The organism is Helicobacter macacae MIT 99-5501 (assembly GCF_000507845.1).
GTDB classification, from domain to species: domain Bacteria; phylum Campylobacterota; class Campylobacteria; order Campylobacterales; family Helicobacteraceae; genus Helicobacter_B; species Helicobacter_B macacae.
This window is the reverse complement of record NZ_KI669455.1, coordinates 1-57671: the sequence shown is the minus strand read 5'-3', so window position 1 is coordinate 57671 and position 57671 is coordinate 1. Positions and strand designations below refer to the sequence as shown.

The 57671-nt window shown below is 41.5% G+C and carries 48 protein-coding genes, 1 tRNA gene and 1 pseudogene (1 of these 50 running past the window's edge); 17 read left to right on the top strand and 33 right to left on the bottom strand.

Annotation, left to right across the window (positions count from 1 at the left end):
• Positions 1–1929, top strand: partial view of a heavy metal translocating P-type ATPase gene (locus HMPREF2086_RS07750; RefSeq protein WP_023928217.1) — the 3' portion only. It extends 714 nt beyond the left edge of the window; the window shows 1929 of its 2643 coding nt (coding positions 715–2643); the start codon falls outside the window, past its left edge; the stop codon is at positions 1927–1929.
• A gap of 73 nt (positions 1930–2002) precedes the next feature.
• On the opposite strand, the gene HMPREF2086_RS07745 is transcribed toward HMPREF2086_RS07750, so the two are convergent.
• The 7 genes from HMPREF2086_RS07745 to HMPREF2086_RS07715 all read right to left on the bottom strand — a co-directional run bounded on the left by HMPREF2086_RS07745 (position 2003) and on the right by HMPREF2086_RS07715 (position 13138).
• Entirely contained in the window at positions 2003–4486 is a 2484-nt protein-coding gene (locus HMPREF2086_RS07745) for a TonB-dependent receptor domain-containing protein (RefSeq protein WP_023928216.1), read from the bottom strand.
• A 470-nt stretch (positions 4487–4956) separates the two neighbouring features.
• A complete protein-coding gene (locus tag HMPREF2086_RS11665) occupies positions 4957–5139 on the bottom strand; it encodes a hypothetical protein (RefSeq protein ID WP_187367109.1) in 183 nt (60 codons plus the stop codon).
• A complete protein-coding gene (locus HMPREF2086_RS07740) occupies positions 5106–5882 on the bottom strand; it encodes an outer membrane beta-barrel protein (protein ID WP_023928215.1) in 777 nt (258 codons plus the stop codon). The genes HMPREF2086_RS11665 and HMPREF2086_RS07740 overlap by 34 nt, the downstream gene beginning before the upstream one ends.
• 260 nt (positions 5883–6142) lie before the next feature.
• Entirely contained in the window at positions 6143–7792 is a 1650-nt protein-coding gene (locus tag HMPREF2086_RS10960) for a cytochrome-c peroxidase (protein WP_023928214.1), read from the bottom strand.
• A 64-nt stretch (positions 7793–7856) separates the two neighbouring features.
• A complete protein-coding gene (locus HMPREF2086_RS07725) occupies positions 7857–10346 on the bottom strand; it encodes a TonB-dependent receptor plug domain-containing protein (protein WP_023928213.1) in 2490 nt (829 codons plus the stop codon).
• 8 nt (positions 10347–10354) lie between these two features.
• Positions 10355–10738, bottom strand: coding sequence for a hypothetical protein (locus HMPREF2086_RS07720; RefSeq protein ID WP_023928212.1), 384 nt, complete (start codon positions 10736–10738; stop codon positions 10355–10357).
• A 489-nt stretch (positions 10739–11227) separates the two neighbouring features.
• Positions 11228–13138: an ATP-binding cassette domain-containing protein gene (locus tag HMPREF2086_RS07715; protein ID WP_023928211.1), complete on the bottom strand. Its 1911-nt coding sequence runs from the start codon at positions 13136–13138 to the stop codon at positions 11228–11230.
• Between the two features lie 226 nt (positions 13139–13364).
• On the opposite strand from HMPREF2086_RS07715, the gene HMPREF2086_RS07710 reads away from it, so the two are divergent.
• The 4 genes from HMPREF2086_RS07710 to HMPREF2086_RS10955 all read left to right on the top strand — a co-directional run bounded on the left by HMPREF2086_RS07710 (position 13365) and on the right by HMPREF2086_RS10955 (position 17093).
• Positions 13365–13676, top strand: a complete 312-nt coding sequence (locus tag HMPREF2086_RS07710) for a YkgJ family cysteine cluster protein (RefSeq protein ID WP_023928210.1) — start codon at positions 13365–13367, stop codon at positions 13674–13676.
• 13 nt (positions 13677–13689) lie between these two features.
• A complete protein-coding gene (locus HMPREF2086_RS07705; protein ID WP_023928209.1) occupies positions 13690–14709 on the top strand; it encodes a hypothetical protein in 1020 nt (339 codons plus the stop codon).
• A 65-nt stretch (positions 14710–14774) separates the two neighbouring features.
• Positions 14775–16451, top strand: coding sequence for a phage tail family protein (locus tag HMPREF2086_RS07700; protein WP_023928208.1), 1677 nt, complete (start codon positions 14775–14777; stop codon positions 16449–16451).
• A 297-nt stretch (positions 16452–16748) separates the two neighbouring features.
• Positions 16749–17093: a hypothetical protein gene (locus HMPREF2086_RS10955; protein ID WP_023928207.1), complete on the top strand. Its 345-nt coding sequence runs from the start codon at positions 16749–16751 to the stop codon at positions 17091–17093.
• A 277-nt stretch (positions 17094–17370) separates the two neighbouring features.
• Here the strand turns inward: HMPREF2086_RS10955 and HMPREF2086_RS07690 are convergent, their stop codons facing one another.
• On the bottom strand, positions 17371–18630 hold the full coding sequence (locus HMPREF2086_RS07690) for an ABC transporter permease (protein WP_325063603.1): 1260 nt from the start codon (positions 18628–18630) through the stop codon (positions 17371–17373).
• Between the two features lie 380 nt (positions 18631–19010).
• Here HMPREF2086_RS07690 and HMPREF2086_RS07685 point away from each other — a divergent pair, with 380 nt between their 5' ends.
• Complete coding sequence (locus HMPREF2086_RS07685; protein WP_023928205.1) at positions 19011–21767, top strand: hypothetical protein; 2757 nt, start codon at positions 19011–19013, stop codon at positions 21765–21767.
• A gap of 76 nt (positions 21768–21843) precedes the next feature.
• Here the strand turns inward: HMPREF2086_RS07685 and HMPREF2086_RS07680 are convergent, their stop codons facing one another.
• Positions 21844–22125 (bottom strand): hypothetical protein, encoded by a 282-nt coding sequence (locus HMPREF2086_RS07680; protein WP_148374510.1) that lies wholly within the window; start codon positions 22123–22125, stop codon positions 21844–21846.
• Here HMPREF2086_RS07680 and HMPREF2086_RS11660 point away from each other — a divergent pair.
• Entirely contained in the window at positions 22109–22327 is a 219-nt protein-coding gene (locus tag HMPREF2086_RS11660; protein WP_148374509.1) for a hypothetical protein, read from the top strand. The genes HMPREF2086_RS07680 and HMPREF2086_RS11660 overlap by 17 nt on opposite strands.
• Before the next feature lie 89 nt (positions 22328–22416).
• Here HMPREF2086_RS11660 and HMPREF2086_RS12540 read toward each other — a convergent pair.
• Positions 22417–22644, bottom strand: a pseudogene (locus HMPREF2086_RS12540) (GIY-YIG nuclease family protein); the annotation flags it as partial.
• A gap of 94 nt (positions 22645–22738) precedes the next feature.
• Between HMPREF2086_RS12540 and HMPREF2086_RS11655 the strand changes: the two are divergent.
• The gene (locus tag HMPREF2086_RS11655) at positions 22739–22945 is read left to right on the top strand and encodes a hypothetical protein (RefSeq protein WP_148374508.1); all 207 of its coding nucleotides are present in this window, start codon (positions 22739–22741) and stop codon (positions 22943–22945) included.
• Positions 22946–23043: 98 nt separating this feature from the next.
• On the opposite strand, the gene HMPREF2086_RS07675 is transcribed toward HMPREF2086_RS11655, so the two are convergent.
• Positions 23044–23676 carry a flavodoxin domain-containing protein gene (locus HMPREF2086_RS07675; protein ID WP_023928204.1) on the bottom strand — a complete coding sequence of 211 codons (633 nt, stop codon included), beginning with the start codon at positions 23674–23676 and terminating at the stop codon, positions 23044–23046.
• 92 nt (positions 23677–23768) lie between these two features.
• Entirely contained in the window at positions 23769–24689 is a 921-nt protein-coding gene (locus HMPREF2086_RS10950; protein ID WP_023928203.1) for a DJ-1/PfpI family protein, read from the bottom strand.
• Between the two features lie 141 nt (positions 24690–24830).
• Between HMPREF2086_RS10950 and HMPREF2086_RS10945 the strand changes: the two genes are divergently transcribed.
• Positions 24831–26285 carry an HNH endonuclease signature motif containing protein gene (locus HMPREF2086_RS10945; RefSeq protein ID WP_023928202.1) on the top strand — a complete coding sequence of 485 codons (1455 nt, stop codon included), beginning with the start codon at positions 24831–24833 and terminating at the stop codon, positions 26283–26285.
• 89 nt (positions 26286–26374) lie between these two features.
• Here the strand turns inward: HMPREF2086_RS10945 and HMPREF2086_RS10940 are convergent, their stop codons facing one another.
• The 3 genes from HMPREF2086_RS10940 to HMPREF2086_RS07645 form a co-directional block, all read right to left on the bottom strand.
• A complete protein-coding gene (locus HMPREF2086_RS10940) occupies positions 26375–26947 on the bottom strand; it encodes an acyloxyacyl hydrolase (protein ID WP_023928201.1) in 573 nt (190 codons plus the stop codon).
• 309 nt (positions 26948–27256) lie between these two features.
• Positions 27257–27820: an elongation factor P gene (efp, locus tag HMPREF2086_RS07650; RefSeq protein ID WP_023928200.1), complete on the bottom strand. Its 564-nt coding sequence runs from the start codon at positions 27818–27820 to the stop codon at positions 27257–27259.
• 161 nt (positions 27821–27981) lie between these two features.
• Complete coding sequence (locus HMPREF2086_RS07645; protein ID WP_023928199.1) at positions 27982–29622, bottom strand: type I restriction-modification system subunit M; 1641 nt, start codon at positions 29620–29622, stop codon at positions 27982–27984.
• 79 nt (positions 29623–29701) lie between these two features.
• Here HMPREF2086_RS07645 and HMPREF2086_RS07640 point away from each other — a divergent pair, with 79 nt between their 5' ends.
• Together HMPREF2086_RS07640 and HMPREF2086_RS07635 are read left to right on the top strand one after the other, a co-directional pair.
• Positions 29702–30841 carry an ImmA/IrrE family metallo-endopeptidase gene (locus HMPREF2086_RS07640; RefSeq protein WP_084330379.1) on the top strand — a complete coding sequence of 380 codons (1140 nt, stop codon included), beginning with the start codon at positions 29702–29704 and terminating at the stop codon, positions 30839–30841.
• Positions 30841–31338, top strand: a complete 498-nt coding sequence (locus HMPREF2086_RS07635) for a DUF4411 family protein (RefSeq protein ID WP_023928197.1) — start codon at positions 30841–30843, stop codon at positions 31336–31338. The genes HMPREF2086_RS07640 and HMPREF2086_RS07635 overlap by 1 nt, the downstream gene beginning before the upstream one ends.
• Positions 31339–31345: 7 nt before the next feature.
• Here the strand turns inward: HMPREF2086_RS07635 and HMPREF2086_RS10935 are convergent, their stop codons facing one another.
• From HMPREF2086_RS10935 to HMPREF2086_RS07595, 8 genes are all read right to left on the bottom strand, one after another.
• Complete coding sequence (locus HMPREF2086_RS10935; protein ID WP_023928196.1) at positions 31346–32548, bottom strand: restriction endonuclease subunit S; 1203 nt, start codon at positions 32546–32548, stop codon at positions 31346–31348.
• Positions 32442–32939: a restriction endonuclease subunit S gene (locus HMPREF2086_RS07625; protein WP_051397676.1), complete on the bottom strand. Its 498-nt coding sequence runs from the start codon at positions 32937–32939 to the stop codon at positions 32442–32444. The genes HMPREF2086_RS10935 and HMPREF2086_RS07625 overlap by 107 nt, the downstream gene beginning before the upstream one ends.
• Positions 32932–35319 (bottom strand): AAA family ATPase, encoded by a 2388-nt coding sequence (locus HMPREF2086_RS07620; protein WP_023928195.1) that lies wholly within the window; start codon positions 35317–35319, stop codon positions 32932–32934. The genes HMPREF2086_RS07625 and HMPREF2086_RS07620 overlap by 8 nt, the downstream gene beginning before the upstream one ends.
• A 234-nt stretch (positions 35320–35553) precedes the next feature.
• Complete coding sequence (gene mazF / locus HMPREF2086_RS07615; protein ID WP_023928194.1) at positions 35554–35913, bottom strand: endoribonuclease MazF; 360 nt, start codon at positions 35911–35913, stop codon at positions 35554–35556.
• A 3-nt stretch (positions 35914–35916) separates the two neighbouring features.
• Complete coding sequence (locus HMPREF2086_RS07610) at positions 35917–36150, bottom strand: AbrB/MazE/SpoVT family DNA-binding domain-containing protein (RefSeq protein WP_023928193.1); 234 nt, start codon at positions 36148–36150, stop codon at positions 35917–35919.
• A 274-nt stretch (positions 36151–36424) separates the two neighbouring features.
• A complete protein-coding gene (locus HMPREF2086_RS07605) occupies positions 36425–37000 on the bottom strand; it encodes a type I restriction-modification enzyme R subunit C-terminal domain-containing protein (protein WP_084330377.1) in 576 nt (191 codons plus the stop codon).
• A 92-nt stretch (positions 37001–37092) separates the two neighbouring features.
• Positions 37093–39186 (bottom strand): DUF262 and DUF1524 domain-containing protein, encoded by a 2094-nt coding sequence (locus HMPREF2086_RS07600; RefSeq protein WP_023928191.1) that lies wholly within the window; start codon positions 39184–39186, stop codon positions 37093–37095.
• Between the two features lie 347 nt (positions 39187–39533).
• Complete coding sequence (locus HMPREF2086_RS07595) at positions 39534–40457, bottom strand: class II fructose-bisphosphate aldolase (RefSeq protein ID WP_023928190.1); 924 nt, start codon at positions 40455–40457, stop codon at positions 39534–39536.
• 442 nt (positions 40458–40899) lie between these two features.
• On the opposite strand from HMPREF2086_RS07595, the gene HMPREF2086_RS07590 reads away from it, so the two are divergent.
• Positions 40900–41499, top strand: coding sequence for an FAD-dependent oxidoreductase (locus HMPREF2086_RS07590; RefSeq protein WP_023928189.1), 600 nt, complete (start codon positions 40900–40902; stop codon positions 41497–41499).
• Between the two features lie 397 nt (positions 41500–41896).
• Positions 41897–43174, top strand: a complete 1278-nt coding sequence (locus HMPREF2086_RS07585) for a M16 family metallopeptidase (RefSeq protein WP_023928188.1) — start codon at positions 41897–41899, stop codon at positions 43172–43174.
• Positions 43175–43318: 144 nt separating this feature from the next.
• Here the strand turns inward: HMPREF2086_RS07585 and HMPREF2086_RS07580 are convergent, their stop codons facing one another.
• The 3 genes from HMPREF2086_RS07580 to HMPREF2086_RS07570 all read right to left on the bottom strand — a co-directional run bounded on the left by HMPREF2086_RS07580 (position 43319) and on the right by HMPREF2086_RS07570 (position 46589).
• Positions 43319–44107 carry a LutC/YkgG family protein gene (locus tag HMPREF2086_RS07580; RefSeq protein ID WP_023928187.1) on the bottom strand — a complete coding sequence of 263 codons (789 nt, stop codon included), beginning with the start codon at positions 44105–44107 and terminating at the stop codon, positions 43319–43321.
• Positions 44100–45665, bottom strand: a complete 1566-nt coding sequence (locus HMPREF2086_RS07575; RefSeq protein WP_023928186.1) for a LutB/LldF family L-lactate oxidation iron-sulfur protein — start codon at positions 45663–45665, stop codon at positions 44100–44102. The genes HMPREF2086_RS07580 and HMPREF2086_RS07575 overlap by 8 nt, the downstream gene beginning before the upstream one ends.
• Before the next feature lie 174 nt (positions 45666–45839).
• Positions 45840–46589, bottom strand: a complete 750-nt coding sequence (locus HMPREF2086_RS07570; RefSeq protein WP_023928185.1) for a (Fe-S)-binding protein — start codon at positions 46587–46589, stop codon at positions 45840–45842.
• Between the two features lie 273 nt (positions 46590–46862).
• Here HMPREF2086_RS07570 and HMPREF2086_RS07565 point away from each other — a divergent pair, with 273 nt between their 5' ends.
• The 4 genes from HMPREF2086_RS07565 to HMPREF2086_RS07550 all read left to right on the top strand — a co-directional run bounded on the left by HMPREF2086_RS07565 (position 46863) and on the right by HMPREF2086_RS07550 (position 50426).
• Positions 46863–47723, top strand: coding sequence for a carbon-nitrogen hydrolase family protein (locus HMPREF2086_RS07565; protein ID WP_023928184.1), 861 nt, complete (start codon positions 46863–46865; stop codon positions 47721–47723).
• Between the two features lie 11 nt (positions 47724–47734).
• A complete protein-coding gene (locus HMPREF2086_RS07560; RefSeq protein WP_023928183.1) occupies positions 47735–48616 on the top strand; it encodes a polysaccharide deacetylase family protein in 882 nt (293 codons plus the stop codon).
• 367 nt (positions 48617–48983) lie between these two features.
• Positions 48984–49385 carry a hypothetical protein gene (locus tag HMPREF2086_RS07555; RefSeq protein ID WP_023928182.1) on the top strand — a complete coding sequence of 134 codons (402 nt, stop codon included), beginning with the start codon at positions 48984–48986 and terminating at the stop codon, positions 49383–49385.
• Positions 49386–50426 carry a CobW family GTP-binding protein gene (locus HMPREF2086_RS07550; protein ID WP_023928181.1) on the top strand — a complete coding sequence of 347 codons (1041 nt, stop codon included), beginning with the start codon at positions 49386–49388 and terminating at the stop codon, positions 50424–50426.
• A gap of 29 nt (positions 50427–50455) precedes the next feature.
• Here HMPREF2086_RS07550 and HMPREF2086_RS07545 read toward each other — a convergent pair.
• From HMPREF2086_RS07545 to HMPREF2086_RS11935, 7 genes are all read right to left on the bottom strand, one after another.
• Positions 50456–50532 (bottom strand) — tRNA-Ile (locus tag HMPREF2086_RS07545).
• Between the two features lie 240 nt (positions 50533–50772).
• A complete protein-coding gene (locus HMPREF2086_RS07540) occupies positions 50773–51912 on the bottom strand; it encodes an FtsW/RodA/SpoVE family cell cycle protein (RefSeq protein ID WP_023928180.1) in 1140 nt (379 codons plus the stop codon).
• A 128-nt stretch (positions 51913–52040) separates the two neighbouring features.
• Positions 52041–54335, bottom strand: coding sequence for an AAA family ATPase (locus HMPREF2086_RS10930; RefSeq protein WP_023928179.1), 2295 nt, complete (start codon positions 54333–54335; stop codon positions 52041–52043).
• Positions 54322–55692: a tRNA (N(6)-L-threonylcarbamoyladenosine(37)-C(2))-methylthiotransferase MtaB gene (mtaB, locus tag HMPREF2086_RS07530; RefSeq protein ID WP_023928178.1), complete on the bottom strand. Its 1371-nt coding sequence runs from the start codon at positions 55690–55692 to the stop codon at positions 54322–54324. The genes HMPREF2086_RS10930 and mtaB overlap by 14 nt, the downstream gene beginning before the upstream one ends.
• A gap of 36 nt (positions 55693–55728) precedes the next feature.
• Positions 55729–56958: a hypothetical protein gene (locus HMPREF2086_RS07525; RefSeq protein ID WP_023928177.1), complete on the bottom strand. Its 1230-nt coding sequence runs from the start codon at positions 56956–56958 to the stop codon at positions 55729–55731.
• A 64-nt stretch (positions 56959–57022) separates the two neighbouring features.
• Complete coding sequence (locus HMPREF2086_RS11645; protein WP_023928176.1) at positions 57023–57187, bottom strand: hypothetical protein; 165 nt, start codon at positions 57185–57187, stop codon at positions 57023–57025.
• Positions 57188–57224: 37 nt separating this feature from the next.
• On the bottom strand, positions 57225–57671 hold a 447-nt coding region (locus HMPREF2086_RS11935; RefSeq protein ID WP_023928175.1), incomplete at its 5' end, for a hypothetical protein.

The window sequence follows — 57671 nt, the reverse complement described above, 5'->3', positions numbered from 1 at the left end:
ATGAAATCCGTGCTAAACCTCATCTCTTGCTTGCTTGCTACACCTGTGCTATTTTTCACAGGGAGGGTGTTTTTTGTGGGGGCTTACTATGGAGTGAAGCAGGGCTATGTGGGTATGGATTTTTTGGTGGCGTTTGGGGCTAGCCTTACCTTTGCTTACTCGGTGTATGCGAGCTTTGCTGGAGTGGGAGAGCCTTATTTTGAAAGTGTGGCGATGATTGTGCTTTTTGTCTTTAGTGGGAAGTTTTTGGAGATTCGTGCTAGGGCTTTGGCAGGCGATAGCCTAGATAAACTTCAGCATATATTGCCCTCTGCCGTGCTAGTGGAGTCAAATGGCGAAAATGGCGAGATTTTACTCCTCCCAAAGGATAGCAAAGAGCTAGCAAAAGATGATATTGTCCATATTCGTGAGGGGGAAATGCTACCTTGCGATGGAGTAGTGCTAACTCAAGGAAGCATTGATACGCGCTCACTAAGTGGGGAGAGTGAGCCTGTGCAAAAAGTGCGTGGAGATGAGGTGCTATCTGGCTCGATTGCGTGTGAGAGCTTTTGCTATGCGGTGCAAAAGACTTATGCGGATTCTACGATGAGCAATATCATAAAGCTACTTGAAGAAAGCCTAGAATCAAAGCCAAAGATTCAAAATCTAGCAAACGCGCTATCTAAGCATTTCTCACGCGTGGTGCTATTTATCGCGCTGTGCGGGTTTTTGTTTTGGTGGGAATATGCAGACGCGCAAAAAGCCCTAATCATCGCCATTTCTGTCATAGTGATTTCTTGTCCTTGTGCTTTGGCTTTGGCTACGCCTATCGCTAGTGTGGTGGGGATTTCACGCGGGTTTAGAGAGGGAGTGCTATTTAAGCAAGCGAGATTTTTAGAGACATTGGCAAAGTGTGAGGTGGTGCTATTTGACAAAACAGGCACGCTCACTCAAGGCAAGCTATCTGTGAAAAAGGTGTTTGATTTTGACACTAGAGAGGATTTTAGCAAAAATCTGCTAGTAGATTTTCTAAGTCATTTTACTCACCCTATCGCTTTGGCACTCAAAGACTTTCTAGAGCTAAAAAACCTGCGCAAAAACGAGATTAGCAAAAATCTAAAAGAAGCCAAGCAAACCTCACAGCGCGGAATCTATGGAATCTATGAGGACAAGCAAGGCAAAGTGCGCTTGCTAGGTGGCAGTCTAGAATACCTACAATCTCAAGGTGTAGATACAAATGAAGCTAGCAAAATCGCACAAAACTACCCACAAATGAGTATCTTTGCCTACGCAATAGAAATTGTGAAAATCACGAACGAAGTAGAAGCCATAGAAACCCACCAAAAAGACAAGTCAAGCAATGAGGCAAAATCTAATGAGCATATCAATGAAGCAAAATCTACAAAAACGCTACCACAATTCCACTCTCTCTACCTTCTCCAAGATAGCCTAAAAAATGGCGCAAAAGAGCTTGTAGCAAGTCTAAAAAAAGCGGGCAAAGAAGTCCTACTCATAAGCGGGGATAGGCAGTGTGTGGTAGAATCTATCGCAAAAGAGCTAGGGATAGAGAGCTACAAAGGTGCATTGCTACCTAAAGATAAGCTAGAGATTATCCGCTCGCACAAAAATGCTGTGATGATAGGCGATGGGCTAAATGATATTTTGGCACTGCAAAGCGCGGAAGTAGGCATAGCTATGGGAGCTGGCTCTGCTATGGCTATCGCACAGGGCGATGTAGTCGTGCTAGATGATAGCCTAGAGGGAGTAGGCAGGGCATTTAGCATAGCTACGCGCACATACTCTCGCATAAAGCAAAATCTAGTAATAAGCCTCGTGTATAATGCCTTGTTGATTCCGCTTGCACTTTGTGGGTTTGTTATCCCACTTGTAGCAGCACTAAGTATGAGCCTCTCATCTCTTCTAGTAGTAGCAAACTCGATGAGAAAATAAAAAAATATGAGAGATAAGAGGGGAAAGACAACTCCACCACTTATCTTTATAAGCACTTAAAAAACATAAATTCTTAAAAATCCAAAGCCAAAGTTACAAAATATCTTCTGCCCTCTTGGATTACGGGACCATAGTAGTTTACATTGGCATTTACGCTTCCGTTTGTGCCATTGTAAGTATAGCTTCTAAAGTCTGCGAAATTTGTATTTAGTAGATTATACACGCCTGCGTTTATGCGAATGTTATCGGTGATTTTGTAGCCAAGTCCTAGATTAAGCACCACAGATGGTTTGTAGTAGATTCCACCAAGTAACCCTCTAAGTGCGATTTCTTGTGTGCCATTGCCTAGCGCAGTTGTATTTACTATGCCCTCACGGAAATGCGCTTGCAAAAAGGCGTTGAATCTAGCGTATTGATAAGCGATTTTGCCTAAGAGATTGTTTCTAGCAGTAGTGCTAAGCGGATTGCCCTTGTTGCTACCTGAAGTAATCTGTGAATCAATATAAGTGTAGCTTATATCCGCGCTAAATCCATAGAGTGGCTTTAGGCTTGCGCTTAGCTCTACGCCCTGTGAGTATGCACTATCGGCATTGTATGCCCTGCTACAACCGTTTGTCGCCCCAGAGGCAGCACACGCGCTCGAGTTTGTGCTAGTTACACTTTGAGATTCTATCTTATCGCGGAAATTTGAGTAAAAATACATTACCGAGAAATTAGCATATTTGTTGTCAAACACAGTGCCTATCTCGTAGTTTATCGAAGTTTCTTCTTTTAGATTAGGGTTGCCGATAAAGGGCAATGCACCCTGCCTACCATAGCCATAAACTGCATCGATAGTTTGATTTGCATAAGGGGCTTTATAGCCTGTGGCTACACCGCCTTTTATCGCCCAGCCTTTGAGAATCTCATAGACGATATAGCCTCTAGGGCTTACATTGTGTCCAAATTTATCGTTGAAGTTGTAGCGTGCGCCAAGAGTTAGGGTAAGTCCGCGCCATATATTCCACTCATCTTCGGCAAATAGTGCGAAAGTATTGCGATTATGGCTTGCAGGGGTAGCGGCTAAATCGTGGTAGTTTTCAAAGCGGTATTCTGCTCCGACATTGAGATAGTTTGAGCCTAGTAAAGTGTTTTCAAAAAGCGGTGCTAAAAGCCTAGAGTCTACTATGACATCATTACTTGCGATTCCGCGATTTTTGGTTACATTTGGATTTGAGCTAGAGCCTACGACAAGGCGTCCTGTATTGTTTGTGCGGATAAATTGGATAGAGTTTTTCCACGAGCCATAAGAGTAGTTGCCCTTGTGGGCAAAAGAAGCACCAAGTTTATTTACTCCTAGCCATTCCTCATAGCCACCTGTGTAGTTGCCGTTTGTGGGGCCATTTGCACCTAGTGTGCCGATTTGTGCTTTTTGATTGTCATAAGTGGATTTTGAGTAGTCCAAATCTACAAAAAATGTGTTTTTATCACTTGGCACATAGCTTACCCTCCCACCGACATTAAACATCACATATTGCGTGCCAAAAAATGTATTTACCACATTGCCTCTGTCATCTTTTGGCTTTTTGCTTGCTTCTCGTGTGAGCTGCCTAGCCCGCAGGGTAAGCCCCCATTTGTTGCTTAGAGGACCTGTGAGGTATAGGGAGTTTTGATAAGTGTTGCCAAAGGTGCTAGATTCTGGGATTATCGCGGTTGATTGAAGCGAGCCACTCCATTTGTGCGTGATAGGCTTTGTGATGACATTTACCACCCCTCCTAGTGCATCAGAGCCATAAAGCGTGCTCATAGGACCGCGGATAACTTCGATGCGCTCAATCGCGCTAGTAGGTGGCATAAATGTGTTATACACGCCTGTGCCTAGATTTGCTGTGGCGACATCACCGCTTGGATTTTGTCGCAAATCATCAAGTAGATAAAGTGTGTATCCTGCAGGCATACCACGAATGCTAATCGCGCTTGCGCCGAGCTTGTTGCTGGTGGATTCTAGACTTACGCCGGGCACTTCTTTTAGTGCTTCACCCAAATCGCGATAGGGCTTTTGCTCTAGCTCCTCTTTGGTGATGACCGTTACGCTAGCTGGCGCGGTTACGATATTTTTTTCACTTCCTGAAGCGGTAGAGACGGTTACAGATACTTTTTGCAACTGCTTTGCTTCTAGAGTGTCGTATTGTTTGTCTTGTGCTGTTAGGCTACTATGTTGTGAGGTTGAGTTGGCAGGATTTTGAGTAGAATCTAGGCTAGAATTTGAGTTGGATTCTTTGCTAGAATTTGAATCTGTGCTAGATTCTGTCCCCCCTCCCTGTGCGGAGGAATCTATCTTTGTCCCCCCTCCCTGTGCGGAGGGGGCTAGGGGGTGGGTAGAATTTAAAGCAGAATCTTTAGCAGTTTGTTGCGCGGGAGTTACTCTCTCTCTCTCTCTCTCGTTATCAGCTAGAGCGAGGGAAGTAGCTAGGCTAAGGCTTAGTGTGAATGCAAATGCTTTGCTAGAGATTCTCTTTTCTCTAGACTTTCCTCTAGTCTTGCTAGGATTTTGGATTGGTAATGTTACTTCGTTCATAAATGCTCCTTATCTTAAATAAATTTTTTAAGTTTTATTTGCTAGTGCTAGATAAAACTCGCGCATTATAATCATTTAAAATAAAACTGCGCTTAATTCTCACTACACTCCCAAAATGAATATCATAATGAGAGAGATTCGCTTTTATGGGAATGCGTAGGTGTGATTTTGCAAAAAGTTAGATTTTTGTAAGTTTTGTTTGGAGAATATTTTGCACGATTTTTGTGCTTCATAAAGATAGAAATATCGCCCTTAGATTCCCAAGTTTGCGGAACATATCGATAATTTTTACTTTGGTAAATGAAATTTGTGAAGTGAAAATGAAAAATTTTGAGAAATTTGAAAAAATTTGGCAAAATTGGGCGGGAATTTTAGGGGAAAGTTTGGCAAAAATGAAAGCAAAATAAGCTCTTTTATGCCTTGTCTAAATCCACAAAGCATACAACACAAATGACAAGCAAGGCAAAAAATCAAAATGCAAATACATAGCGGACATTGACATTCCAAGTGTTTGTGAAGTGTATGGTTCTGTTTTGGATTCCGGGCGTTGTCCTTGTGGAGCTGTGTGCTTGCAGTGGGATAAAAGGTATTTTTGCAAGCACTTCTATGCTATGACTTTTTAGAAATATTCCATAAAACCGCAATTTACCCACGCATCAAGTCCTGTGAAAGCCCCGTCTTTTATCTCATCATATAGCGCATCTTTGTCTATGCCCATATTTTTCTTTGCGGAAACTATGGCTTTGTTGGTAAAGATAGTATTGCCCCCTATGCCACCACCTGCGAAAATCCCTAGCTTAGATTCTTTGATTGTTAGGACATTGAAAAGTAAGTCCAAATTTGCACCATAGTTTAGCACCGATAGCGAGTAGTCATAGCTTAGATTTGTGATAGTGGGAGGATTGGTTCGGTAGTTTATGATATAAAAAGAGTTGCTATCCATTGTTTGTGTGTAGTTGAGATTTGCATAAGCCCTTAGTCCAAACCACGAAGCAAAAAACCCTCTATATCCGCTTAGTATGCCGACATTTGTGCCCAGTGTGTTGCGACTATATCGGTAGTCCTCGAAGTTTACGCTACTATCAGAGCTTGTTAGCGTGATTTTGTTATCTTGCCTATACGCGCTCACCCCTAGCTCGACACCAACAAATCCTGCGTGTGGCTTTAGGGCTTGTGTGGGCTTTGTGCTTTGTGCTTGGCTAGTGCGCGTGGGGCTGTCTACTCGTGGGGCTCTTGTGGCTCTATTTGCAGGGACACTTGCTTTTGAATCTTTGCTAGATTTTTTTGCAGGGGTGGGGGATTGCCTTTTGGCTAGTAGCTCTGTGCCAGCTAGAGTGGCAAATACTAAAGTGATAGTGCATATTTTGCAAAAAGACTTTGCTATCTCTGCTGTCATTGCCTTTATTGCCTTTCCCCTTGAGCTTTTTCTTTAGCTTTTTAAAGTTGCTTTTTGATTTTTGGGATTTGCTTTTTTGGATTTGCCCCAAAGATTTAGCAGATTTGGCAATATTTTAGCACCATAAGTAGCAAAATTTACTTATTTTTATGCTTTTTACTTGAATCATTAGATTTATCCAAAATCTAAATTTTGCACCCTCCACTTTGTGTTGCGATATTTTCTATTTTTTGTTTATGCTTGCTTTGGGCGACTTTTTATCAAAGTGTTAGCAAAAACGCTTCTAGTGCTTCTATCTCCTCCACACTTAAATTTAGCTCGCGTATAAGTGGGTCTAGCTTGGGTGCGAGTGTGTCTGTGCTTGTATCATAGCCGATAGAAAATCGCTTTGTATCAGCAAAAGGAAATGCTGCGTCATAGAGGTGGATAAGCCCGACTAGATTTGGCGAGATTCCATTATGTAGATAGGGTGCGCTTTTGCCGACATTGATAAGGCTTGGCGTGCGAAACTTCCCAGAATCGCTAGGATTTTTGCTTACCTCATATCGCCCCAAATCCTGCAAACCTCGTCCATAAAACGCCACACCGATATTGTGAAACTTTTTATCACTTAGGGTTGCGCCGTAGTGGCAGTTCATACATTCGCCCTTGTTGCGAAACACATCTAGCCCGAAAATCTCTTTATCGCTTAATGCACTATACTCGCCTTTTAGGAAGCGATTAAACCGCGTGTTTTGCGGGACTAGCGTGCGCTCATAAGTAGCGATAGCTTTTGTGATATTTTCTATGGTAATTAGCTTTTTTGCTTTGGCTATCTCACTTTTTGGCAGGGGGTTTTTGGTGGCAAGGGCTTGCTTTGCTTGCGTGCCTTTTGGTAGCGTATCTTTTAGCAGTGTGTGAAATGCTTTGTTGCCAAAAACCGCGCTTGCTTGGGATTTGACTTCCTCGCGCTTAAGCGGTGGGAGGGAAGATAGCTTGCTATGTGTGTCATCTGTGCTTTTTGGCATTTGCTTGCCTTGTTTTGTCGTCTTTGGCATTGCTTGGGTGGAGTCTTTTTGAAGTGTGCTAGGCACACTAGAGTCTAGACTATCAAATCCGTCTTTGCCAAAATCCTCTTGCAAATGCTCCCTTACAAACCTTTCATACTCATCGCCCATAGCTTGCCTAAAGACTTGCGGATAGTGCTTTGCCCATAGCTTTTTGCTCTCCTCATCACCAAATGCAGCTACAAATAGCGCGTAGTATTCTTGTGCTTTTTGTATGGATTTTGTGGCGTTTTGTGTGGTGTTTGCCATTTCCACAGGGTCGCTTAATGGAAATATGGCTTGGGCTTCTAGCCCTTGCGCTCTGCCGTCCCAAAACAGCAGTGGGAAAAACCCGCTCATTTGTATGTTTGGTGCATTTCTGCGTCCTATTTGCCCATCGTGCCCATAAGAGTAAGGAAGTCCATCGCCAAAGCCTAGCTCTTTGTGATGACAGCTAGCGCAAGAGAACTGCCCGCTTTTTGATAATCTTGTGTCGTTAAATAGCTTTTCGCCTAGATTTTTTTTGGCGTGGGAGTAGGGATTGTCCGCAGGAAATGGCGCGTGAAGTGGCAGGGGGGCAAACTCCTCCCACTCATCTAGCACACTTTTATCTAGTGTGGGCTTGCTCCATTGACTGATAGGCTTTGCATAAGCTAGGCGATATTTGGCTAGATTTCCTTTAGCATTGCCTTGCATAGTGAGGGCAAGCGCACCTAGCCCAAGTGCTATGCAGGATAGTTTGGCTAGTGCGCTGTGTCTAATTCTTTGTGCGAGATTTTGGGCAATATTTTGCATAAGATTTTGTCGTGCAAATTTTTTCTTTGCGTAGCTTTGTGTTAGTTTTTGTGTGAGTTTGCTTAGAAACTTTAGTGTAGGCTTTTTCATTTGTTCTCCTTTTTGTTGTGTTTTGTTGCTGTGATTTTGTGGCGTTGGCTTGGATTCTAAGTAGCTAAAACTTATACCCCACTTGTGTCCAAAACTGCCTGCCAAGAGAGTATCCTAGCACAGCTGCATTGCTAGGCACGCCATAGAGTAGCACGCCATCTTCACCACTTAGCGTTACTAGATTTTTACTATCTAGCACATTGTAAATATCAAAATTCACATATAGTGTCTGTCCTTTGTATAAATCCACTTCAAGCCCTAGCCGCATATCCCAATTAAATATATTTCCGAGTGTTTTATCACTAAATTGGTAGCAACCACTTGTATTAGTAGCACTGCAAGTGCCTGTGCTTAATCTATCTAGCACAATTCTTTGATATTTCCCGCGCCAGCTAAAAAAGTTATTCCACAGCCATTTTGTGCGAGATAGCTTAAGCGTATGCGTGGTGCTAAGTTTTAGCGTTATTGGTTGATTGTATTTTTGGGCAGGCATATTCTCATAAGTGGTAAAAACGCCGTTATATACGATATTATCACCCAAATCATAGTCCGCGCTATGGGTGTTGAAATTGCGCTTAAGTTTGTTCCAATCAAGTGCAAAAAGATAAAAATGCTTTACTCTCCAAGTGGGTAAAGGCGTAGTATTTTGCAATATAAAGCTGATAATATCGCTTTTGCTTTGCCCGTCATTTCCCCACATATAAGTGCTTCCCCAATACTCACTCGTGCTAGCAAGCGAAGAGGTGGTGATTTGGTTTTTGCCCTCTCTGTGAATGTATTTAAACCCTACACTAAAGATTCCTAGGTTTTGGCTTATGCCACCCATTAGCTCATCATCATAAGGCACTTCCAAATCACGCAATCTATTGCCCGTTTTTACAACTCCATTGCTAATGCTGCCATAATTTAAGCTGTTGTTACAATTTGGTGTGCTAGAGCCTAGCTCTATCCAAGCGTCATTCACAGCGCAACGATAATATGCTCTGCGATTGTTTAGCGCGTCTGAATAAAATCTATACGCAAGTAAATTGCGCGAATAGTAGCGATTAGCCCCAAATGTGAGGGTGTTTTGCCACTCCTTTGGTGTGGGTGCAATGTAGCTAAGCGAAAATCTAGGTGCTAGTTTGTGCTTGCTCATATAGTTGTCCCCATCAAGCCTTAAGCCAAATCTCATCTTTATCTCTCCTCCTCTACCCAAATCAAAGCTCATATCATCTTCTGCATAGATTCCATAAGTGAAAGTATCAAAGCTGGTTTTGCCTGCTTTGATAATCCCCATCGTGTGATAAAACTGCGTAGCATTTGCCGAGATAAAGCCAAAGCTATCAGGCAAGCCATTCCACGAAGAGCCTGTGGGAATAGCTTGTGGTGTGCCTCCATAAATATACATATAAGAATCCTCTATTCTATTTCTTGTGGCGTCTTGGTAGATTAGCTCTAATCCTGTGCGAAAATTTTGAGTAAAGATTTTTAGCGTAAGTGGAGAAAAAAGAAAATCTGTTTTTAGATTGATATTGTTTTGTGTTTGATTTACCGAGCCGTATTGCCCCTCACTGCCATTTATCATCGTGTAGTAGTTTGCATCACTAAGCCTAGAATTTTCTAGCCTAGAGTAGCTAAGCGTGTTGCTTGATAACCCGATACTTGTTTGATACAAGGCTTTTAGTCCTGTCTGGATTCCGCCCTGCCTCATTGTGTAGCGAGAATTTTTAAAATTTGGTGTGAAGTAGGTATTATCCTGTGGCATAAAGCCAAAGTTGTATTCTAGTGTTAGATTTTGTGTGGGGTTGTAGTTTAGCTTGAAGTAGTAGTTATCACTTATGCGTTTTTGGTCTTGTTTTTGCTCGCTTGTGCCGTTGCTATAACTTTGAAGTGGGATAATCGAGCGCACGGTAGAGTAGCTAGCGATTAGTCCTAGATTTTTGGTTATATATCCCTCCAAACTTGCTCTCACAAGGTGTTTGTAAAAATTTGGTTGATAGTTTTCGTTGCTTGAGTTTGAAAGCTCGGCTAACGCGCTAGATTCTAGCTCATAGTATTTTGTCATAGCGCTTGAAGTGTAAGCCCAAGATAGATTTGCGTGCCAACCCTTTGTGATTCCTTTGTCTGTGCGAGGTTTGCGGATATTTGCCTCCACCACCCCACCGCTAAACCTACCATAAGCAGCACTTACATTGCTATCTAGAACTTGGATAGATTCTAGTAGGCTTGTATCGACATTTAGCCCTTGAGAGAGTGCGCTTCTTTGTCTAGGCTGTGTATTGGAGCTTGAGCCTGCGGGGTCTATGTCATTATTTATCTCAAATCCGTCTAGCAAAAAATTGTTTTGATAAGGCAGTCCACCACTTATAGAAAGATTTGCAGGGCTAATCTCACCGGGAGTTTTTGAAGTGCTAGAAGCACTATTGCTTTGGACATTTGGCAGGACTTTTAGCGCGGAGACTATGTCGCCATTCCCACTAGGGGCAGACTCTAGCATTCTCCTATCGACTTTGCCCGCACTTGAGCTGTATTCTCTATCTTTGTAGCCGTGTGCTATGACTTTATCTAGCACTTTTTCTTCTATGTGAGTGGTGGGAGTGGGGCTAGTAGGGGTTGTATCTGTGGGGGGGGGGGGATAAAAGAATCTGCATTGAGAGAATCTGCATCGGGAGTGGTAGCTGAAATGGTGGTAGCAAATGAGGTGCTAAAAATCACGCTAAAAACGATAGCACTAAATAGCTTTATGCTAAAAATTTTGACACTAAAAATTTTGCGAAAATATATTTGATTTTTATGATTTTGGAGTGGTTTTGTAGGGGCTTTGCAATCTTTTGTGAGGGATTTTGTGAGAGGTTTTGCAAGGTGTTTTGCAAGAGGATTTGTGAAAAAGTGTGATATGTTTTGCAAAAGATTTTGTGGGCAGTTTTTGGAAGTATTTTGTAAAGGTTCTGGCGGTTTCATCATACAAACTCCTAGTTTTTATTGTGAGAAGCACAACCGAAATAATACTCCATTTTTCACAAAAATATCGCACAAATTTAAGAATGTTATCATTCTTAAAATATTTCATATAATGAGAATTACTCAAACAAGCATAGATAAGGATATTTGCAGAATGTGTGGATTTTTATTTTTGTGATTTTTGGCAAAATTTGCATTGATTTTTGTCGCTTTTGGTGGGCAGTTTTGGCTTGTTTTGTTTGTGGTTGATTTACTTTTGGGCTAGGAAACTCTAATATCGCTATGAAAAAATCTGCTTAAAATCAAAAACCCTTATAATGCTTTTTGCATAAGCGGATTTCATAGCAATTTTTCACAGCAAAATTCAAATGACAGATTTTAAGGACAAATCTCAATAATAGATTTTGTAGCAAGTTTTTTATAGCGCAGGTTTGAGAGCAAATTTTTAGATTTTTATGTCGCGGATTTCGTGGCGAGATTTGATAGTGGATTTCACAGCTGTGCTTGCAAAAGGGACTTTGTGTATGTGTGCTTTGGGCTAGCAAACACCTCATCTACTCTCCCACTCTCTATGACTACTCCGCCCATAGCCACGCTACTTTTAGCTACATTTGCTTGGTTAGATTCTAGCACTTTGTTTAAGTCAGCTAGCACGATGACACTATGGCACATAGCCTCTATCACAGCCAAATCGTGGCTTATAAATATATAGCTAAGTCCTAGAGTTTTTTGTAGCTCCAAAAGTAGCTCCAAAATCTCTTTTTGCGCACTTTTATCAAGCGCACTTGTAGGCTCATCTAGCAGCAAAATCTTTGGATTTTTTGCAAGTGCGCGGGCGATACATACGCGCTGTGCTTGCCCCCCGCTAAGGCTCTCTGGATAGCGATAAAGAAAGCTAGGGCTAAGTCCCACGCTTTTTAGTAGCTCTGTGATTTTTGCTAGCTTTGCGCTTTTGGCTTGCTCTTTGTTCACACAATCTTTGCGTGGGCTTGCTTTGCTAGCATTTCCTTTGCCAACACTTTTTGGCAAATCCTCTAGTGCCTCTAGCAAAATCTCAAACACGCAAAATCTAGGATTTAGCGCACTTAGGGCGTCTTGGAAAACGATTTGGACGCATTGCGTGAAGTGCTTATCTCGCTTTTTGGGAGGCAAAATCTGTGCGCTGACATTTGCAATATTTAACGCGCTTGTCGTGCTTGGCAAATTCGCCGTGCTTGTCTCGTTTGTCGCGCTAGATTTACCAAGCGATGATTTTAGTGCGATTTCGCCACTATGCTCTATCAGTCCCAAAATCCCTAGCGCAAGGCTAGATTTCCCGCTTCCACTCTCCCCTATCACGCCCAAGCACTCGCCACTATGCAGCACCAAATCCACTCCGCGCAAAGCCTGCGTAGAGCTTTTGTGCGAAAAAAACGACTTTTTTTCATAGCTTATGCCTACCCCTCGCAGTGTGAGTATCTCCTCTGTGCTTGGTGTGTGCGTATTTCTAGGCAAATGCAGGGATTCTAGTAGTAGTTCGGTGTAGGCGTGATTTTGGTGCGGGTTTGGATTTTGGTTAGCTAGATTTTGATTAGTCGCTAGATTTTGTCGCAGATTTTGGCTAGCTCCATTTTTCATTATCTCATTGATTTTGCCTTTTTGCACGATTTGTCCATCTTTCATTACGATTAGATTCTCTACACAATGCCTCATCACACCCCAATCGTGGCTAATCATCACTAGCCCCACCTCACTAAATCCCAAAAGCAAGTCCAAAATCTGCCTCTGCAAGCTCGCATCTAGCGCGGTGGTAGGCTCATCGCAGATAAGCACCTTTGGTCGTAGCACGCTCATCATAGCGATTAGTGCGCGCTGTCTTTGCCCCCCGCTTAGCTCGTGTGGGAAGCGAGACTTTAGCTGCTTTGGTAGCCCTACTTTGTGCAGTGCTTCATCTATGAGAGTCTCGCGCTCTTTTGCGGATTTGGCATACTCTTTGTGTATGGCAAACATTTCGCCAATCTGCTTTTGTATCGTATGCAGTGGATTTAGCGCGTTTAGGGGGGATTGTGGGATATAGGCTATGTGTCGCCCTCGCAGGTGTGGCAAGTCTTTGGCATAGCTTGATTGCGCGGGATTGGTGGCAATATTTGTAGCAAGATTATTTGCAGTGTTGGCTGTAATATTTGTTGCGGTGCTAGCCACATTTGTCCCGCGCAAATCCCCTAAAATCACGCGATTTTCAAAGAGGATTTCCCCGCTTAGCCTGCTAGGAGTGGCTAGCCCTAGTATGACTTGAGATAGCAGGCTTTTGCCACTGCCTGACTCGCCGAGTATCCCTAGTCGCTCTCTATGTGCTAGAGAAAAGCTAATATCTTTTAGCGCAAACTCGCCAAAAGAAGCGTTTAGATTTTTTACTTGTAGCATTTGCGTCCTGTGTTTTTGGAGATTTTGGGGGAGTGTAGTTTTATCTCTTAGATAAATCTTGTATCTTAGCACAGAACTAGCACTCAAAAGAAAATCTATTTACTATTTATTCAGGGGGGGGGGGATAGGATAAGAAATCCAAATGCCTTATCAATGAAAAATATTGTGTTTGGGAAATACATTGATTTAGGATTTTGGATTTGAGATTTTGGATTTGGGAGGTGCGGTGGATAAACAAAATGATTTAGGCGAATCTTTTAATTGCACGAAATGTGGCGCGTGTTGTCAAAATATCGCGCATATTGCGGAATTGAGAGATTGCGATAAAGGCAATGGGGTGTGTAAGCATTTGGATTTAGACACAAAAGAGTGCAAAATCTATGCGAATCGCCCCACAATATGTAGGGTAGATGAAATGTTTGAGAAGTATTTTTCAAGCATTTATTCTAAGGGCGCGTTTTATAGGCTAAATGCTAAATGTTGCAATATGTTGCAAGAAAAATTAGGCATTGATGAGAATTTTAGAATGAAAATTTAAAAAGGAGTAAAAAATGGCAATACCATTTATACCTGTATTAGTAGGACTTGCTGCAGCTGGCAGTGCTGCATTTGGAGCGAAAAAGGGATATGACGCATATCAAGATACACAAGATGCAAAGTATTGGCACGAGGTAGCCAAAGAGGAATACGAATCAAGCGAGCGCACATATAAGAGGTGCAAAGGAATGGCAGAGGAAGTTTTTGCCGAGTTTGGAAGGCTTAAAAAATCTGTGATTGAGGAAACTTTCCCACGATATTTTAGGCTTTTAGACAAACTAAATCTTAGCAAGCAAAATGATTTGGGTGAGGTATTTCAAGGATTGGACTTGAAAGCCTTGCAAGAATCTAGACAAAAAATCACAGATTTAGAAGCTACGCTAGGTGGAATCGTAGGAGGTGGAGTGGCTGGGGCTATGGCTGGATTTGGTGCGTATGGTGCGGTGGGCTTATTAGCCACAGCTTCTACAGGCACAGCGATAAGCGCACTTGGCGGAGTGGCTGCGACAAATGCGACTTTAGCTTGGCTAGGTGGTGGCTCTTTGGCTGCTGGTGGGCTAGGTGTAGCTGGTGGGAGGGCAGTGCTTGGCGGTATAGTGGCTGCACCTGTCATCGCAGTAGCCACGCTAGTGTGGGCAAAATGTGCGGAGAGCAACAAATATGATGCAATGAGCTACCATAGCGCGGTTGAAGCAATTTGTGAATGTATAAATGCTGAAAAAATGCTTTGGGTGCAAATCGATAATAGGGCAAATGAAAGCAAGGTCGCATTGAGCAAAATTGATAAATCTTTTGGCGAAGCAATGTATTTGGTGGAAAATATCTACAAAAGCAAGGGCGATGATGTAGCAAAATGGAGTAAGGATGAGCAAGAAAGCGTCAAAGATATGATTCAGCTTGCAGAAGCAACGCAAACTATCATAAACGCGCCTATTTTGTTTGATGATGACCCGATAACCAAAGATATTATCAAACACCAAAAGAAAACCAAAGAGCTAATGGACGAATTACAAGCGCAATTTGGCGAAAAATAGCTAAATCAAAAATCAAGGGCATAAAAACGCCCTTGATTCAAGCAAAAACAAGGAGGAGAGGAAAAATGTCAGCAACATTACAATATGAGGGAATCATAAAAGAGATTACCGATGAGATAGGGACGCAAACTTTGGCGCGATTTGGGCTAAATATCTTTAGTCTAAATACTTATGATGCTTATGGTGCGAGTGTAAAAACGAGCAATGAATCTATGCGTGTGTATAATCAGCATAAAAACAATCCACAAGCCTTTGGGCAGTATTTTGAGGAACTAGATATTGGTGTGTCAAATATAAAAAGTGAGCTTTTTAATAATGGAGAGAAAACCTATACTACCGATACGCTTTTTGAGATTCAAAAAGTGCAAAATCTACAAAAAAGTAGTAAAAAAATCGAAAATCTAAACCCAAAAGATAGGGCAAAATTTGACTTTATAATGGCAAATTATGGCGATGAAGTCAAAAATATGGACTTTAATTCGCCATCTATACAAGCACTTATCCAAAGCGACACGCGAGAGGGCAAAGTCAAATCGCTTAAAAACCACACAAATACCGACACCGTAACCATTGATAGCAAAGGCAATATCATCAAAAAAGAACAATTAAAGGTGATTCAAAATACAAAGGATTTATTGCAAGATAGGTATTTAGAAAATAATGATTCGCTAAAATGCCCCATTGATGACTACAAAAAGCATAAAGAAAATTTAAAAAAGATGATAGAAAATCCAAAAGATGAGCAACAAAAAGCAAAAGCACAAAAAGCACTAGAAATGCTAGAAGCAAATAATCTAGCAAATCGCCTAATATGTGAAAATCCACGCACAGCTGCTTTTATCGCTCAAGGTGCAGTAGCTGGAGGGCATATCGCTCAAGCTGGATTATCAGAAGCGGTAGTAATGGCACTTAGCACACTAGCAAATGGCGCGATATATGAAATCAAAGATGCTTTTAGTGGCGACACTAGCGTAAGCATAGAGACGCGAATAAAAAGGCTAATAAATGCCGTGATACAAAAGATAAAAGGCGCGTTTGTGCGTGGTGGTGGCTTTGGAGCAATCGATGCAATCGTGTGGATTTTGGGACAAATCTTTAAATCGATTGCTGGAAAGCTAAAGCTAATTTGGACAAATCTACGCAACGCCGCAAAATCCATATATAACGCCATATATGATTATATCACAGGCAAAACCGCTAATTTCCAAGAATGCCTAAAGGTAATACTAAAGGGCTTATTTTCTGCTGCCGTTGTCGTAAGTGTAGTAGGACTTGAGACAAAACTTGAGGCGGAATTAAGCGCGATTATCACGCCATTTATAGCTTCTTTTTTAGCACCTGCGCTAAGTATCATCATCGGCTCTATCGCTGTGGTGGCAATGTGTAGGAGTATAGATTTTGGGCTTGATACGCTATTTGGCGTTTTTGCCCAAGCAGAGATAAGCAAAAAGCGATATGAGGAAATAGAGGCACTTTGTCAAAAAATGCTACCGCAAATCATAGCAGATAGACAACTCTTAGAGGATAAAATCAAGCAAACGCACTATGAGCGAGTGCTAAGATTTGATATGTCCTTTAATGGCTACAAAGAGGCACTGCAAAGCAAAGATAATGAAAAAAGTTTTGAATACCTTAATGAAATCTGCAAACTCTATGGTGGCAAACTGCAATGTAAAACGCTATATGACGCAAGAAAAATCGTGCAACGAGGCAGTGGAGTGCTAAAATGGAGTGATGAATAAATTGGTAAGAATTAAGTAAGTAAATATAAAGAGTTTGTGGCTAGCAAAATCTAAAACACAAAGCAGAATCAAATTATGCTTTGGCTTGCTTGGAGTGGTGTATAAAATACTTAATAAAGATTTCCACTTAAGATTTTGCCACAGATACACTACAATGAGATTTGTAGCATTTGTGTAGAATTATGTAGCCTTGCATTGTAGAGCGATAGATAGCCCAAAGCAAGATAAGGGATTTTGTTTTTTGTGCTACGATTGCTCCCAAAGTCTACTCCAACCCCCAATCCAAAAGGAGCAAGTATGACAAAGGCTAAGCAAGCCACCACCATAGCTAGCGCGGGTATTGATTATGACAAATACAGCAATATGACGACAAGTCAGCTACTAAACTCCCTAGAATCCGCCAAAAAAAAGCGCGTAAAATTCCAAACCCAAACAAACAATACAAATGCACTTATTGATTTTCTAACCGACAAAATAAGAGATAGCCTAAAAAAGCCAAAATATGATTTTGTGCCTTATGATAAGTCTGGCTTGCCAGAGCTAGCAAAAAAGGTAAAAAAGCAGTTCACGCCCAAGGAGCTAGCGCGGCTAAGAGAGGAGCTAAAAAGCGAAATCAGCGCAGATTATGGCGATGAGTTCTAAGGTAGTTATTGATAAAAATCCTGCCAAGTTTTTGCGCAAGCTAGCCAAGTCAGCACCGCAGGTTTTTATCAAAATCGATGATTTTTTTTGAGCAAAGATTTGCCAAATGCGAAAAACCCTTGCACTCTCCCTTGAGAAAACTTATAAAGAGTTGTGAGGGATTGAGAATTTTTAAGGATTAAGTATTTATGCGGGGTTGTGGGGAATTTTTGAGGGAATTTTTATGGTTCTTTAAAGTTAGCGTGTTTAAAGATTTTCGGGAGATTTTAGCTAACTTTTATGATTTCTCTTTGATTCTCGGGTCGAATGCATCTCGCACGCCCTCGCCTATAAATACAAGCACACATAGCAGCACTCCCACACCGACAAACCCGCTTATAGCGAGGTGTGGGGAAGTGAGGTTGTTTTTGGCTTGCTCGATGATTTCGCCTAGAGATGGGCTTCCCACAGGCATACCAAACCCCAAAAAATCAAGCGTAACCAAAGTGCTGATACTCCCCGCCATAATAAAAGGAATGTAGGTTATCGTAGCTACCATAGCGTTTGGTAGCAGGTGGCGAAATATAATCCTTACATTGCTTAGCCCCAAAGCCCTAGCAGCTTTGACATACTCCATATTTCTAGCCTTTAAAAACTCCGCGCGAACCACGCCCACGAGGCTTATCCAGCTAAATGCAAGCACGATAGCCAAAATCCACCAAAAGCTAGGCACGATAAAGCTAGATAAAATGATTAGCAAAAACAGAATCGGCACGCTAGAGTATATCTCTATACCCCTCTGCCCTAGCAAATCCACAAGCCCACCATAATACCCGCAAGCCCCGCCCACACTCACGCCGATGATGACGCAAAACACGCTTAGCACTAGCCCAAATGCTATGGAGATAGCAAGCCCATAAATCAGCCTAGAAGCGACATCTCTAGCTTGATCATCACTCCCTAGCAGATGCTTAGAGTCAGGTGGCGTAGGCGAGTTGGTATCCAAATCCAAAATAATCGTATCATAAGAATAAGGGATAAGAGGCTTTAGCACAAAGCTATCTTTTAGTAGCTCTTTGACAAAGGGGTCATTGTAGTCTGGCTCACTCTCAAAGTCCCCTCCAAACGCACTCTCTGGGTAGAAAGCAAAAAGCGGGAAATAAAATGAGTGATTATGGTAGATAAGGATTGGCTTGTGATTGGCTATGAGGGGGGCAAATATAGACACAAAGCAAAGAAAGCCAAAAATATATAGCGAGATAAGCGCACGCTTATTGCGCTTAAAAATCTGCCATTTTTGGCGGGCTAGATTTCGCTTGGTAGAATCTAGTGTGGGTGTGATTGGTGTGGTTTTTGCAAATGGTGTGGCGTGGGTGCGTGGCGTGGGATTATCATCACTCAAGCAAGTGCTATTGCGTGAATTAGTGCGTAGCGTGGCTAGAGATTTTGTATCGCTTGTGTTTTTCATATCAAATGTCCTAATGCAAATGTCATAAATGTATTTGTCGCTATTTTGTCGCTTGGCTTGATTTTGCATAATCCCGCATATTTTTCGCATAATTTTACTATGATTTAGATTTTATTTTGTTTTGGATTTGGATTTTATTTACAAGATTTGGATTGACTTACCAAAGGATTCTAGCTTTCAAAAATCTAGCCAAAATTAGCGAAAAAAAAAAATAAATAAAAATTTAACGCATAAGCGCGAAAAGCAAATCAAAAAATTGAAAAAATCAACAAAAACTCACATAAATATATACACAAATCACACAAAATAATGCCACAATACCCGCGCTAAATAGGAAAAATAAGTAAAAATTTCGCGTTTTTTTTTTTTTGTTTATAATTCAGCTTGACTTAAGGGATATTGATTTATCATTTATTTACTTTAATTTACCTTGTATGTTTTATCCAACCCAATAGCAAAAAAGGACATAAATGAAAACCGCAAACAAGGAAGCCACAGCAATGAAGTCGTGGCAAAAAGTGGCTAGCAATGGAAAGTCGCTTAGTTCCCCCTCCTTTGAGAGCGCAAGCAATCCAATCAGTTCCCCCTCCACTTACGAGGGGCAATCTGTAATTTCCCCCTCATTTGTAGGTGGCGATTCCACTTATTCCCCCTCCCTTGCGGAGGGGGCTAGGGGGTGGGTAAATCCTACCTCCGCTTCTCAAGCAAAGTCAGCAACTGCAAACGACAAAAACGCAACTGCTAACCAAGCAAATACAAATTCCACAAGTATTTCAAAAGCAAATATCTCAAAGCTAGATTCTGAGCTAAGTGCAAAATCTGCAAAAAACACCCACCCCCAAACCCCCTCCGCAAGGGAGGGGGCTTTAAGAGTGCCAAACAAGGTTATTCTAAGGGAGGGGGCTTTTAAAGTCGCAAATCAACAAACCACCCCAACCTCCCGCAAGCTAGCCCTATCCCTCCTCACAGCAAGTGCACTAGCAAGTGCTAGCCTAGAGCTAGCCATAGCAGGCACTTGCACACAAAAGAACGATGGAAATCAACCCTATCTAGACTGCACAGGGGACTTCGCCCCACAGGATTTACAAACAGCTATCAATAGTAAAAATATGCTTATCAATCTTGGCAGGGGGGAGAATAACCCCCTTAGCGTGAGTGCTGGCACTGTAACTGCTACCATAGGTAATAACCTCGTGTTTCGCTCTGTATCTGCGCCAAACACGGATTTTAATATCACAGGCAATTCAAGTGCTGGACTACTACTCCCCTACACTCTAGGAAATCACACTGCAAACGCTTCTACGATACGAAGTCTAACTGTGAGCGGCACGATAAATAACCAAAGCTGGGGCTCTGATGCGGTGTATGGAGCTGGTGTGAAAATCGCTTTTGATGTCCACGCAGGGACACAGATAGGGCGCAGAGAGGCAGATGGCACTATCATCGGTGGGATTACCATAAATAGTGGAGCAAGTATCACTTCAGCTGCTATGGCTATCTATGGTGGATATGACGGAGGCACTCGCTCGACATTTGTCAGCCAAATAACCAATAACGGCTCTATACAAACGCTAAATTTGGGGTATTATAAATTTAGCGGGGACTATGCTAGCTTGCTAGGAAACTACTTCATAGGTGGTAGTAACGGCACGATAAGCACGCTAAATGTGTATCAGTCCACCCTCACGCTTGATAGCAATGGCAATGAATGGAGCAAGCACACGATAAATGGAAACACAGGCACGGGAATAAAAAAGGGAGGCACAGGCAGGACTGATGAGCATATCGCAGTAGAGGGGACTATCACTACTCTAGGCACGGTAGGAGAGGGCGCGATAAGAATCAACATAGGCGAGGGGGTAACTAGCAGTAGCGAGAAATATGAGTATAAAAACATAATCCTAGATAAATCTGGTGGAAAAGGGAGTGGGAAAGTAACCTTTGAGTCCTTGCGAGCAGGGCTAGGCACGAAGCTACATAGGGCTGGAAATGATGGCTTTACGGTAAGTGCTGATGTCAGCACTAGCTATGGCTCGTCTATGTGGAGGACACTGACTTTGAGCTATGTTAGACGGTCTATAATGCTTCAAAACATAATGGACTCTTTGCTAAAGAAAAACTTCCGCTCCTCAAGCTATGACAAAACTTCAGCTAAAGCGCGTGGAGAGATGTTTGAGACAAATAAATTTACAGGGCAAGTGCGATACGCACCCTCTATGCGCAAGCTAGGAGGCACAAGCAGGTATCGCAAAAGGCAAACAAAAGTAGAAGAGAAATTTCTCCCCTATGATAGCAAAAAAACTCATATCGCGTTTTTTGTGCCTTATGCGGTGAATTCTCTAGCAGATATGGGGATAACAAACGCTACGGAGTGGGCAGGGGGAATCCTTATGGGCGTGCAAAAGGACTTAAAAGCAAAAGGAATCGTAGGGGTATATGCCGCCTATGAATACGCTCACATCACTACCCAAATGCTAGGGGCGACTTCTATCGCACAGACAAATGCCCTGCAAACAGGCGCGACATATTTCAAACTTATCCCTATACAAACCAAAAAAAGGCAAGTGCGTGAGGGGTATCTAAAGGCAAACTTGCGCGGTGGCGTGGATATACCTATGCTAAAAGCACAATCCCCACTGCCTCATATACAATTTGAGCTAGAATCCAACTCAAGTGGCTCTACATTTCCTCTTATGTGGAGTATCGGCGGGGAGCTTCGCGGTGGGTGGACATTTTATCAATACAAAAGTGGCGGGTATATAAGCCCAGAGTTTGGCATAAGCTATGATGTGCTAGCTCCACTAGCGATGAAACTCGCAAAGGCAAAATACGGCTTAGGCGGGAATGAATACTATCCCGAGCAGTATTGGCATTTGCCCCAGCTAGGTGCTAGCGTGAAATACTACAAAGTGTGGGGAGAACGATTTAAAACGAGCTTTTTGGGTGGCTTGCGATACAATATCCTAAACACGCCCACAGGGAGCTTCCGCATCGGTGGCTTGCCGGGCGAGGGCAAAATCTACTTGCCCGCACTATATGGCAATCTTGATATGGATTTTGTGTGGATAGTCAAGCGCAATCACGAGCTAAGTTTTGGCTATAATGGAATCTTTTTCTCAAACTTTAACTTCGTAAATGGCGATGATGGGCGAGCTGCCAATAAATTTAACGGAATGAGTAACGCGCTAAATATCAAATACGCGCTGTGGTTTGGCGGGGATTGGTAGGGGAGAATTTGGAGGGGTTGGGGGGTTTGGGGGGTTTGGGGTTTTTTGGGGTGTTTTTTTTTGGGTTTGTTTGGGTTTATTTGTGAGGTGTTTTTGTGGTGGGGGTTTCCCCTCCCTCTGCGGAGTTGTCGCTCTCTTTTCCCCCCTCCCTTGCAAGTGGAGAGGCAATCAAACTATCTCCCCTCCCTCTGCGGAGGGGGATAAAGGGGGTGGGTTCTTTTCCCTCATTGCGAGCAAGTCGCAAGACTTGCGTGACAAAACGAACGAAGTGAAGTTTCTTTAGAAAACAAGGCGAAACCGTAGTTTCTTTAGTAATGACGAATCTTTCCACGCTTTTGCCAATGCAAAAGATACCCACCCCCAAACCCCCTCCGCAAAGGGAGGGGGCTTTAAGAGAGTCGAACGCGGTTACTCTAAGGGAGGGGGTTTCAAGAAGTTTCCCTGTAAATAAAACTCTTTGTCATACTGAGGGCATAGCCCGAAGTATCTCAAGGAATATCTCAAAAGATTCTGCAAACAACGCAAGACAAAAAGAGATATTTCGCTTGTCCTCAATATGACAACGGACAAAAGCGTGGATTACCACGAGAAACCTTGCGGATTCTCTCGCAATGACAAAACTTCACCTTGCGATAGTGGCGCGGTGATTTTATTGGAGTGTTTCATACAAATCCTCCCATTTTGGATTTTGTGATTTTATCAAATCAATCTTAGTCTGTCTTTTTCCAGCTTTTAGTTGCTTCTCTCGCGCTATTGCGGACTCTATCCTTTCATAGACTTCATAATATCCTAGCTTATCAATGCCGTATTTTTGTGTAAAGCCTTTTGTGGCTTTGCTTTTGTGCTTATATATTCGCTTGATTAAATCGCTTGTAACGCCTACATAAAGCGTTCAGTTTGGTTTGCTAAACAAAAATATATACAAAACTTTGCATTATGTTCCTTTGTGATTTTTTTGGATTGCCACGATTTTGCTACGCGAAACTTGCGTGGCAATCCAAAAACCTAATCGTCATTGCGGGATTCCGCACGAAAGCGTGGAATCGTGGCAATCCACACACTCATCGCAAGGCAAATCCACACACTTAACCCACCCCCTAGCCCCCTCCGCAAGGGAGGGAGAACAAGAGAATTGCCACGCGTTAGAAAGTCCCCTCCCGCAGCACGAGGGGATTTAGGAGCGGGTAGCACCTCACGCTAATAATGTTTTTGGCTTGCAACAAAAATTCGCTATGCCCATTTGCTCGCAATGACGAATGACAAAGTCAAGCTAGAATCACTCGCCTTTAGCCACCAAAGAATCAATAACGCATTTTAGAGAATCCTTACTAGCGAAATCCACTGCATCATTTTCTAGCAGTGCTTCTTGCTCGCTTGTCCTACTAGCCCTAGCGCGTAGCATTTCCCTATACGCGTTCATTCGCTCCCTATCGACACTATCTAGCTTACCAAAGTCAAGCCTGCCTTGCAAAAAGTGAAACTCTATGCTCTCTTGCTCGCTTGGCGTGAAGTTTTTATCTAAAGTGCTTTGATGAGGTGCTAGCGGACTGCTAAGCCCGATAAGTATGCAGTGTAGTTTGGGCGTGGCTAGTTTGTTTGGTATGGGGGTGGCTTTTTGCCCCTCTGTGAGGTGTCTAGCGAAGTCTTTTAGGGATTTGGCTATGCTTAGCTCCCCGCCATATATCCCGCCTGCAAACACCACCGCACCATAGCCACAAAAGTCTTGAGTAGGGGTTTTATCCACTTGGCATATATCGCAGGCGATTTGCCTATCGGCTAGGGCTTTTTCTAGCCATTTGACATAGTCCTTTGTCGCTCCATACTTGCTTTTATACACGATGAGTATGGATTTTTGCGAGTTGTTTGGGATATTTATGTAGTTTGGTGAATTTATGTGGTTATTTTCCATATTTGGTGTCTTTAGAATCGTTGCAAAATTTTTGCAGGGGTTTTGGTTTTGGGATATTTGCACAAAACCTTTTGCGAGGGCAAAACGCGCTTCTAGCTTCGCAAAATCTCTGCGCTGTGGTTGAGGTAGGGGATAAGCATTTGCTCTGCTATGCTTTGGGATTGTGCCTGCCCTAGCAGGTAGGCTATGATTTCAAGTGCGAAAAGCACTCCTGTGGCGGGACCTGCGGCGGTTATGAGATTGCCATCGCGCACCACGCTAGCCTTTGGCTGATATGCGCCCTTTAGGGGCTTCTCTGTGTTTTTGCCCGTGTCGCTCACACTATTTCCCACCCCGATATTTGTGCTTTTTGCACCTTTTCTTGCACCTGCATTTACGCCCGCGCTAGAATCCGAGCCCGCATTCACCCCCGCACTCTCGCTAGAATCAGAATCCGAGCCCGCGCTAGAATCCGCGCTAGTGTCCTCATAAGCGAATTTCTCACAGCTAGGATAGCACGCGAATTTCCCCTCTAGCACGCCCGCAGCATCTAGCACGATAGGCGATGCGCATATCGCGCTTACTAGCTTGCCCTCTGCCTTAAACTCGCGTAAAATCTCGCGCAGTTTTTGGCTTGCTTTGAGGTTTAGCATTCCCTGCCAGCCACCAGCCAAAGCTACCCCGTCAAACCCCGCCAACGCGCTAGAATCTAGGCTATCTAGTGTCGCGTCCGCGCTTATGGCTATGCCGTGCGCCCCTATGTAGCTTCTGCCCGTGCCGTTCGCACTATCTTTTGCACTCGCACCACACTCGCCCGCACTATTTGTTTTCAAACCACTTGCACCGCCCGCACTTGCCTCGCTAGATTTAGCACCGTCCGCGCTACCCTCATCACTCGCCCCGCTTGCGCTCTCTTCATCGCCCACACCTGCGATGAGCACTTCTATCTGCGCCCTACGCAAAGTATCCACTATGCTTACAAACTCGATTTCCTCAAACCCATTTGCCAAAGGCACTAACACTTTTTTGCTCATTTTTACTCTCCTTTTTAAAATTTAAATTCTGACGCGTCCAAATTTACTAAAATTTTAGCTACACAAAAATACGCATTGATTATATAATACTTAAGGATACAAATTTAGCAAATCTTACAAAAATCACGCTAGGGGGCAGGTATGAATCTTATAGATGATTTTGTGGAAGTCAAAGAATGTGTGTATAAAAATGAGTGCTACTGCGTGCGGGATAATGGAGCGGTTTTGCGACACACACCAGCAGGGAAAAAAGCGCGAAAGTTGGATAATTGTTGGACTTTTGGTAAGGTAAATTTACAAAATGGTTATCTCTACATAGGCAGTGCTAGGATTCATAGGATTGTTGCACTTGCTTTTCACGGAGAACCACCCACAAAAGAGCATATAACAGACCACATAGACACCAATCGCCAAAATAATCGCCCCCAAAATCTACGATATTTAACAAGACTTGAAAATGCCATTCTAAATCCAATCACGCGGAGCAAAATCGAGTATTATTGCGGGAGTATAAGGGCATTTTTGCAAAATCCACAGATTTTAAGAAATAAGGTTTTAGAAAGTAGTGATAAAAACATAGAGTGGATGCGAGAAGTTAGCGATGAGGAAGCGCAAAATTGTCTAAAAAATTTGCAACATTTATCATCACAGAGAAATAAACCACATTCCACAACGACAACTAAAATGGGCGAGTGGATTTATAAGCCGATTTATCCACAAGCAATCAATCACTATGACATAAAAGCCCTATCTCCAAGTGTAGCAGTGCAGAGATATTGGACAACGCCTACGGAATTTATATTATGTCCAAAGCAAATTAGCGACACGCCTTTAGAGGACTACCATAAAAATCTCAAAAGAAACGCCACTTTGACAAAAAACAATTTTAATTCATCGCGTATTATAAAGTTTGAGATGAGTAAAAATAAAGAAGCGATTTTTGTCATCTCTCAAATAAAAACACAAGCAAGAATGAAGGATAAAAAATCTTATGCGGTTTTAAAAATCATCTATGAAAACAACTTCTTTGTCCATATAAATTGTGGCTATATCACAGAAGCACAAAAGGCAACATACAAAGAGCTGATACCTGAACTAGAAGAGAGACAAAGGGAAAAGCAGGAATCTTTAAAAAATCATCAAGAGCAAGAAAGGTCAAGACAGCAAGAAATTGTGGCAAATGAGCTAAATTTTAATATAGCAGACTATGACACACAAGCTTTGTTGCCAAGTATTGCCAAGCAACGCGCTTGGGTAACGCCTACTGAATTTTTGCTATGTCCAAAAGAGGCTAGCGACACGCCTTTAGAGGATTATTGTAAAAATTTGCAAAAAGAAGCACTATTTTCTCAAAACAAAAACAACTCGGCAAGCGTTTTAGATTTTGCTCTATCTAGTAAGGCTATATTTGTGATTTGTAAATTTGATGAAAGAAATGTCAAGCACTTTGCACTTGTGGAAATCATCTATGAAAACAACTTCTTTGTGCATATCAATCGTGGGAGTTTTTTTAAGGAGCGGGGTGCGTATAAATATTGGACTTTGGCGCAAGGCTTAAAATGGAGTGGCGGAGATACTTTTGATGACTTTTGCTAGCTAGAGTTTTTGCTAGATTTGATTGATGAAATCACTTTATGCCCGCGTTGCCAAAATAGCATTTGATTTTAGTCATTTTGTAAAAAAACCTAAAACACATACCCAAAGCAAAATCCAAAGAAATTATGTCCTGCATTTGGCTTGCTTAGAGTGCCGTTTGAGAAGTGCTTGATAAAGATTTCGCTACTAAACTTTTTCCACAAATACCCCACAAACACGCGCTCCCCAAAGGTAAAGTTTGAAATCACGCGCACTTCGCCTTTGCTTTTGATATACGCCCCAAGCCCCACTCCAGCATAGATATTGCCGTATTTTTGACTCATAAAAAGTGGCAGTAAAGCCTCCTCGCTAATGCCTAAAAATGCTAAATTCATACTAGATAAATCTACCCCCGCGACACTCCCAAACCCCAAAAATCCACCAAGCTCGAGATTTATCCGTCCGTGTATGCGAAATATATGATTTGGCTGTGAGTAAATGATTTGTGCGTTGTGGTGGTTTTCAAAGCCATTTCCTCGCACGCTAGAGCCTATTTCAAACCTTAGTGCGTTTAGATTTTCGCTAAACGCGGGATTTTGTTTTGGGCTTTTGGTGGTGTTTTGTTTGGGTAGATTTTGGGCTATTGTGTCTAGTTGTTTGGCTTTGACATTTTGATTTTGCACTTCCTGCTCTGCAAAATCTTGGCTTTGCTTATTGATTTTAGGTGTTGATTGTGCTGTGGGAATTGATTTTATAGGGGGGGGGGGGCGATAGTAGATGAGTGCGTGCTAGGGCTACCGTGCTGTGCGCTCGCACCATAAGGCATAGTCAAAAATAATGCTACAAATGATGCGATAATATTATTCATTTTAGTCCCTTGTAATCTCGCACTACACTTCATAACTTCGCGCATTTATCCACACACTACGCAATTACCTAGCCCAATAGCTATAAGCCACGATTTTTGATACCCTACCACACACCTAGCGCGCCTATTTCACTTTTTCCACATATTCGCCTGTTTCGGTATTTACGCGGATTGTCTCGCCCTCTAGTATGTGGAATGGTATCTGCACCACCGCTCCAGATTCTAGAGTGGCGGGCTTTTTGCCAGCAGATGAGGTGTCTCCCTTGAAGTTTGGTGGGGTTTCTATTATTTTTAGCTCGACTATTTGAGGCACGGTTACGCTTATCGCCTTTTCGTTGTGTAGTAGCACGCTCACAGCCATACCGTCAAGTAGCCATTTGGCTGCTTCGCCCACTTGGTCGGCACTTAGCGCGGTTTGCTCATAGCTCTCTGTATCCATAAACTGATAGCTATCGCCATCGTGGTAGAGGTATTGCATAGGCTTTTCAACTATGTTTGGCTCTTCGCATTTATCGCCCGCGTGAAATGTTTTTTCAATCACTTTGCCGTCTAAAAATGACTTGATTTTAGCGCGCACAAACGCCGCTCCCTTGCCCGGCTTTACGTGCTGATACTCTACGATGCGATAAGGCACGCCCTCAATTTCGATTTTTAAGCCTTTTTTAAGCTCGCCCATTCCTATTGCCATTGTTGCTCCTTTGTTTTGGTATAAATGCGCGATTGTAACAAAGATTTTGCAATATAGCAAGTTTAAAGGCTAGCGCAAATGTGTGGCTACCCTTGCGTGAAAAGCGCGTGCGTAAATCCCGCGCTTATCAAATTCTCATCGCCTAAAAACTGCCTGCGATTTTAGACTCCCGCGCTCTCAAATTCCCTTATCGCGCTTTGCAAATCCTCTTTTATAACTGTGGCGATTTCGCGCGGGGTGGGTAGCGACTCTACTTCGCCCAAGCTCTCATCTTTTAGCCAAAATATGTCTAAGTTTGCCTTATCTCGCGCCAAAATCTCCTCTACGCTAAAAGCGCGAAATCGCTCACTCTCCACGCGCCTAGCAAACATAGTGGCAAAATCAAGCATAGCAAAATCCGCGCTATCTCCATTAGACGCGCTAGATTCCCCCGCATTTTTAGCCAAATCGCCCAAATCTTTTGGCACTTCCCCACCGCAAAAGCACTTCTCAAAATCCGCCAAATGCTCCGCACTCAAAGGATTGCTTACAAGGCTTAGATTTACATTTGTTCGCAAGTCATACACCCACACCTTGCTTGTGCGCATTCCCTGTGCCAACGCCTCATATTTGTCAAAAAACAGCACATTTGCCTTAACGCCTTGCGCGTAAAATATCCCCGTAGGCAAGCGCAAAATCGTATGCAAGTCAAATTCACTCAAAAGTCGTTTGCGGATTTTTTCTCCCGCCCCGCCCTCAAAAAGCACATTATCAGGTAGCACCACAGCGGCTTTGCCACGCACTTTTAGTAGGCTCATAATGTGTTGCAAAAAGTTTAGCTGCTTATTGCTTGTCGTAGCGATGAAATCCTCTCTCGTGTATGTCTCGCTTTCCCGCTTCACGCTACCATCTTCGCCCATAATCTTTGTGCTAGACTTTTTGCCAAAGGGCGGATTTGTCAGCACCATATCAAAGCGCACACTGCCAAGCTCTAGTAGCGAATCGCCCTCGCTTACTAACGCCCTTTGGGGCTTTTGCTTAGGATTTCGTGAATCTTCGTGCGTTTTTGTGCTTGATTCAGATTCGGAGTTTGTCGTGCTTGATTCAGAGTTTGCCCCGCTAGAGCCAAATCCCACCCCAAGCCCGTGCAGAAAGAGATTCATCGCACACAGGCTTACCACAAGTGGCGTTATGTCCTTGCCATAGAGCTTATCCTCGCGCAACGCACGAAGCACCTCGCTATCGTTGCTTTGGGATTTCATATAGGCATAAGCCGCAAGCAGAAAGCCACCCGTGCCACACGCAGGGTCGCACACGCTCATTTGTGGCGTGGGGCGCATAAGGCGCACTATGCTTTCACACAGCACGCGCGGGGTGAAATACTGCCCCGCACCCGCCTTTGTCTCTGTGGCGTTTTTTGCCAAAAGCCCCTCATATATCGCGCCTTTGACATCGACACTTAGCCCCAGCCAAGTCTCGCCATCTACTAGGCTTATTAGCCGTTTTAGTTTGGCGGGTTCGGTGATTTTGTTTTGGGCTTTTTGGTAAATCGTGCCTACGATTCCGCCCTGTTTTGATAATTCCGCCAATGCCTTGCTATATACACTTTCTAACTCTAAGCCGTCTAACCTTTTTAGCACTTCCCAGCGGTATTCGCTTGGTATCATTGACACCGCGCTAGGATTTACACTCGCTATTTCGCTCTCCATTTTTAAGAATAGCAGGTAACTTAGCTGTGCGACATAGTCGGTGTAGCTTACGCCACTATCGCGCAAGATATTTGCATAGTCCCAGACTTTGGCTATTAAATTTTGTGGATTCATTTTATTGTCCTTGTAAATTTATGAAATGATTTTATGGTTATTTTAGCGAAAAAACACTACAATCAAAGCATAAGCTTATATGAAGGGAATTGCAATGATATTGCGTAGCAACCATATCGCTACTATCCAAAAACTAGCGTTTTCACAAGATGAGATTGTTAAAGTTTTTAAAAGTGCAAAGCAAATAAAGCAATTCAATGACTTTATAAGTAATTCCGTAGATTCTATTGAGATTGCCACTGATAAACTCATAAAACTTGCAAATTACAGAAATATCCCCTTTGCTTATCTATTTTTGCCAGAGTTGCCAAAGGTAGAAAATGCTTTGCCTGACTTTAGGGCAGATAGCAGGGATTTTTCGCCTAATTTGCAAAGCTGTATAGGCACAAGTAAAAAGAAGCAAGAGTGGTTTAGAAACTATCTCATAAGAAATGGTTATGATAAATTCCTAAAGGACAAAAAAATAAATTCTAACGCTGATATTATACGAGAAATCAAAATCCTAATCGACTTTGATAATGCCAAAAAGAAATCAAAAAGCGAAAGATTTACCCACATAAAACAGGCACTAGAATCCAATAATATCATAGTCCAACAAAGCGGAATGTCGCAAAATCAAACACAAAAACCTATTAGTATCACAGAATGCAGAGGATATGCTATTTATGATGAATATGCACCGCTTATCTTTATAAACTCAAATGATTCAAGCGTAAATGGCAAGATTTTTACCTTGCTACACGAGCTAGCCCATATCGTGCTTAAGCATAGCGGTGTAAGCTCCTATGATTTTCGTGCAAATGAAGAATATCAATGCAATGAAATTGCAGGTGAGATTCTTATGCCTACAAATGAATTCACAAAACAATGGAATAAAAATATTAGCCTAGAAAACAACATAAAAAACATTTCTGCATATTTCAATGATACTGCAAGTCCATTAGCGATAGCCACAAAAGCACTGCTTGCCAAACTTACCAATAACTATGAATATCAAGAATTTAAAGAAACATTTTTGACAAGTATCACAAAAATCAAAAAAAAATCTGGTGGTGATTACTATTCAAATATAACTGCTGCAAATAGCAAAAACTTTGCCAAAAGCGTGATTATAGATACACTAAATGGCTATGAAACCTACAAAGACGCTATGGATTTGCTTGATATAAAAAACATAAAATCTTTTAATACATTAGCCGAAAAATTAGGAGTTCGCTAGTGAAAAAATATTTAATTGATACAAACATTTTTATAGAATCTGCTAATAGACATTATGCTATTGATATTTGCCCGGGATTTTGGCACTTTCTAATCAAAGTCTCAAAACTAGACAATGTAAAATCTATAATACAAGTTTATGACGAATTTACACCTGATGATGAAAGACTTAAGAATTTTAGGCAAAATCTAAAGGATAATCATTTCTTTTTACCTGTCGAAAACATAACGCCAGAATCTTATAGTAAGGCTGCAAAAACGCTAATAGATATGGAATACGCGCAACAAGCAATCGCAAATTTTTCAAGGCACGCTGATTATTTTCTCATCGCCCTAGCATTGCAAGAAAATTACATTATCGTTACGCAAGAAGCAAAAAGTGGCAATAATGCAAAAAATCAAATAAAAATCCCAAATGTATGTGAGAGACTAGGCATAGAATGTATAGATGTTGTAAAATTTTTGCGCGATGAAAAAGCAAAGTTTGTATTAGAATAGAATTGCGCTATACCAATTCACCCGCAAAGGCGGATTTTAGTAGGCTTGATTTTAGTTGTTTGGCTTTGGATAGGCAAGAGTCGATATACGCTCTTACCTTATCCACGCTAGTGAAATGCTTTTCTAAAATCGCCACGATTTGCTTTTGAATCTTTAATGGCGGAATGGGGATTTTGATTTGTTTTAACACTTTTACACTTGCAATGTTTTGGATAGCCGAACCAATCGTATTTTCTAAAATAATCCTTTGCATATTTGGCGAATTAAACAAATGCACGAAATAGCCATTTAAAATCTGCGTATTGTCAAGCCGTATTTTTAGCAATGCTTGATTTATGATGCCCATCTCAACATTTTGTGGCAATTCAAGTATTTTGCCTAATGTCCCAGAGCAACTAATCAGCAAATCACCAGCACCAGCCTTAAAAGATTCTAACTCTTTAAATTTTTCTTGTGTAATAAAATAGCGTTTCCAATCTGAATCTTGATTTATAGGATTGTATTGCTCAAATACTCGGATTCCAGAATCTACAAAAAATTCTTTTTTAAGGGAACTTCCAAAGGGTCCCTTTTTCATAGCGTGTTTGTCGCTTGATAATACTTCGCCAAGTGTTTTGATTGTCCAGCCTTGCGGGAGATTCGCCGATTTACCATTGAGCAAATCCTTATCATCATTGCGAGGCGACTTGTCGGCGTGGCAATCCAAAGCATTATCATTGAGAGGACTTACCCACCCCCTAGCCCCCTCCGCAAGGGAGGGGGAAACTTTATCGTCATTGCGAGTGCTACCCACCCCTAAATGCCCCTCGTGCTGCGGGAGGGGACTTTTTAGCGCGTGGCTACTCTCTTGTTCCCCAGCCATTGCGCGTGGGCTATTCTCTCTTTCCCCCTCCCTTGCGGATTGCACTTTTCTTATTCCCCCTCCCTCTGCGGAGGGGGCTAGGGGGTGGGTTAAGTGTGTGGATTTGCCTAGCGATAGGTGGCAATCCTGCGTAAGTGTGCCATTAAATGCGGATTTTAGCAGACTTTGCTTGTATTTGGTGAGATTGTTTTTGGCAGATTTTAGGTGCTTTGTGCCACTCTCGATTCGAGAAAATGCCTCATCAAGCCTTTTGACAATGCGTCTTTGAATCTCTAATGGCGGAATGGGGATTTTGCAATTTAGAAAAACTTTTAGCAGAAATTTCTTTAAATGTCGTGCCACTTGCATAACTCTCGGCTAAACTTTTTGAATTAAGCAAATAATAATATACAAATTCGCTAAAAACATTTTCGTTTGGAATCAGGCTCTTAAACCCTTGATTCGTGCATAATGAATTTGACGCTATGGCTACATATCCTATCGGTGCTCTTGATGAAAAAAGTATCGTGCCTTTTGGCACTAGCCTTGCAGATGAATTTTTTAAGCCTTTTTCGCTAATGTTTCTTTTGCCTTGTGATATAAATTTGTCATTGTAATTTGACAAATCTGCAGGGGTAATCCAAGCAATATCGCCACCGAAATTATCGGCTTGTGAAGTTGTGGGTGTGCCACCAGAAACTATCTCGCCGATTTCGCCAAGTGTTTTAACTTGCCAATTTGTTGGTAAGTTACTATACATTATCCTTACCTCCACTTTTGCCTATACTTTCTAACAATGCGTTAAATTGCTCCTTATCTTTTGCTTTGATTGTTTTGATAACACATTGAGCAACTCTTTGTATCTCTTGCAAATCTAGTGGAACCGTAGCCCTAATGGTAGTTTCCTCCAAGTGAGACAATTCATTTATTATCCTATTAACAAAACTAGCCTTTTGATAATCGCCGAAAAAATATTCATATTTTCTCATCAAACTTTCATTGTTTGGATATTTGAAAAATAAATAATAGTCTAAAAATTTTCTAATATGATTTGCAACACCATAATAAATATCTACCGTAATATCGTTAGGCGTTTGAAATTTAGCACATTCTAAAATTTTTTCAAAAAGATAGTTATATTCCGTGATATATTTTCTTATGTGAAGTGGCATTTTTTTAATTTCGCTTGAATGTTGTTTTTCTATTAAAAACATTGGTGTCCATTGTGTCTCACTGCCACGCAATTCAAAACCTGTTAAACTTTTTAAATACTTCAAAAATTCTAAATTGTGGGTTGAGATAAAAAGCTGTGTGTAATTTTTTGATTTAGCAATCTCACTATCAATCAAAGAAAAAACAAAAAAGATATGATTGTTATCAAGGCTAGAAATAGGGTCATCTATCCAAATTATAGGTTTTTTACCTTCTGTGTCTTTGTCTTGCAATTTAGCCACAAAATAACAAAAAGCAAGTAAGCTACACTCGCCCTCACTCAAATTTTTAGCTGGTTTCCCTGCTCTATGGATTTCAAACTCACCATTTCTATCGGGTATAGACTTGAATTCTAATTGATTATATCCAAAGAAATTTTTTAGATATTCATTTGCCTTGTCTGCACCTGCTTTTTCATCGCTTAAAGAATTTTCTAATTTCTCAATCTCATTTTTTGTTTTTTGTATATTGCTTTTAACGATTTTTTCATTCTCGTCATATTTATTAAAACTTTGCTTTAATTTTTCAATTTCAGCTTGCGTTTCAAAATATTTTATATCTTTGATAAAATTTGCTACCCCATTTAATCTCAAACATTCTCTAGCTTTGTTTTGTTCCTCACCAAGTGTTTTAGTTTTTTCGTCATTTTCATTGCATAGACTTTGAATAGATTGCAAATCTTTTTGAATTTCTTGTGAATAATCTTTGATTGAATTTGTATCTAATTGTAAATTTTCAAAGATATTGTCTTGTTTGGATAGGATTGACTTTTTTATTTTATCTAGCTCATCATTATAACATTTTATATTGTTAGCCAAATTTTCCTTTAAATTATTAAATTTGTCTTTGTTTTGGACATAAAACACATCATCTTTAATGGGCACGACATTGCTATCTAATGCCTTATAGCTTTCAAAATTATTCAACCAATCTTGTAGCTTATTTTCAAGGTCTATTTTATCGCTACTATCATCTTTTATATGTTCAATAAGCCATTTAATCCTTTCTTTGCTTAACGGACTTTCGCAAAATTTGCATTTTTCACTATCGTGCTGGTGTAATTCCAAACCTTTTTCTAGCCACTTTCTTAAATCATTTTCTATAACCTCTTTTGCGATGATTTCCTTTTCTATGAGAATTTTTGCCCCACTTACGATTTGAGAAAAATTATTTTGATTAAATAATACTTTAAAATTTATAGGATTTTTCGGTTCATCTTTAATGATATTTCTATATTCATCTTGCTTTTGCTGTGAAATAATATGTTGAGCTATATTATTTTCATCTTTAATTGTTTCATTTATATCTTTTTTAATAATTGTAATATCATAATTTCTGCCTTGCTTTATAAAATTTGGATTTGCTTTTATGCTTTTTGCTTTCTCTCTTAATTGTTCATCTTGATTTTTATCTTTTATTTGCCTTTCTATTTCTTTTTTATTATTTTCTAAATCTTGCAATTCTTTATAAAAGCCACTTGCTTCAATATTTTGTTCCTCATCTTTTTGATTACCTAATTGCTGTTTTAATTTTTCTATTTCAGTTTGAATATCTATATTGATTTTTCCTACCACAATAGACGAAAAAGCTTTTATATTTGCGCCTTGTGCGTCATCATTGATGAGAAAACTTAAATTTTCTCTAACAAAATCTTTATTATAAACCCTTATGCACAAATCTTTATGTTCATCTTTGATATTAGATTCATTTAAAGTATTATTATTTTCAAATTTTATTTCAAAAGTAGCGTTAGGATAATTGTGGTGCGGTTCTTTTGCTTCAAAACTTCTTAAAATCCTTGATAGTGTTGTTTTTCCTGCATAATTTCGCCCATAAAGGATATTTAATGTTTTAAATTCTGGTAAAGAATCGCTCCATTCAAAATTTTGATAAGAGCCGTAATTTATTTTAGAAAATTTGTTAATCAATTTTTCTCCTAATTTTTAAGTGTTGTGCCAAAATTATACCAAACTTTCCATTAAGCATTTTCCCTAACTCGCCTTTACTCCCCCGATGAGTGCCCATATTAGCGTAGTGTTTAGCTCATTTAGTAGCGTGGCAAATCGCTCTCCAAAGAGTGCCTTTGCCACAAAGATTCCGTTTGTATCGCCATAGGCGTCATTTAGTCCTTGAATGTCATCGTGTGGCTTGTCGCTATGTGGTTAGAATAGCAAAAGTGAGAGTTTATGCAAGGCGCATTGGAGTGTGTCGCTATCTATCTTGTCGCAAAATCGCGCGTTTCTCGCTCTAAAATCTAGGCTTTTTATATGGTCGCTTAGGATTACGCCATCAATCTTTTTGCTTTTTAGCGCGATTTCAAAGGGATAGCCTTTGACTTTGCTTGTGATAGGCATAGCTAGGCAAAGTCCGCTTTTGGAGTTATACTCCTCTGGGCTTAGCACTAGGGCGGGTCGCATTCCCCCTTGCTCGTGTCCGCTTCGTGGGTCAAAGTCTAGCCAGATAATATCGCCCCTCTTTGGTGTGTATGTCTTGGTGGGGGCTTTTGGTGTGCGTGATGGCATCTCTTACCACTCTTTGCCACGAGGGGTAGAGAAATCATCGGTGTGTAGGTTGTCATCGTTGATTTTGCCTAGCAAGTGCGAGAGCTCTTCTTTTTTGCTTAGGATTATTTTGTTTTTTGAGACTTTTATGTCTAGGGGGGTGTTGTCATTGAGTTTTAGATTTTCTACGATAGCGTTTGGTATGCGGATAGCAAGGGAGTTGCCCCATTTTTTTACATTGGTTTGGAGGGTTTGCATTTGGTCTCCTTAGGTTTTTTGTTATGGCTTTTGCTCTGCGATATATTTAGCTCTGCGACATATTTCAAAAGTATAAACAAAAGTATATCAAAAAGAAGTGCTTTTGGCAAGGTTTTGATAGAGGCGGATTCTAGAATTTGCGCTAGATTTTGCGGATTACTTCGTTGTGGCTAAAGCCACTGTCTCGCAATGACAATGGGTGTGGATTCGCCCTTTGATAATAAGGGCGTGGATTGCCACGAATCGCTTTGCGATTCTCGCAATGACGAACACCCTAACTCGCCTTTACTCCCCTGATGAGTGCGAGGTTTAGCTCATTTAGTAGCGTGGCGAATCGCTCTCCAAAGAGTGCTTTTGCTACAAAGATTCCGTTTGTATCGCCATAGGCGTCATTTAGCCCTTGAATGTCATCGTGCGCTAGATAGGCGTTTGTGATGATATAGTCTTTTATGTGGGTTAGGAAGTCTAGCTGCTCTGGGCTAAAGTCTATGCCCTTTTTGATTTGCCGTCCTTTCCACAGCTCAAAGCGTGAGTTTGCCACACCTCCAAAGTCGCGCAATTCTTTGTCAAAGCCTAGCTCAAATCGCACGAGCTGGATAAGGTTTGTGAGCTTTTGTGTGGTGGAGTCGCCCCTTAATGGCTTCACGCACTCGTTTTGCGCGGTGTTGCGCACAAGCGCGTAAGCACTCCAAAGACTTGAGATAGTAAGCGCAGATAGTTGTAGCTTGTCGTGCAATTCGCTTATAAGTGTGCGCGTAAGGCGCGAAGTGGCGTAGCTCTGCGTGTAGATGATATGCAAAGCCTCTATCTCATCTTTGTTTGATTGAATAAAATCTTTAAAATCTTGAATGCGCTTAAGGGCTTGGTCTGCGCTTTTTTACTAATAATAACTTTATTATGACTATGTATGCTTTTACAGATAATCATTGCAAGCAAATATCCCTATTGTTGCTCCTCTAATGCCTGTCGTATAAGCCCCAAACAATATGGTAATTTTTCAATAGAATCCAAGAAAACCACCACCTTGCCACTACCCCATTGTCCTTTTGGGTTGCTTGAAATATCTTCTGCCAAATCTCTAGGGTCATTTAAATCTTGTTTATAGATATTTATGCTAAGTTTTAGCCGTTCAGCTTGTGGAATAATATCTACAAAATTTGTATCAAATTTATAGGCAATCCAAAGTTTTAGAACCTCTTCTCTCACTCCCTCATCAAGTGCCAAAATACCCTTTCGTAGTTCATCAAATAACTTTCTACTTTTTCCATTTTTAGCCAAAAATTTATGGTCATCAAGCGTATAGGATTCCAATCTTTTGTCTTTCTCTTTTTTATAGCTTTGCAAAATCTCTTTGTCAATTTTTGGATATTGCCAAATTTGCAAGGCTTTGTTTGCTAATTCATTAGCCCTTGATTTGATTTCATTTTCACCAAAGGTTTGTAAAGTCCTTAAAGTGTCGTTTAATCTTAATGGGCTTTCTTTAAATCCACCTTGCATATCTCGCTTTTCTACAAATGATTTGTTTGAATATTCAGAGTTATAACCTGTGAGTGTGAGATTGCCTAGAGAATGGAGATATTTTTCGTGAATCTGTTCATAATCTTGTCCTAACTCTTTTTGCCAAGCAGTGCTATTATCGATATTTTGTGGCATAATATGTTCTATCGTGTATTCATTTATATCTACTCGTTCTTTTCTGCCAAAATTTTCTAACTTAGAAAGCAAATAATTTGTCTTTTTAAATTTCATATAAAGTTCTTTGCTAGATAGATTTTCCTTAAATAATTCATCATTTGGGAATGACGCATTTGAAGTCAAAATACAAAAACGAGCCAACACACTTTCGGTGTATTTACTAACATTGATAGAATTCCCAAAGTTAGCAAAAACTTTGTTGAGTGCATTTGTAGGGATACCACATACAGCGCGTCTAAAGATATAGCTCTCTGTTAATTTAATGATTTGTATAAAGTCATCTTTAGAAAATAGTGAGTTTTTATAGTCATCATAAAGTCTAAGCAAAAATGGATACACAACATCTGCTTCTAGCTTTGATAAGTCATCAAAAGCATTTAATAACTCTTTGTCACCCTCTTGCTTAAGTGCCATATTGCAATAGTATTTTGCAAACTTTTGCAATTCTTTAAGTAAGTTTTCTACCCGCAAATCATTTTCTCTATGATACTGCTTAAATGAATCATAAATCTTTTTAAGATTTGGCACTTTGCCATTGTTTTTAATTGTTAGATAATCGCGCATAAAGCGGTCAAATTTTTCTCCATAATATTCCTGTCCAAAGCCACGCTCCATTTCCCGCCAATATGTTTCATATAAATGTGCTTGTTTTTGTGGCTCTAAGTCCATTAAAATATAATTGCGCATTAAATCGGTTTGTGTTAAATCTTTGCCTGTGGAGTTCATACTCTCAAAGATAAGCTGTGCTTCGTCTTTTTCTCTATCTAGGGAAATATCAATGATTGAAAGTTTGTTAATTCCCTTGCAAATAATTTCTAAGCTATCTTTATTTTCTTGGATTTTTTCTTTGAAAAATTCAAAATTTTGGTTAATTTTTATGGAGATTTCTTGTGGTTGTGGCTTGTCATCTATGATAGAAATAAGCGTATCTTTGTCTGTTTGAGACAAAATTAGCTTATATCTTTTTTCATTTTTTTCATCAGGGTTTATTAAATATCTGTTGCGGATTTTGGTTTTTGAAAATTTCTCTAAAATTTCATCATCACATATAGCATTACTAAGTGCAATTAAAAGTAATGTCAAGGTAGTTAGTCGTTGTTGTCCATCTATGACAGAGAGTTGATTTATTGCAGTTTGGGAATGCTTATCGCCGATATACATAATCGAACCAATAAAGTGCATAGAGACATTATCATTCGCACCCACTCTAAGAATATCGTCCCATAATTTCTCACAATGCTCAATATCCCAACTATACATTCGCTGATACACAAGAACTACAAATTGAAAATTTTGTGATTTTCCCAAAAATCCTAAAATATCTGTCGGTCTTGCTTCCATAAATTAGCTCCTCTTTTTGATAATTTTAATTCTATCATAGTATTTCTAAAAACTAAAGTCATAGACACATAGCGATTAAACTCGCCTTTATCTTGCAGGACAAACCCGCAATGTTGCAACAATGTGTCAATATCTATCCGTGTCTTTGCTTCGTCTTTCATAATAATAACTTGCAGTTCAATCCCCGATTTACCCCCTAAATTTGCCCGATTTGTCCCTCAATTTGCCCCACGATTTACCTGCGATATACTTACAATCAATACACCTTTACCACCCGCATTTCCCTCCTAAGTCATTTTAGTTTGCTAGATTCCCCCCTCCCAAATATATCTCTTTAAGAGATTTTACTAAATTTTGTTTGCAGAGCCTAGCACTTCCATTCGCTCGGCTATTACCGCGCTCATCGCTTCCATAGCAGGGGCAAAAAACTTGCGCAAGTCAAATTGCGTGGGGTCTTCATTTGCGACTTTGCGCACTTGTGCCATAAAGGCTATGCGCAAATCCGTGTCGGTATTTACTTTGTTTATCCCGCCTTTTACCGCTTCTTGCAAGAAGTCAAAAGGCACGCCCTTGCTGCCTTTTAGGTCGCCACCTGTGGCTAGGAAAGACTCGCGCACATATTGTGGTATCGCGCTTGCGCCGTGAAGCACGAGAGGGATATTGGTGCGTTTTTTTACTTCTTGGAGGCGGGCAAAATCTAGCTTTGGCTCGCCTTTGAATTTAAACGCTCCGTGGCTAGTGCCTATGGCTGGGGCTAGGAAATCCACCTTGCTTTTGGCGACAAACTCCTCTGCCTCTGCGGGATTTACTAGCACGGCGTCCGCTTCGCTCACAGAGATATTATCCTCAATACCTTGCAGTCGCCCTAGCTCTGCCTCCACGCTCACACCCTTGCTGTGGGCATACTCCACCACTTGCGTGGTGAGGGCTAGATTTTGCGCAAACTCGTGATGAGAAGCGTCTATCATCACAGATGTAAATCCCGCGTCAATGGCTTTTTTGCAAGATTCAAAAGAAGTGCCGTGGTCAAGATGAAGTGCCACAGGGATATGGCTATATCGGCTTGACATCGTGCGTGCAATCCCCACCACCATATCAATACCAAGATATTTTATCGCGCCCTCGCTTGCTTGGATAATAAGCGGGGATTTTTTGCTCTCCGCCGCGAGGAAAATCGCATTGAGCATTTCAAAATTAACAAAATTAAACGCGCCTACGCCATAGCCCTCTTTGTGTGCCTTTTGGAGGATTTCATTTCCTGTAACTAGCATTGTTGCTCCTTTTTGGTTTTGGTGTTTGGCTTGTGTTTTGGATTTGGCTTATTTTTAGCTCATTTGGCTTGAAGCAAAATCCAAAGTCTTAAAGCCAAAAATTTAAGTGTAGCCAAAATCTTTTAATACGCAAAATTTGTAGTCATATAAGCAAGCAATCTTTTGGCTAAATACTTGCTTTGAGATAGAATCTCTTAGGTTTGTTTCTTTAATGTTTTATGGCATTTGCTTTTGCAAATTTTGCACAACATTATCATTTTTATACTACAATTCACGCGCAACAAAATCTTTGGTGGATTTTAGGGTAATTATCCAAAAGCTAGATTTAGCTAGACTTCTTTAAGAATTACTTATTGGAATTCTGCCTCTTGGATTCTACTCTCTTAAGATTTCACTTGGTTTGCAAAGGTTTTGGCGCAAAATCTATCATAAAGGATACAAAATGAAAACTTCCATTACTATCATCGGTGGCTCTATCGCAGGGCTTACCTCTGCACTTATTTTTGCTAGCGCAAAAAGCGCGGATAGAGATTTTGAGATAACTATCATTGATGAGGGCAAGGGCGATTTGAACGCCGCTGCGATTTATAATGCTCCTCTTTTCCCACTAGGCGCAAAAGCTCCCGAGATTTACTCACAGCTAAAATCTCAAATCGCTTCTATGCTTGAAGTGCGCTATATCACGGGCAAAGCCACTGCTGTGAGCGGGCAAAAAGGCGCGTTTATCACAAGTGGAGAGGGGTTTGAAGCACTACAAAGTGAGTATGTTATATTTGCTACGGGAGCGAGTAGCTTTGAGATAGAGGGGTTTAGAGAATTTGTGCGTCCGCACACGCTTATCCCCCGCCCAAACAAAGTCCGCCTAGAGTGGAGTGGTAGACAGGAGCTAAAAGCGGGCGCGTATGTCGCAGGTATAGCTTCAGGGGTAACCTCTATGGTAACCACAGCTATGGGCTCTGCTAGCGAAGCTGCGTGTGCTATCATCAGCGACATAGCAGGCGAGGTAGCCTACCACCACGATACTCCTACTTCAAGGAAGTAGCAAAAGGGTGGCAAAAATATTGATTTTGCTTGATTTTGGGCTTTGTGGAGGGGTGTTTAGGTTTTGGTAGATTTTGTGCCTACCAAAACCATTGCTACAAGGTTTAGATATTTCCCTAGTGGCTTCATTACCTTATTATTGCACTTAACCTTTTTTATTGCTTGCTTCTTACACTTGAATGATTTTTGTTTCTTGATTTTTTCACCAAACTTACTTGATTTAACTTGGCTTGCAACTTAACTTGCGTTTTTGCGTGTTTTTTATCATTTGTATTGTTAGGATTCTAGTGTGTTTTCTCATTTTGGCTAGAATTGCGTTTTTTATCTATGAGATTTGGTTTTTTGTAAGGAGAATTCCCGTGAGGACATTAGTTTTTATTTTGACGATAGGAGTGTTTATGAGTATAGCAGGTGCAAATCCAAAACAAAGTGCGTTGCCTGATTTTAAGCAGATACGACTAGAAAATGGGCTAGAAATAGTGGTAATCCCGCTTGATAACAAAAGTGGCGTGATACAGACAAATGTGTTTTACAAAGTGGGCTCTAGAGATGAAGTGATGGGCAAAAGTGGCATAGCACACATACTAGAGCACCTAAGCTTCAAATCCACCAAAAACCTGAAAGCTGGGCAGTTTGATGAGATAGTAAAGAGCTTTGGTGGGACAAACAACGCAGCGACAAGTTTTGACTACACGCAATACTACATAAAATCAAGCGCGGCAAATGTCGATAAGTCGCTTGAGCTATTTGCCGAGCTTATGCAAAATCTAAGTTTGAGTGAAAAGGAGTTTCAGCCCGAGCGACAAGTCGTAGCAGAGGAGCGTAGATGGCGGACTGATAACTCTCCTGTGGGCTATCTCTACTTCCGTTTTTTCAATACCGCGTTTTTGCACCATTCGTATCATTGGACACCTATTGGCTTTATGGGCGATATTTTGAGCTGGGATATAGATGATATACGCAATTTTTATCAGCAGTATTATCAGCCAAATAACGCCATAGTCGTGGTAGCAGGTGATATAGAGCCAAATGTGGTATTTGAGAGTGCGAAAAAACACTTTGGTAAAATCGCTAACAAAATCAAAATATCTCGCCCTAAAATCACAGAGCCCGCCCAAGATGGCTACCGCGAAGTCATAGTCCGCAAAGAAAGCGAGATAGAGTGGCTACTTATGGGGTATAAAATCCCAAACTTTGAGGATAAAGACCAAGTAGCACTCTCTGCGCTAGCTGACATACTAAGCGGGGGTAAATCTGCCCTACTTGATGCCGAGCTAGTGGATAAAAAAAACATAGCTAGCGAGGTATCTGCTTCTGCTATGTCGCTAAAAGATAGCGGGATTTTTTTGTTTATGGCGGCGGGTAATGCGGGTGTAGAAGCAAAGAAACTGCAAAAAGAGATTTTAGCCATACTAGAGAGAGTAAAAAGAGGAAAAATCACGCAAAAAGAGCTAGACAAAGTCAAAGTAAATATGCGTGCTAGCTTTGTTTTTGGGCTAAATAAGGCTAGCTCGGTAGCAGGAATCTTTGGACGATATTTGGTAAAAGGCAACATAAAACCACTGCTTGAGTATGAAGAAAGTTTTTCTAAGCTGACTTTGGAGGACATAACCTCTGTGGCAAAAAAATACTTCAAAGAAGATGGGCTAACTGTAGCAATACTAAAAAATCCATAGACAAAATCCGCATAAGTTTTTAGTAGTTTTTATTGGGAGTTTAGGTAGATAATATCGCTAGCTAGCTTGTATGTGATAGCGTCATCGGACACTTTATTAAAAAGCCAAAAAACTAAGCAAAAAGCTAGCGATAAGTTTGCGTGCTTAATACAACACCGTGTAAGTCTTTCTTGGTCCGTGCACGCCAAAGACGGTTTGTAGCTCTATATCTGCGGTGCGCGATGGTCCTGCTACAAGGATAATATTACTTGGCAAAATCTCGCTCCCACTGCGCTTCCTCTCATACTCTTTGGCAAATTTAATACCCTCTAGCATATTTGGGACGATATGATTTTTATCAAGCAGGTAAATGCAAATGTTTGTGATGAGCGAGCTTAGGCGCGGGGCGTTTTCATTGGAGCTAAGTGCTATCACACCCAAATCCGCGATACCACAGCGAGCTTGCACGATACTAGCACTTATGCCAAAAAGCCTATCACGCATAGAATCTACACTTTGGGTGTAGGGCAAAAGCGCGTAGGATTGCAAGTTTGCTTGCTTTAGCGCGTTTTGCACGGCTTCTAGCTCGCAGTCCAAATCACAATTACACAAAATCTCAAAGAGATTTTCGCCCGCGCTAGCACCACTTGAAGCACCACCATTGCTAGCACTCGCGCTGATTTCGCTATCATTTTCGGCGAGGATTTTAGCGATAGTGCGTGGCAAATCGCCCTTAGAAGATTCTATGATAAGGGATTTGTTGTTGGTGTGATTGAGCGTAAAATCTTGCAACAACGCTTCTTTGCCCTCTCCGCTTAGGTGCAGTGGCTGGCTAAAGCGTGGCTCGCCCTCCTTGATACTTGGGATATGAGAATTACACGCGATAGATTCCCTCACTCGTGCTAAAATCTCTTCTTTTGGGCTTAAAGTCCCTTGCGTATTTGCATTACTCATAAATCACTCCTTGCATTTGTTTTACCTTTTGGTGTAGCCCCCCGCTAACTTTTGGAAAGGCGCGGTATTTTACCCACTTACTTAGCAATGGCACAAAGCTAGCAAATGGCTTAGCAAGCGGTGCTAGATGGGTTAGACTCATTACAAATCGCCATTTAGCTGGGCTTGTAGCGAGGTTTGCAAATCCTCTCATCGCGCTTTGCTCGATAGGATTTTGCGTATGCAGTTCAGAATCTAGAGCATTCGCACCGCTTGAAATACCACTTGCGACACCTGCACCACCTGAAGCACCACTTGCGCCACTCGAAGCCACGCCACTTGCGCCATATTCGCCATTTGCTTTGACTATCTTTCTGCCCTGCCCTACGCGCTCACTTCGCAAATCGCGTATCAGCTCCGCTAGGGGAATCTCCACAGGACACACCTCGCTACATCGCCCACATAGTGAGCACAAATCAAGCATCGGCGAGCAAGAATTTAGCCCATAGATTTGTGGGGTAATCACTTCACCTATGGGTCCGGGATATGTGCTTAAGTATGCGTGCCCGCCGATTTTATCATACACGGGGCAGTGATTTAGACAGCTCCCACAGCGGATACAGCTCATCGAGCGGTAGTAGTGGCTATCTTTTAGCATATTTGAGCGGTTGTTATCAAGCAGCACGATATGCACTTCTTTTGGTCCGTCTTTTTCGCCCTCTTTGCGCGGGGAAGTGATTATGTTGTTATAACAAGTGATGACGCTTCCCACCGCAGAGGGTGCGAGCATAGAGTCCAAAATCGCAGCATCTTCAAAGCTCTCCACCACCTTTTCGATTCCACAAATGGCGATATGCACATCGGGCGCAGTGGTGCTCATTCGCCCATTGCCCTCGTTTTCGATAAGCCATATCGCGCCCTCATTTGCTATGGCGAAATTCACCCCACTCATTCCCATAGTGAAAGTTTGAAACTCCTTGCGCATATAGTTTCGCGCTATGGCGTTGAGCTTTTCGATTTCATTTTCTAGCGGGGCATTTAGCTTAGCGTGAAATAGCTCACCCACTTCGTAGCGGTTTTTGTGGATAGCGGGGACGACAATATGCACAGGCGGCTCGCCAAGAAGCTGTAAAATCACTTCGCCCAAATCCGTCTCAAACGCCTCTAATCCCTTAGATTCTACGAAGTGATTAAAGCCGATTTCCTCGCTTGCCATTGACTTACCTTTGAGGACTTTGAGTGCACCTTTGTCTTTCATAATCCCATAAATAAGCTCATTTGCCTCTTTTGCGTCCCGAGCCCAATGCACTTTCATACCATTTTTTGTGGCGTTTTTCTCAAACTCTAAGAGATTTTTATCAAGTTTGCGTAAGTTTTTTTGCTTAATCTCCTTGCCCTTAGCGCGAAGCGATTCCCAATCAATAAACCTTGTGGTTACGAGTTTTTTGCGATTGCCCCGCAGAGTATCCATCGCACGCAATAGATTTTCTTGGAGTTGCTTATTGCTTAGTCCTTTTTCTATCGCGCTGTGGTATTTGCCTTTTAGCTCTTTGGTGCTTAGATTTGTGGTGCTACTCATTTTTGCCTCCCTTGTTGTGTTTGTTATCTTGGCTTTAGTGCTTTTTGTGCTTTGCAAATCAAACGCGTAAAAAGCACGTCTCTAGATTCTAGAATCTAGATTGTTGCTCGCGCTTTTTCCGCTACTTTTTGCATTGCCTTTTTCGCCTTTCTTACTTGCATTTTTGCGCTCTTTTTAGGCGATTCCTATGCGCTGGGCTAGGAAATCATATAAGTGCATAGGCTTCACACTCACGCCTTGCTTTGCCATAGCCCCTGCGATATTTAGCAGACAGCCTGCGTCTGCTGATAGCAAATACTCCACATTTCGCGCTTGTATGTCTTCAACTTTGCGCGTAACCATAGCGTTGCTCACCTCTGGCTCTTTTACGCTAAATGTCCCACCAAACCCGCAACACTCCTCCTCGCGCTCTAGCTCGATGAGATTGACATTTTTTAGTCCTCTTAGCAGGGTTTTGGCTGGCTCTATGCACTTAGCAGTGCGCAGGGCGTGGCAGTTGCTATGCCAAGTTACATTTGTGCTAGCCCCTTTGTCCTCATAAGCCACGCCACGAGCAAGCAGATACTCGCTTAGCTCATATATGCGAGTGCAAAATCTCTTTGCCCTCTCATAGTGCTCACTCCCCTCAAAAAGCTCCAAATAATCCACCCTCATCATTCCCGCGCACGAGCCACTAGGCAAGATAATAGGAATCTCTTCATCGAAAAGCTCCATATTGTGCAAGGCGATTTTGCGCGTCTCATCATAGTAGCCAGAATTAAAGCTTGGCTGCCCGCAGCAAGTTTGGTCTTTTTTGAAAACCACTTGTGCGCCTGCGTTTTGGAGGAGTTTGATAGCATTTACGCAAGTGCTAGAATACGCCGCCGCCCCGATACAAGTAGCGAAAAAATACACACGATTTGCTGAATTTTCTTTGTGAGGCATTTTCTCTCCTTTAAGGTTTTTTGCAAAAACTCACAACATTCTTACTATTATGCTGATTATGATACAAAAACTTTGTTACATACTTAGGCATTATTTCAAAAATATAGGCATAAATCTTTGTAATCAAATCAGTTCTCTAAGGATAAATAGCATAGACATAGAAGCATTAGCATAATGTTACTTTTTGTGTATTTTAAGAAAAAATATAGATTTTGTAGCAGTAGCGTTAATAAATATATGACTACAATAAAAGCAAAAGTGTAAGGAATCAAAATGCGAATCCTAAATGTCGCCCTTATCCAAATGTGTCCTAAGCCGTTTTTGCGCGATGAAAATCTATCCCTTGCGCTAAAACTAGCAAAAGATTCGCTTAAAAAAGGCGTGAATCTAGTGGTATTTCACGAGTTATTTGATAGTGGATATTGTGTTGCTCCGCACGACAAAGATTTCGCGATGGATTTTGCAAAGCCACAAAAACACGCGACTTTCAAAACACTAAGTGCGTTTGCAAAAGAAAACTCCGTGCATATCGTGGCGTGTGGCATAGAAAAATCGGGCAAAAAATTATATGACACCGCCTATATCATCGCACCAAGCGGGAAATGCGTAGGCAAACACCGCAAAATCTATCTGTGGGGTGATGAAAAGTCGCGTTTTAGCAAGGGCAAAAAATACGAAGTTTTTAAGCTAAACTTTGGCGATTTCAGCGCGAAAGTGGGTTTGCAGATTTGCTATGAAATAGGCTTTGGTGTGGGCGCAAATATTTTGGCTTTGCAAGGTGCGGAGATTTTAATCTATCCTAGTGCGTTTGGAGCGGCAAGGGCGTATAATTGGGATTTGCTAAGTGGGGCGAGGGCAGTGGAAAATGGGTGTTTTGTGTTAGCGTGTAATCATAGCGGTGTTGAATCTAACGCGCTAGATTCTGCGCTCTCCACGCAAAAAGACGCAGAATTTGCAGGGGATTCAAGAATTATCTCACCACAAGGCACTATCATCAAAAAAGCCACAAAACTAAATGAAGCCATAATCGCACAAATTAACTTAGATGAGATTTACTCACAACGCAAAGCGATTCCCTACCTAAAAGACTTTGATACCAAACTCACTAAAAGGAGTTTTGGCAAATTGACTTAAAGGAGTAACAAATGGCAAAAGAGATTTTAGTAGCTTATGGCGTGGATATTGACGCGGTGGCAGGGTGGCTAGGTAGCTATGGTGGCGAAGATTCGCCCGATGATATTTCGCGAGGACTTTTTGCAGGAGAAGTGGGAATCCCACGACTTTTGAAGCTATTTCAAAGATACAATTTGCCTGCGACTTGGTTTGCACCGGGACATTCGATTGAGACATTCCCAGAGCAGATGAAAATGATAGTCGATGCAGGGCACGAAATCGGTGCGCACGGCTATTCGCACGAAAATCCTATCGCAATGAGCGCGAAGCAAGAAGAAGATGTCTTGCTAAAAAGCATTGAGCTAATCAAAGGGCTTACGGGCAAAGCACCCACAGGCTATGTCGCGCCGTGGTGGGAGTTCTCAAACATTACAAACGAGCTTTTGCTAAAGCACGGCATAAAGTATGACCACTCGCTTATGCACAATGATTTTACCCCATACTATGTGCGCGTGGGCGATAAGTGGAGTAAGATTGATTATAGTGGGGAGGCGAAAGATTGGATGAAGCCTTTGGTGCGCGGGGAGGAAACGGATTTGGTGGAAATCCCTGCGAATTGGTATTTAGACGATTTGCCACCGATGATGTTTATCAAAAAGTCGCCAAATAGCTTTGGCTTTGTAAGCCCCCGCGATATAGGGCAAATGTGGATTGACCAATTTGATTGGGTTTATAGGGAAATGGATTATGCGGTGTTTGGAATGACGATTCACCCTGATGTGAGCGGGCGTCCCCAAGTGCTACTAATGCACGAGCGCATAATCGAGCATATCAACAAACACGATGGCGTGAAGTGGGTAACTTTCAATCAAATCGCTGATGATTTTTTGAAGCGATGTCCGCGTAAGAAATAGCGCGAAAGTAATTTGTCTATTTTTGAACTTGCGGATAGCTTCGGGCAAAGTCCTCGCAATGATAAAAAGTGATAGATTCTGCGAATCGCAAAATCTGCGTGGTAATCCACTCTTGGTTCTGCATTCTTTTTAACGGTGGATTGCCACGATTCTGCTTGCGCAGAATCTCGCAATGACGGAATATTATAGATTTGCGTTTGATTTGTAATCGATTCGCAAAACGAATCGCAATCGAAGTAATGGCGGTGTGGCTTTTGTATTTGTAAGAATTTTTGGGCTCTCAACTAGACTTAGAGTCTGTTGAAGTCCAAAAATTCTTACAAGTGCGAAATTGCATACCAAAGACACAAATTGAAAAGGAAATAAAATGTGTATTTTGTGCGGTGAGTTGGTTAGCTCGTTCCATTGGAGTGATATTAGCTTTGGGAGCGATATGAATCTAGCAGGGCAAAAATCTAGCGTGAATGAAAACGCTTTTTCGCGCAAGAGAGCGCGACTAAAGCGCGTAAAATTGCTAAATGAGATTTTGCGCTTTTATGGGCTGAAAATCGATGATTGGCAGGGCAGTAAATTCGTGCTGTGCGATAAAAAGGGGCAAAGTGTGATTGTCAATGATTTGGGCGATTTGTGGGATAAGGCAAAGGATTTGGCAAAAAGAGAGATTGACGCGCTAGATAGCAATCTTTTGGCATTTTTGGGAGAATCTAATTTGAATCGCGAATCTGTCGCGAATTTTAGCGCGAAACGCAAATCTACGCACTTAAACTAAATGGCAAAGATTCCACTCACGCTTATCACAGGCTTTCTAGGCAGTGGCAAAACTAGCTTTTTGGGGCAGTATCTAGGCGCAAACAACGACAAAGGCATAGCCGTAATCATAAATGAAATCGGGCAAGTCGCCCTAGACCAGCGAGTCTTGCGCTCGAGCGTGGATTATAGCGAGGAGCAAATGCTATATCTAAACGCGGGGTGCGTGTGCTGCAATCGTAGAGTTGATTTGGTGGAATCGCTAAGAAATGTGCTAAATGGCTATGATTCGCGTGGCGAAGTGCTAAATCGCGTAATCATCGAAACCACAGGGCTAGCAAATCCCGCGCCGATTTTATGGACGCTTCTTAGCGATACATTTTTGGGGGCGCATTTTGAGGCACAGGGCGTGATTGCCTGTATTGACGCACTAAATGGATTTTTGCACCTTGAAAATAACGAGGCGCGGGAGCAAATCATCTTTGCCGATAGTATTTTGCTGACAAAGACGGATTTGCAAAGCGATGAGGAGGCTTTGAGTGCGTTAAGAGCGGAGATTTTGGGGCTAAATCCAAGTGTGGAGATTTTTGATAAAGCGATTTTGGGGGCGAATTATGAGCGATTATTTACACAAAATAGCGCGAATCGCTCTGCGAATCAAGCTACGAATCGCGCGAATCTAGCACTAGATTCACAAGATTTATGCAAATATTTTAGCAACGATTCGCACAAACCCCACGCACAGGGCTTTGATACGCTTAGCATTAGCTTTAGTGGAGCGATTGAGTGGAGTGGATTTGGGATTTGGCTAAGTTTGTTGCTTCACAAATACGGCACGAAAGTCCTGCGCGTAAAGGGGATTATCGATATTGGCGAGGATTTTTTGGTAAGCATAAATGGTGCGATGCACATTATCCACCCGCCTACGCATATCAAAAAGGACGCGCAAGCTGGCTCAAATCTTGTCTTTATCACGCGCAACTTGCCAAAAGAAAAAATCATTGATTCGCTAAAAGGCTTTAAATGCTTGCTTGGTATGAATGAGGTTTTGATAAATGGCTAAAAAGTAGTTAAAAGAGGTATAAGAAGTAATGGTGGACCTTGTAGGACTTGAACCTACGACCAATCGGTTATGAGCCGAGTGCTCTGACCAGCTGAGCTAAAGGTCCTTTTCAAACCAAAACGCAAGCAAAAAAGCAAGCGAGTAAAATAACGCAAGAAAGTGCAAGGCAAGATTCTACCAAAAATTTACTACAAAATCCACAAAATACCAAAAATCTCTTTTAATAAGCACTTCAAATCTCACTTGCTAATCAAAGGGCTAACCAAATAAAATCCAAGCTAGCAAGCACTTCTATATCAAATAGCTATGCTTACTTTTTATGATTTCATTAGGATTTTATGTCGAGCTATCTTTTATCGCCCCCCCCCCCCCACTTTCTCTTGCGCACGAGCACTTTTAGGGGATTTTGGCTATTAGTGTAGCTAAAGCGAAATGCGAGCATATTTTCTAGTATCCCAAAAAGCACCATAAAGGTAATAAAGCTACTCCCTCCGTAGCTCATAAGTGGCAATGGTATCCCAACCACAGGGGCAAAGTCTATCGTCATACCGATATTTACAGATACATAAAAAAACAGCAGCATAGCCACTGCCGCAGCGGTGGTGCGCAAGCGATAGTCCTTTTCTCCCATAAAGCAAAAGGATAAAATATGCAAAATCATCACGCCATAAAGCCCGAGAAGAAAAATCGCCCCCAAAAATCCCCACCGCTCCACAAAGTAGGCAAATATAAAATCACTCGTGGCTATGGGGAGGAACTTTAGCTGTGTTTGGGTGGATTCTTCTTTTTTCTTTCCTAGAATGCCACCTGAACCTATGGTGATGATTGATTGCTGGACGTGGTAGCTTGGCTTTTCGCTAATGAAGTCGTGGATTCTCTTTTTTTGGTAGTCTTTTAGCGAGCCATAGATAAAAGGCGAAGCCACAAGCACGGACATTATGAGTGTTATCCAAATGCGTGGATTTACCCCTATCAAAAACAGCGTGCCAAACCCCATAAATAGCACCACCAATGCCGTTCCCAAATCTGGCTGAAGCAAAATCAACACAAATGGCAACAAAATATAAAAGCTCAAAATACAAAACTGCTTAATCCCATAGCCGTTTGGTGGAGGGGGATTGGTAGATATGTGAAGCCCTAGCAGGAGGATAATAGCGACTTTGACAGGCTCGCTAGGCTGAAGTGAAAATGCCCCGATAGTAAGCCACCTCTGCGCTCCTAGCTGCTTAGTCCCTGCTACAAGCACAAGGATAAGTAGCAAAATGCAAACCCAATAAAACACGATTATCATTTTGTTTGCTTGCCGAAATGGTAGAAAAAACACAAAGCAAAACGCTGCTATGCCAAAAAGCACATAGATAGTTTGGCGAATGTTTTGACTAGGGCTAACCTCGCTAATAAGGACATAAGAAATCACAATCAGCGGTAGCAACAAAAATGGCAACAAAAAATCAAAATGCGTGATAATGCGCTTATCTATCATCATTGTGGTGTCCTTAAACTTAGATTTTGGGTTTGGTAGTGTGTTTGGTAATTTTGTGCGGATTTGGTGTGGATTTCACTCATTTGGGCTACCTTTTAGTTTGTGGATTTTGTAGTTTGTGGGTTTTTGCGCTATTTGAACTTTATGCCGATAAAATCTGCCAAAATTTCAGCGTTTTGCACGATGAAGTGCTCTTGCTCTTGGCGAGATTCTTTTGCTAGTTTGGCTTGTGTGTCTCTAGTTTGTGTGTTGATATTTTGCTCTTTTTGTGATTCTAGCTCGTTTGGTGGGGTTGCTTTAGAATCGCTAAATTCTTTTGATTCATTATTTGCTTCTTTTGCTTCATCATTTTGTGTTGGGAGTGTTTGTGGTGGCGTGTCTTTTGATTCGTTGAAATAGTCCTTGCTAAGTGCGTTAAATGGTGTAAGCACTGTGGGGGCAAATGCAGAGATGACAAATTCTGCTCCGTTTGTGCTACTTCCCTCTTTGGTGGGGTTTGCGGTGTCTTGTGCTTCATTTGTCGCCCCACTTACTCCACTGCTTGTGCTTATAGACTCTACTCCGTGCCAATCAAGCCTCTCATACGCTAGCAAAGCTCCACCCGCTAGCAAAATCTCTGTCATATTTTTTTGCAAAAACTCGCTTAGATTTTTGCTTTTTAGCAGTTTTTGCACTGCTTCTGCCACAAACTCTGCGCTAGAAATATCCCCTCTATAAATGCTTTTTTGCTCCAAAATCTCAAAATCCTCATTTGCTTCTTTTGTCCCAAAAAGTCCTCCTAGATTTTTAGATGGACTAGCAAAAAGCCCGTTTTTGCTACCAAACTCAACCAACTCACAAGCCCTCTTAAAGTCCTCTCCACCCACGCCAAATCCCTCTCCGCAATGCTCCCACAACGCCACAGAACCAATAAGTGAAAAATAGATTCTGCGTAGTAGCTCATTTGTGCCTATGGTGTGAGTATTTAGCTCTAGTAGGCTTACCTCAAATAGTGTGGCTTTTTGTAGTGGCAGAGAAGTTTTTAGCGCGAAAATTATCTTGCTTGCTTGATAGAGTGCGTATATTTTCTGCGCTTTTTCGTCCAAAAATGGCAATCGTCTTTTGCCACTGCTTATCTTGCCATAAACTGCTTCAAAGTCGCGCTCCTCTATTTGTGTTCCGCCTCGCCTTGCGGTGTTTAGCGCAGCTTCATTGACAAGGGTAGCAAGCATAGCTCCACTAAAACTTGAAGTCTTTTTTGCGATTTGGACGGGGTCTATGTGGGATTTTTTGGATTTTAGATACATTTTTAGGATTTCGGTTCGCTCTGCAAAGTTTGGCAACTCAATAAACACCTTTCTATCAAATCTACCGCTCCTAAGCAAGGCAGAATCAAGTGCTTCAATGTGGTTTGTCGCACCAAGCACGATGACACCGCTACTTTCGGAGAATCCATCCATTTCTACAAGTAGCTGATTTAGGGTGGATTCTCGCTCGGAGTTGTGAGAATCGCTTGTGCGCTTTTTGCCAATGGCATCTATCTCATCAATAAACACTATGCAGGGCGCACTAGCCTTTGCCGCGCTAAATAACTCACGCACTCGCTTTGCGCCCACGCCTACATACATTTCTACAAAGCTCGCCCCGCTTTGATAAAAAAACGGCACGCCAGATTCTCCTGCTAGGGCTTTTGCGATGAGGGTTTTGCCCACCCCCGGTGCGCCAGAGAGAAGCACGCCTTTTGGGAGGCTTATGCCTAGTGCGCTGTATTTGGCAGGGTGTTTTAGAAAATCCAAAATCTCTAATAGCTCCTCTTTTGCTTCGCTAATCCCTGCCACATCGCTAAACTTGATATGTGAGTGTAGTGGCTCTATCAAATCCCCAGAAGAGCTAGAATCACTAAAACTTTTTGGGCTAAAGCTATTTGAAAATCTGTTATTGCCTGCATTGTTTGCACCGCTAGGTTTTGCAAGCCTAGAATCGCTATCACTCAAACCACCTCCTTTTAGGGTTTTCATATTTTTTTTGTCATAATAGTTGTGGCGGTTTCCACCAATCTCCCCAAAAAAGCCACCAAATGTCCCTCCAAGCAAGCTACCAAACATACTTCGCCCAAAAATAATAAAGCTAACCACAAATACAAACACAAAAATCACGCCCAAAACAATCCAAGAAAGCACCTTGCCTTGCCCTTTTTGCAAAGCAATAGTTGTAAGCACTTGAGGTTGTATCTGCATAAGAAGTGTTTTGTATAGCCCACTATTTGTTTTGCCATAGAGATAATCATCTTCTACCCATAGCTTTTCAAACTGATTTTGCTGCATAGCCCCCTCAAATGCGTTTGCTGATAGCGTCTCTGCATTATCACGCAAGCTCAAAATCAGCACAAAAATAAGCGCGAAAAATATCGCAACCACAGCGATATAAAATCGTTTAGATAATGGCATAGTTATGCTCCTCTTTTATCTCATAATCACTGATTGCTAGCCATTGTGATTGTGATGAGTTTTTTAGTGGTGTGTGGGATTGTATAATGATTTTGTTAAAAAACTCATCAAGCCCATAATAATGTCCTCCTAGCTGTTTTTCTATGAGAATCTTTAGAGAAGCATTTTTTGCTTTTTTTGATTCTCTAAAGTGGCGGTTTTTGGCTTTTATGGTGGATTGTAGTTCGTGTAGGCGGGATTTGGCGACATCGCCACGGATAAGCGGGTATTTGGCTTGTTTGATGAGATTGGCAGAGTGTGTCCCATCACGCAATGAGTAGATAAATGGGTGTATATGCGTAAGTGGCAGGCTTTTGGCGTTTGCTAGGGCTTCTTGCCATATCGCTTCACTCTCGCCCGGGTGAGCTACTATAAAATCCGTGCCGATAGCATACCCTAAAGATGCGATTTTTTCTAGCAGTCGTGCATCTGTCTCAAAGCGATTTACACGATTCATAATGCTTAGCATTTCATCGTGGGTGTGCTGCAAGGCAATGTGTAAATGCCTACAAAATTTCTCTTCGCTCAAAATCTCCAAAAACTCCTCATCTATTTGGCTAGGCTCTAGAGAGCCGATACGCACGCGCTTTAGCCCATCTAGCTTAAAAAGCACCTTTAGCAGTGTGGAAATATTTGTGCCTTTGTCTTTGCCATAGCTACCTACATTTGTCCCTGTAAGCACCACTTCGCTTATGCCAGAATCAATTAGCCCTTGCACTTGGGAGCGCACGCTATCTATCTCATAGCTCCTAGCCGCCCCGCGCACAAGCGGTATCACGCAGTAGCTACACGCAAAATCACAGCCCTCTTGGATTTTGATAAACGCGCGAGATTTGCCGACAAACTCCGCTATCATTGTAGAATCTAGGTGCTTTTTGTCTAGCTCATCAGCATAAAAAACTTCCTTTTCTTGGCTAAGCTGTTTTAGTGCGCTGTTGATATTCTCTTTGTGGCTATGCCCCAAAATCCCGCTTACGAGATTTTGGCTAAAGAGTGCTTTGCCCTGCGTGCCTACGCCACAGCCAGCGAAGAGAATCTTTTTGCCTTGAGATTGGATTTTGCGGACATAGCTTCGCACGCCACTATCCGCACCATTTGTTACTGTGCAGGAGTTTACAACGACAATGCTAGCCTCGCTCTCTTCCAAAGTCGCTTCAAAGTCGTGTAGATTTTGCCTCATCACTTGAGTGTCATATAGGTTTGTCCTGCAACCAAAGGTTTTAAAATACACCTTTGGGCGAGAATCTTGTTTGTGCGAATCTTGTTTGCAAAAATCTAGGCTTTGGAAATCTTGCGGGCTAGAATCTATAAAATCCATTATTTACCTTTCGTGTCTTTATGTATTGCTCTCTTGCTACTTTTTCTTAGATTTGCTTTTGCTAGCTTTGGTTTTTTTGGTTTTGGTGTTTTTGGTTTTTTGTGTTTTTGGTTTGGTTTCTTTTTTGGACTTTTTGGGTGGCTTGCTTTGACTTTTTTGCTTTTTGCTTGGTTTTTGGTCTTTTTGGACTTTTTGTGCACTAGCGAGAGTAGTGCCTTTGCCTTTTAGGTTCTTTTTGGTTTTTTCATCAAGTTGCCCTTGATTATACTTGCCACTTGTCTTTGCTTTTGTATCGCCACTTAGCCTTTTTTTTGTGTTTTTATCCATTGTCAAATCACTATACTTATCCGCAGTCTTGGCATTTGCTTTTTTTAGATTCTTTTTGGTTTTTTTATCCATCGTCAAGTCGTTGTATTTCCCTGAAGTTTTAGCGCGATTATCCCCTGCTAGATGAGTTTTGTCCGCAGTGGTTAAGTCAGTATATTTCCCTGAAGTCTTTGCCTTTATATTTTTTAGCTTTTTCTTTGTGTCTTTATCCATAGTCAAATCGTTGTATTTATCGCTAGTTTTGGCGCGATTATCCCCACCTAAATGTGTTTTGTCAGCTACGCCTAAATCATCATATTTGCTAGCCATTTTAGCGTTATTATCCCCGCGCACATTTTGCTTGTAGCTTTTATCTAGTGCGAAGTCGCCGTATTTATCATTTACTTTTGCTTTTGTGTCGCCACCTAGATTTTGCTTTGTGTCTTTATCCATAGTCAAATCGTTGTATTTATCGCTAGTTTTGGCGCGATTATCCCCACCTAAATGTGTTTTGTCAGCTACGCCTAAATCATCATATTTGCTAGCCATTTTAGCGTTATTATCCCCGCGCACATTTTGCTTGTAGCTTTTATCTAGTGCGAAGTCGCCGTATTTATCATTTACTTTTGCTTTTGTGTCGCCACCTAGATTTTGCTTTGTGTCTTTATCCATAGTCAAGTCATTGTATTTGTTGCTAGTTTTTGCTTTTGTGTCGCCTATGTTTTTATCTTTTTTAGCAGCACCGCTTTTGCACATTTTTTGGTCGTAGTTAAACTTCCCTTTAGAGCCTTTTGAGAAAGTAATCTTTTTGCTCTCATACTCAATAGTGATTTTCTCAAGTATGTCGCAGTAATCAGCTTTTGGATACTTTTCTATAAGCGCGGTTTTGAACTCTTGATAGTCCATATCTATCGCGGTGTTTGATTTGGCAAATGTCGTAATAAGCCCAAATTCATACATACTCTTATCCTCTTAGTCCTCTCTACCGCTTAAGCTATTTCTCATTTACTTCTTATTTTGGGAGCTATGGGGTGTAGATTTTGTCGTTTTTAGTGTCATATAGTTTTGTCTTGTGCGCAAAAGTTTTAAAATGCGCCACTAGGAAAAAGTGTGGATAAGAATCTAGTAAATCATTTTTGGCTTCATAGATACCACACTGCAAACTTTTAAGAGAACCCCTAAAATCCATTATATGCCTCTGTCTGTGCTGCTTTTGTGCTATTTTCTTAGAATTTTTTGGATTTTTTATCTGTTTTGCTCGCTTTTTGTGCTTTTTTTTCTTCTTTTTGGGACTTTTTGGAGATTTTCTTGGCTTCTTTTTGCTCCTCTTTTTGGGCTTTGGCTTTTTCTTTTTTGGATTTTTTGCTCTCTTGTTGTATGTATCGCTGCGAAGTGGAGTTGAACTTATCTAAGTCATAATCTTTGCGCTTTTTGTATCCCGGGTCGCCTACTTTTTGGTATTTGTAGTAGTCATAGTCAAGCTCTTCTTGTGTTTTGTTTTTTAGATTCTCTTTTGTTTGTGCATCAAGCTGTGCTTCATTATACTTGCCACTTGTCTTTGCTTTTGTATCGCCACCTAGATTTTGCTTTGTGCCTTTATCCATTGATAAATCGTTGAATTTATCACTTGTTACGGCTTTGTTATCCCCGCTTAGTTTTTGCTTGGTGGATTT

Coding starts and splice junctions, on each gene's coding strand:
- HMPREF2086_RS07675 (WP_023928204.1), bottom strand. CDS start 23,676: ATGGAAAATAACCACATAAATTCACCAAACTACATAAATATCCCAAAC.
- HMPREF2086_RS07585 (WP_023928188.1), top strand. CDS start 41,897: ATGAGTATAGCAGGTGCAAATCCAAAACAAAGTGCGTTGCCTGATTTT.
- HMPREF2086_RS07595 (WP_023928190.1), bottom strand. CDS start 40,457: ATGCTAGTTACAGGAAATGAAATCCTCCAAAAGGCACACAAAGAGGGC.
- HMPREF2086_RS10935 (WP_023928196.1), bottom strand. CDS start 32,548: ATGCAAGTGGCACGACATTTAAAGAAATTTCTGCTAAAAGTTTTTCTA.
- HMPREF2086_RS07745 (WP_023928216.1), bottom strand. CDS start 4,486: ATGAACGAAGTAACATTACCAATCCAAAATCCTAGCAAGACTAGAGGA.
- HMPREF2086_RS07720 (WP_023928212.1), bottom strand. CDS start 10,738: ATGATGAAACCGCCAGAACCTTTACAAAATACTTCCAAAAACTGCCCA.
- HMPREF2086_RS07550 (WP_023928181.1), top strand. CDS start 49,386: ATGGCAAAGATTCCACTCACGCTTATCACAGGCTTTCTAGGCAGTGGC.
- HMPREF2086_RS07690 (WP_325063603.1), bottom strand. CDS start 18,630: ATGCGAAAAATATGCGGGATTATGCAAAATCAAGCCAAGCGACAAAAT.
- HMPREF2086_RS07555 (WP_023928182.1), top strand. CDS start 48,984: ATGTGTATTTTGTGCGGTGAGTTGGTTAGCTCGTTCCATTGGAGTGAT.
- HMPREF2086_RS07600 (WP_023928191.1), bottom strand. CDS start 39,186: ATGGAAGCAAGACCGACAGATATTTTAGGATTTTTGGGAAAATCACAA.
- HMPREF2086_RS11660 (WP_148374509.1), top strand. CDS start 22,109: ATGCAAAAGATACCCACCCCCAAACCCCCTCCGCAAAGGGAGGGGGCT.
- HMPREF2086_RS07570 (WP_023928185.1), bottom strand. CDS start 46,589: ATGCCTCACAAAGAAAATTCAGCAAATCGTGTGTATTTTTTCGCTACT.
- HMPREF2086_RS07590 (WP_023928189.1), top strand. CDS start 40,900: ATGAAAACTTCCATTACTATCATCGGTGGCTCTATCGCAGGGCTTACC.
- HMPREF2086_RS07740 (WP_023928215.1), bottom strand. CDS start 5,882: ATGACAGCAGAGATAGCAAAGTCTTTTTGCAAAATATGCACTATCACT.
- HMPREF2086_RS07645 (WP_023928199.1), bottom strand. CDS start 29,622: ATGAATCCACAAAATTTAATAGCCAAAGTCTGGGACTATGCAAATATC.
- HMPREF2086_RS07625 (WP_051397676.1), bottom strand. CDS start 32,939: ATGTATAGTAACTTACCAACAAATTGGCAAGTTAAAACACTTGGCGAA.
- HMPREF2086_RS07700 (WP_023928208.1), top strand. CDS start 14,775: ATGTCAGCAACATTACAATATGAGGGAATCATAAAAGAGATTACCGAT.
- HMPREF2086_RS11645 (WP_023928176.1), bottom strand. CDS start 57,187: ATGGATTTTAGGGGTTCTCTTAAAAGTTTGCAGTGTGGTATCTATGAA.
- HMPREF2086_RS07565 (WP_023928184.1), top strand. CDS start 46,863: ATGCGAATCCTAAATGTCGCCCTTATCCAAATGTGTCCTAAGCCGTTT.
- mtaB (WP_023928178.1), bottom strand. CDS start 55,692: ATGGATTTTATAGATTCTAGCCCGCAAGATTTCCAAAGCCTAGATTTT.
- HMPREF2086_RS10945 (WP_023928202.1), top strand. CDS start 24,831: ATGAATCTTATAGATGATTTTGTGGAAGTCAAAGAATGTGTGTATAAA.
- HMPREF2086_RS10950 (WP_023928203.1), bottom strand. CDS start 24,689: ATGAGCAAAAAAGTGTTAGTGCCTTTGGCAAATGGGTTTGAGGAAATC.
- HMPREF2086_RS07640 (WP_084330379.1), top strand. CDS start 29,702: ATGAAGGGAATTGCAATGATATTGCGTAGCAACCATATCGCTACTATC.
- HMPREF2086_RS07715 (WP_023928211.1), bottom strand. CDS start 13,138: ATGCTACAAGTAAAAAATCTAAACGCTTCTTTTGGCGAGTTTGCGCTA.
- HMPREF2086_RS10930 (WP_023928179.1), bottom strand. CDS start 54,335: ATGCCATTATCTAAACGATTTTATATCGCTGTGGTTGCGATATTTTTC.
- HMPREF2086_RS10960 (WP_023928214.1), bottom strand. CDS start 7,792: ATGAAAAAGCCTACACTAAAGTTTCTAAGCAAACTCACACAAAAACTA.
- HMPREF2086_RS07705 (WP_023928209.1), top strand. CDS start 13,690: ATGGCAATACCATTTATACCTGTATTAGTAGGACTTGCTGCAGCTGGC.
- HMPREF2086_RS07610 (WP_023928193.1), bottom strand. CDS start 36,150: ATGCAAACCCTCCAAACCAATGTAAAAAAATGGGGCAACTCCCTTGCT.
- HMPREF2086_RS07580 (WP_023928187.1), bottom strand. CDS start 44,107: ATGAGTAATGCAAATACGCAAGGGACTTTAAGCCCAAAAGAAGAGATT.
- HMPREF2086_RS07540 (WP_023928180.1), bottom strand. CDS start 51,912: ATGATGATAGATAAGCGCATTATCACGCATTTTGATTTTTTGTTGCCA.
- HMPREF2086_RS07560 (WP_023928183.1), top strand. CDS start 47,735: ATGGCAAAAGAGATTTTAGTAGCTTATGGCGTGGATATTGACGCGGTG.
- HMPREF2086_RS07575 (WP_023928186.1), bottom strand. CDS start 45,665: ATGAGTAGCACCACAAATCTAAGCACCAAAGAGCTAAAAGGCAAATAC.
- efp (WP_023928200.1), bottom strand. CDS start 27,820: ATGGCAATAGGAATGGGCGAGCTTAAAAAAGGCTTAAAAATCGAAATT.
- HMPREF2086_RS07685 (WP_023928205.1), top strand. CDS start 19,011: ATGAAAACCGCAAACAAGGAAGCCACAGCAATGAAGTCGTGGCAAAAA.
- mazF (WP_023928194.1), bottom strand. CDS start 35,913: ATGCCATCACGCACACCAAAAGCCCCCACCAAGACATACACACCAAAG.
- HMPREF2086_RS07525 (WP_023928177.1), bottom strand. CDS start 56,958: ATGTATGAATTTGGGCTTATTACGACATTTGCCAAATCAAACACCGCG.
- HMPREF2086_RS10955 (WP_023928207.1), top strand. CDS start 16,749: ATGACAAAGGCTAAGCAAGCCACCACCATAGCTAGCGCGGGTATTGAT.